Source organism: Achromobacter sp. DMS1, from assembly GCF_001270295.1.
This window is the reverse complement of record NZ_LHSJ01000030.1, coordinates 1-48,607: the sequence shown is the minus strand read 5'-3', so window position 1 is coordinate 48,607 and position 48,607 is coordinate 1. Positions and strand designations below refer to the sequence as shown.

Below are 48,607 nucleotides of genomic sequence, written 5' to 3'. Positions count from 1 at the left end.
CGTGCCGGCAGCGCCGACTGGCAGCACCGGCCATGCGCCCGCGCCGAGTTGCGGCGCACCGGAGACGAGGCCCGTGGCGATGCCGGGGCCGAAGATCCCGAGCGCCAGCAAGGTGAGCGAGGCCAGCATGATGACCAGTGCGTGGTCGATGGACGGCTCGGCGGGATGGACTTGGAACTGAGCGAACAAGCCCGAGCCGATACCGACGATCACGGCCAGCACCAGCACCTTGACGCCAGAGGCCACCACGTTGCCCAAGACCTTTTCGGCCAGGAACGAGGTCTTGTTCCAAAGCGCGAACGGCACCAGCACGAAGCCCGCGAGCGTGGTCAGCTTGAACTCGATGAGCGTGATGAAAAGCTGGATCGCCAGCACGAAGAAGCACAGCACCACGACCAGCCAGGCGAGGAACAACACCAAGATGGCATCGAGGTTCAAGAACACCTCGGGAAATCCCATCATTTCGTCGAGCTGGAGGAAGATCGGCCCGCCCGCGTCAAGGCCGGTTTTCGCCAACCGGCCAGGCTGCAAGAAGTTCTCCATCGTGATAGCCGAGCCGGTTGCGGTGATGCCCAATCCCGCAAACGAGCGGAACACGATGCTGGCCAGCCAGTTGAAGTTATTGATGATGTAGGCGAAGGCACCGACGTACAGCACCTTGCGCAGCAACTTGGCGATCACGTCCTCGCCCTGGCCGGTGGCATGGCTCATGGCCCAATACAGGCCGGCGATCGTCATGTCGATGACGATCAGCGTGGCCGTGAGGAACGCCACTTCGCCCCGCAGCAGCCCGAAGCCCGAGTCGATGTAGGCGGCGAAGGTGTTGAGGAACTGGTCGATGATGGTCACGTCATTCATGGCGTGTCCTCCGGTTCGGCGGGAACGGCCGGCGCCATGCCATCGGCCGGTTCCTCGAAGCTCGGCGGGATCGGCGGCAGGTCGGCCAGCGTCTGGTATTCATCCGGCCCGGCCTGGCCGGAGAAGAAGCGCCGCCGGAAGGCTTCGGCGGCGGCACGGCAAGCGTCCTCGCCCGTGGCCTGCATGACCTGTCGTGGATGGGCCTTGCATTGCTCGCGCAACGCCTTGAGCCGCACTGGATCGGCGGCCAAGGCATCGGCAAGGTGGTCGGCCGGCTGCTCGCCGCAAGCGGCCAGCAGCACGACACCAAGGGCGAGGACGCATCGCATGGCGGCCTCCCGTCAGTTGCCGTAGAAGTTCACGGACTGCGGCGTGTACGGCGTGCCGCTCGCCCAGGAAGCGCCGCCGCACCTCGCGGGCGCGCTCCGTGGCTGCCGCCTGCCGCGCCAGTTCCAGCGACGCCGCCCGGTCTTGCGTGATCTGGAGCCGCTGCGACTGGATCGACTGCTTGGCCTGCAAGGCCAGCAACTGATTCATGGCCTGCATCGCCTGCAACGCACCTTCGGCCGACTGGCTCTTGCCCACGAGGTCGGCCAGCACGCCTTCGTCGTCGCTCAGGTTCTGCGACGCCTGGGCCTGCATCTGCATGGTGGTCTGCAAGCCGTTGAGCGTGTTCTTCCAGCGCTCCTGCGCGTCGCGGTACATCTGGTTGCCGCTGACGGTGGCGGCATATTGCTCGGGATACAGGCGCTGGAACTCCCGATCCAGATTCGTCACGTCGTAGGCCAGTCCTCTGGCCTGGGCGATCAGCCGCTGTGTGGTCGCCAGATTGGCGCGCAACTGGCCGACCACGCTGGACGGCAGGCTGGCGAGGTTGCGCGCCTGGTTCATCAGCATCTGCGCTTCGTTCTGGAGCTGCTGGATCTGGTTGTTGATCTGCTCCAGCGTGCGGATCGCGGTCAGCGTGTTCTGCACGAGGTTCGTGGGGTCGATCACGACCCATTGCGCATGGGCGGTGGCGGTGCAAAGCATGGCCGCGATGGCGGCGGCGATGAGACGTTTCTTCATGGCTGGTTCTCCAGGGGTTGGTCAGCGAGGGAACCCGGCGCGAGGCCGGGGAACGAGGGCAGCAGGTCGGCCGCCCAATCGAGGCCGCGAGGCGCAGCCAGGCGCCCGCGAAGCCGGGCACGCCGGCGTCGGCCAGCACCGCGTCCATGTCGCGCTGGTCTTGCGGCGTGGACGCGCCCGCGAAGGCCAGCGCCGCCGGCCCCAGGTCGAGGTCGAACAGGCGATTGCCGAGGCGCGATTGGTAGTAGTAGTCGCGCTTGGGCTGCGCGGTGGCGACGATTTCGATCTGCCGCCTGTTGAGGCCGAAGCCCTCGTAGATCGTGCGAATCTGCGGCTCGGTCGCCTGCGGGTTGGGCAAGAAAATCCGACTCGCGCAGCTCTCGATGATCGCGGGCGCGATGCTCGAATCCTTGATGTCGGCAAGGCTCTGCGTGGCGAAGATGACGCTGACGTTCTTCTTGCGCAGCGTCTTGAGCCATTGCCGGATGCGCGCGGCAAACACCGGGTCATCGAGGAACAGCCACGCTTCATCGAGGATCAGCAGCGTGGGCGCCCCGTCAAAGCGTTCATCGAAACGCGCAAAGAGGTAGTGCAGCACGGCCATGACGGCGGCCTTGCTGTGCATCAGTTCCTCCATCTCGAAGCACTGCACGTCGGCCATGCCTAGCCGGTCGTGGTCGGCGTCCAGCAGCTTGCCGTGCGCGCCGCCGAGCACATACGGCGCGAGCGCTTGGCGTAGTGCGTTGGACTGCAAGAGCACCGACATGCCGGTCATGGTGCGCTGCTCCACCGGCGCACCGGCGAGGCTCCCCAGCGCCGACCAGATGGCGGCCTTCTCGTCCGGGCCGACCGCCACGCCTTCATGCAGCAAGCGGCCTTCGATCCATTCGGCAGCCCAGGTGCGGTAGCCCTCGCGGTCGATGCGCGCGAGCGGCTGGAAGGCGATTTCGCCATCCGTGCCGAGGTCGTAGTGTTCGCCGCCCAGGCCGAGGATGGTGGCACGCATGGAGCGGCCCATGTCGAAGGCGAAGATGCGCGAGCCGCGATAGCGGCGGAACTGCATCGCCAGCGTGGCGAGCAAGACCGACTTGCCCATGCCGGTCGGGCCTGCTACCAGCGTGTGGCCAACGTCGCCGATGTGCGTCACCAGCCGGAACGGCGTGGCGCCATCGGTGCGCGTGACGATCAGCGGCGGGCCGCCGAGATGGTCGTTCTTCTCCGGGCCGGCCCATACCGCCGACACCGGCATCATGTGCGCCAGGTTCAGCGTCGAGACGATGGGCTGGCGCACGTTGGCGTAGGCGTTGCCCGGAATGGACGACAGCCATGCATCCACGGCGTTGAGCGTTTCGGGAATGGTGACGAAGCCCCGGCCCTGGATGGCACGCTCCACCATGCGCAGCTTCTCGTCGGCTGCGCCGGCGTCCTCGTCCATGACGGTGACGGTCGCCGTCAGGTAGCCGAAGGCGACTTGATCGCTGCCCAGCTCCTGCAAGGCAGCATCCGCGTCCGCCGCCTTGTTGTTCGCGTCGGTATCGACCAGCGGGCTTTCCTGCTGAAAGATCGTTTCGCGCAGCAGCGCGATGACGTTCTTGCGCTTGGCGAACCACTGGCGGCGCAGGCGGGCGAGTTCTCTTTCCGCCTCGGCTTTGTCGAGGCAGAGAAAGCGCGTGCTCCAGCGGTACGCAAAGCCAAGGCGGTTGAGGTCGTCCAGAATCCCCGGCCAGGTCGAGGGCGGAAATCCCCGCACCGACACCACGCGCAGGTGCCGGTCGCCCAGCATGGGCGCCAAGCCACCGACAAGTGCGGAGTCGGTCAGCAGCGCGTCGATGTGGAACGGCACTTCGGGCACGCCGACGCGATAGCGCCGCGTCGAGATGGTCGCGTGCAGGTAGGTCAGCGTCTGCGCGTCATCGAGCCAGTCAATCTCCGGCATCACGCCGTCGAGCAGGTCAAAGATGCGATCCGTTTCTGCGGCGAAAGCTTGCAGCCGCTCGCGCCAGTCCACGCCGTCGGTAGGCCGGTTCTCGTACAGCATCCCCGCCGCGCGGGCGTGCGATTCCTCGGGCGGCAGGTACACCAGCGTCAGGTGATAGCCGCTCTCGAAGTGATTGCCCGAGTCCTCGAATGTGGCCCGGCGTTCCTCGTCCACCAGCCACGACAGCGGCTCGGGGAACGCCGAGTGCGGATAGTCGGCGGCGGCGCGGCGCTCGGCCTCGATGAATAGCGCCCAGCCCGACCCCAGCCGGCGCAGCGCGTTGTTCAAGCGCGCCGACGTGGCGATCAGCTCGCCTTGCGTGGCACTGTCGAGGTCAGGCCCGCGAAACCGGGCCGTGCGCTGGAAACTGCCGTCCTTGTTCAAGACGACACCCCGCGCGACGAGTCCGGCCCAGGGCAGCCAGTCGGCGAGCAGTGCGGGCCGCTGGCGGTATTCAGCGAGGTTCAGCATGGCATCACCTCACACGTCCAGCAGCGGGCGGTGTTTGATGTGCCGGGCGAACACGGCCATGAACTGTGGATCGACGCGCGCACCCCATACCGCCAGCGAATGGCCGACGATCCAGAGCACGACGCCAGGAATCCACAGTTGCAGGCCCAGCCCGACGGCGGCGGCCAGCGTGCCGTTGGCAATCGCCACCGTACGCGGTGCGCCGCCTAACAAGATCGGCTCGGTGAGCGAGCGGTGCAAAGGCACCTCGAACCCTGCCGCGAAGCTGTCCGGGCCGCTCATACGACAGCCCCGCCAGAGAACGAAAAGAACGACAGGAAGAACGAGGACGCGGCGAACGCGATGGACAGACCGAACACGATCTGGATCAGCTTGCGGAATCCGCCGGACGTGTCGCCGAATGCGAGCGCGAGGCCCGTGGCGATGATGATGATGACGGCGACGATGCGCGCCACCGGCCCCTGGATGGATTCAAGGATGGATTGCAGCGGACCTTCCCACGGCATCGAGGAGCCGGCGGCCTGTGCGGTTCCAGCCAGGAACAGCAGCAGCGCGGCCAGCAGCAGCCCTTGCCCCGCAGGGCGGGCCAAGCAGCGCAGCCGCGCGAGACGCAAAGCCGGATTTGCAGAAAAACGGAAAGCAGGAATGGTCATCTGCGTCATGGCAGTTCTCCAGTTGAGTCAGGGGATGGGGAGGTCGCCGCAGCGGGTGCGGCATCGGGAGGTGGCGGCAGCTCGGGAAACGGCGTTTCCAGCGCGTCCGCCAGTTGGTAGCCCACGCCGTCGAAGCCGACGACGCGGGCGATGCTCTCGATGCGGCGCTTGCGCCCGCGACCGGCGATGTGGATCACCACGTTGACCGCCTCGGCGATCAGCGCACGCGGCGGGTTCACCGCCACTTCGAGAATCAGTTGCTGGCGCAGCAGCGCGCCGAGCGCGGAGCCGGCATGGATCGTGGCGATGCCGCCGGGGTGGCCCGTGCCCCACACCTTGATGAGATCCAGCGCCTCGGCGCCGCGCACCTCGCCGACGACGACGCGATCAGGGCGCAGGCGCATGGACGAGCGCACCAGTTCGGTCATCGACACCACGCCTGCGCGGGTGCGCAGCGGAACGTGGTCGCGGGCCGCGCATTGAAGTTCCACCGTGTCTTCGAGCACCAGTACGCGGTCGCCGGTGGCGGCGATTTCGGCGAGCAAAGCATTGGCGAGCGTGGTCTTGCCGCTGCTGGTGGCGCCGGCGATCAGGACGTTCTGGCGCTCGCGCACGGCGCGAACGAGAAAGCCCGCCTGGGCGCTGGTCATCATCCCGTCGATGACGTACCGCTCCAGCGGGATCACGCCGATGGCCCGCTTGCGCAGCGCGAAGGCCGGCCCCGGTGCAGCCGGCGGCAAGATGCCCTCGAAGCGTTCTCCCGTCTCGGGCAACTCTGCCGACAGCAGCGGTTGGCCGCGGTGTACCTCCGCGCCGACGTGGGCGGCCACGAGGCGGATGATTCGCTCGCCGTCCGCTTCGGACAGCTCCACGCCCATCGGTGCGCGCCCGCTGGAAAGCCGATCCACCCAAAGGGTGCGATCGGGATTCAGCATTACTTCCACCACGTCCGGGTCTTCGAGCGCGGCGGCGATCAGCGGCCCCATCGCCGTGCGCAGCATCTGGATGCGGCGGTCGAACGACGTGGTGCTCATGGACTGCGGAACGGCGCTCATGACGCACGCTCCTGCGCTTTGGCGACTACCGCCGCGTCCTCCATCCGCATCGGGTCGGGGTGCAGTTCTTCCACCACGTCACGCACCAGGCTTCGCCCACGTAGCAGGTGGCGGCCCAACTGTTCAACGAACTGCTCGAACCGCGCCTTGCCCTGGGCGCGGGCGGCGTCTTGGTGCGCCTCGGGAACAGGCGTGCTCACGGTCAGGTAGTAGCGGATGAACAGCGCCAGCGTTTCGATCTGGATGTTCTGGTCGCGCTCCATGCGCTCGGCCTGGCGAGACAGGCGATCCAGCCTCTTGGCGATAGCCGCCTCGCGCTGGTCGGCGGCATCGGGCGACAGCCACGATGCGAGCGCCGCCGCGACGATGGACGACTTGGACACGCCCTTCTTGGCGGCCAGCTCATCGAGCCGCTTGGCGTGCTCCGGCTGGATAAAGAGGTTCAGGCGGTAGTGGCTCATAGCTCGATTCCGTCGTTGGGGTCGAGGGAAGCCAGCCGGGCCGTGCGCTGCATGGCTGGATCGAGCTGGCGCGGAAGGGGAAGCGGCAAGTCGTCGTCATCGAGCAGCCCAAGGTCGGCCGTGGGCGCGGCCAATTCGGGGTCGTAGGCGACGGCCTCAGTTAGTTCGGGCTGGCGGCGCGGGCCACCGTCGTCGGCCGAACCCAAGTTCTCCAGGCCATCGGCGGATGCCGTGGCCGGCGCAGGGGGTGCAGCAGGAATCACCAGCCCGCTCCAGTCGTCGGCGCGGGCCGGCGGCGCGTCGGCGTACTGCCCATCCGCCGGCGTGGGCGGTGGCAGCACGCGGCGCTTGAAATTGGCGTCCGCGTAGTAGCGCAGCTTCTTCGCCTTGATCGGCGCGACGCTGGACACCATCACCACCGCCTCGTCAGGCGGAAGCTGCATCACCTCACCCGGCGTCAGCAGCGGGCGCGCTGTTTCCTGCCGCGACACCATCAAGTGGCCGAGCCACGGGGCCAATCTGTGGCCGGCGTAGTTGCGTTGCGCGCGCAGCTCGGTGGCGGTGCCCAGCGTTTCGGAGATGCGTTTGGCGGTGCGCTCGTCGTTGGTGGCGAACGTCACGCGCACATGGCAGTTGTCGAGGATGGAGTGGTTTTGCCCATACGCCTTGTCGATCTGGTTGAGCGACTGCGCGATCAGGAAGCTGCGGATGCCGTAGCCCGCCATGAAGGCCAGCGCCGTCTCGAAGAAGTCCAGGCGCCCCAGCGCCGGGAACTCGTCGAGCATCAGCAGCAGCTTGTGGCGGCGCGCGATGCCATCGGAACCATCGAGCGATTCGGTGAGCCGCCGCCCGATCTGGTTGAGGATCAGGCGAATAAGCGGCTTCGTCCGCGAAATGTCCGAAGGCGGCACCACGAGATACAGCGACACCGGATACTCGGCCGCGATCAGGTCGGCGATGCGCCAATCGCAGCGCGAGGTGACTTCGGCCACCGTCGGGTCGCGGTACAGGCCGAGGAACGACATGGCGGTGCTCAACACGCCGGAACGCTCGTTGTCCGATTTGTTGAGCACTTCGCGCGCCGCCGATGCGACGACCGGATGCGGCCCATCGCCGAGGTGCGGCGTGGTCATCATCCGGTGCAAGGTCAGCTCGAACGGGCTGGCCGGGTCGGACAGAAAGTTGGCGACACCGCGCAGCGTCTTGTCTTCGCTCGCGTAGAGGACATGCAGAATGGCCCCGACCAGCAGCGCGTGTGAACCGCCCCGTCTTCCCTAGACACTCGTGAGCCGTTGGGAATGGCGTTGCTCGAACTCTATCGGAGATAGGCCGCCAGCAGTGCCGTGGCGACGTCTGGGGTTGTAGAACATCTCGATGTAGTTGAAGACGTCGGACCTGGCTTGCTCGCGCGTGGGGTAGATCTGGCGACGAATGCGCTCACGTTTGAGCAACTGGAAGAAGCTCTCGGCGACTGCGTTGTCATGGCAATTTCCGCGACGGCTCATGCTGCAACTCAGGTTGTGATCTCGCAAGAAGGCTTGCCATTCGTGGCCAGTGAACTGGCTGCCCTGATCCGAATGGATCAAGACCTGTTGCTTGGGTTGACGCCTCCACAGCGCCATCATCAGTGCATCGAGCACCAGTGCGGTGTCGATGCGATGCCCCATTGACCAGCCAACGACCTGGCGCGAGAACAGGTCAAGGACGACGGCCAAGTACAACCATCCCTCATGGGTGCGGATGTAGGTGATGTCAGTGACCCAGGACTGATTGGGCGCATCGACCGTGAATTGCCGCTGGAGATGGTTGGGGGCCACGACAGCGGGCTTGCCCCCACGGCTGCCAGGCCGGCGGCGATAACCTGTCTGTGAGCGCAACCCTTCGCTTTTGAGCAGTCGCGCCACGCGATGTTTACCGCAGCTCTCTCCCAGTTCACGCATGTCCAGCGTGAGCTTGCGATAGCCGTACACGCCACCACTTTCCAGCCAGGCTTGCTTGAGCAAGCCCAGCAGGCGTTGATCATCCATTGCGCGTGGACTGTGCGGTTGGACTTGCCAAGCATAGAAACCGCTGGGGTGCACACCCATCATCTGGCATAGCCGGCGCACGCTGTGCTCGTGGGCGTGGCGTTTGATGAATGCGTACTTCACCCGGACTGCTTGGCAAAGTACGCTGCGGCCTTTTTTAGGATGTCGCGCTCCTCGGTCACACGCTTGAGTTCGGCCTTGAGCCGACGCAGCTCCTCCGACTGCGAGGCCTGCGCTTGACGCTGCTCAACAGGTTGCTGACGCGCCTTGATCCACTGGTACAGGCTGTGTTGGCTCACGCCCAATCGCTGGGCCACCTCGGCGACCCGGTGACCGCGCTCGGAGATCTGCTTGACCGCCTCGCTCTTGAATTCTTCTGTATATCGTTGATTGCTCATGGCACCTCCTATTGGGCCTCAGGTTTGAGGCTCCGAGGTGTCTAGGAAATCAGGGGCGATTCATTACATTCAATTCATGTGCTGTCATTTAGAGCCAGTCAAAGATTAGGTGCCGTTGGGAGAAAGGATGCCAAGCCACGCAACGCTCGCCAGAACCAGAACGGCTAACGTCGCCTCCGTGAACAGACTCTGCCGTAGCTTGACGACCGCTTGTGCGTGGTTGCCTGTTCTCAGTGCCGCCTCCAGACTTGGGCTCAGTCGAAACCGATTGGCTGCCGCCAGCGCGAGCATTCCTCCGAACAACAGGAGTTTTCCTACAAGCAGGCGGCCATAGAGCGTTGAGAAGAGCGGATCAAGTGATGGCCCAGCGATCAACAGGTAGTTCAGGGCTCCAGTCACCACGAGTGCCGCCACGATCACCGTACCTATCCGGGCGAAACCATTGGATGTTCGGCTCAGGATCTCTACTGAGCCTTGCCCGGTATTTGGTTTGTTGGCCGCAAGCACCAAGAACGCGATCAATGCGCCTACCCAGGCACCGGCCGCCCAGAGGTGCGTGATGTCCGAAGCGAGATGAATGTATCCGCGCACGCCGTCATCCATGGCGCCATGTCCCGCCCATGCAAGGGTCGCCAACGCCACACCGCTGGAAGCGGCCATCGCTGCAAAACGCAGTGTTGACTTCATGCGCAACACGGCGACGAGCACGCACACCAACAGAGCCAGGATGCGAATGCACCAGGCGATGCCCATGTGCGTGCCCGTAATGAGCATGTCGAAAACGTGCGTTGACAGTTCCGCGTAGCTTTGGGCGCCGGACATGGCCTTGGCCATGACCGTCATGCCCCACATCGACAGGGCAATGCCGATGGCAGCGGATGCGCCAATGAGTACGCGATAGCGGCGCGAGATCGTCGAGGATCGCTCGTCGTTGCCCAAAGCATAGAGACCGAACATGGCGACGCCAAACGCCGCCGCCAGGTCCAGATAAAGCGCCAGGCGCAGGACGATGGTCAACCAATCCCCGGCCATGGGCTTACTTCACCTTGAAGGTGAAGTTACCCGTGATCGGATGCGTGTCCGAGGAGACGGCACGCCATTCGACGCGATAGTCGCCCGGCTGGAGCGCTTGTGCCGGCGTGATGACCATGGTCTTGCCGTCGCCGGCACCCGCGACGCTGGCGTTGATCTTCATCGGGCCATGGCTCGCCATTCCCGGCATGCCCGTCATGACAAGGCTCGCGGCGGAGAACTGCGGCACCAGCGTTTCGGAGAACTTCAGCTCAATGGTGGCTGGCGCGGAAACCTGCGACTTGTCGGCCGGCGTCGAAGATACCAGCGAAGGATGCGCGAATGCGGCGGTGGCGAACAGGCCAGCAGCGATCGGCGCGACGAGCTTGGCGATGAAATGTGAACGGGTCATAGAGGTTCCTACCTTGATGTGTGAGGGTGGTTTAAGAACGAAATGCCGAGATAAGGCTTGCGCCTTCGCAACGGCGTGGAACGAAAGAAACGGCTCGCTGGTCGATAGCAGGCTCCTGTTGGCTCTGAAAGATGTCTTGGTCACAGTCGGGTCGCTCTCAGCCGCAAGGCGTTGCCTACGACCGATGCCGAACTCAGGCTCATCGCCAATGCTGCGATCAGGGGCGACAGCAACCAGCCCGTGAGGGGATAGAGAACCCCAGCGGCGACGGGGATGCCCAGCGCGTTGTAGAAGAAGGCGAACATGAGGTTCTCCTTCATGTTGCGCACGGTACTCACCGAGAGCGAGCGAGCGACAGCGATGCCACGCAGATCGCCTTTGACCAGCGTGACCTGCGCGCTGTTCATCGCCACGTCGGTTCCGGTTCCCATGGCGATGCCCACGTCTGCCTTCGCCAAGGCCGGCGCATCGTTGATGCCGTCTCCGGCCATGGCGACGATGCGGCCCTCTCTCTGCAAACGCTCTATCAACATGAGCTTGTCCGCCGGCTTGACTTCACCATGCACCTCGTCGATGCCCAGGCGTGCACCGACGGCTTTGGCGGTGGTCTGCCCGTCCCCGGTGGCCATGATGACCCGCAGGCCCGCAGCCTTCAACGCGGCCAGGGCCTCGGGGGTGCTGCCCTTGACCGGATCGGATACGGCGAGCAAGCCCGCGAGCTGCCCGTCCACAGCCAGATACATGACACTGGCCCCTTCGCCGCGCAGAGCTTCTGCCTGGGGTATGAGCTGCTCAACCGACACGCCAGACTGCTCCATCAGCACCGTATTGCCCAACGCCAGTTGCCGGTGCTCAACTTTCCCGCGCACGCCGATGCCCGTTCCCGATTCAAAGGTCTGAGGCTTCACGAGTTGGAGGCCCTGGGCACGCGCGGCCTGCACGATGGCGTCGGCCAGGGGGTGTTCACTGCCCTGGTCCAGGCTGGCCGCAAGACGCAGCACCTCATCGTTCGTAAAGCCGGGCGCTGCGACGACCTGATCGAAAGCAGGTCGGCCTTCGGTCAGGGTTCCTGTCTTGTCGATGACGAGGGTATCGACCTTGCGAAGATTCTCGATCGCCGCGGCATCGCGGAACAGCACCCCCTGCGTGGCGCCACGGCCCGTTGCGACCATGATCGACATCGGCGTGGCCAGACCCAGCGCGCACGGGCAGGCGATGATCAGGACGGCCACCGCATTGATGAGTCCATAGACCCAGGTGGGCTGCGGCCCGAAGAATCCCCAGACAAAGAGCGTCGTGACCGCAATGGCGACGACGGCCATCACGAAGTAGCCGGCAACGACATCGGCCATGCGTTGCATCGGCGCCTTGGAACGCTGCGCCTGGGCGACCATCTGCACGATCTGCGACAGAACGGTGTCCGAGCCGATCCGCTCCGAACGCATGACCAGCGCGCCACTGGTGTTGAGTGTGGCCCCGATGACCTTGTCGCCCACGCGCTTGCTGACGGGCAGCGGTTCGCCAGTCAGCATGGACTCGTCAATCGAGCTGCTGCCCTCGTGCACGATGCCATCCACCGGCACCTTCTCGCCGGGTCGGATGCGCAGCAGGTCGCCGACGTGCACATGGCTGAGCGGCACGTCTTCCTCGCTGCCGTCCGCATTGATGCGCCGTGCGGTCTTGGGCGCCAGCCCCAGCAGCGACTTGATGGCCGCCGAAGTCTGGGAGCGGGCTTTGAGTTCCAGCACCTGGCCGAGCAGGGTCAGCGAGATGATGACGGCGGCGGCCTCGAAATACACGCCGACCCGTCCCATGGACATGAAGGATGCCGGAAACACTTCTGGCGCAACGGTTGCCACGACGCTGTAGATGAATGCCGCACCTGTTCCCAGGCCGATCAGCGTCCACATGTTCGGGCTGCGGTTGACCACGGACAGCCAGCCGCGGGAGAAGAAGGGCCAGCCGGCCCACAGCACGATCGGCAACGACAGCACCAACTCGACCCAGCTCTGCGTGGCCATGTCCATCAGGTGCAGCCGCTCACCCAGCATCGCCAGCGCCAGAACCACGAGCGTCAACGGCAAGGTCCACCAGAAGCGATGCGAGAAGTCACGCAGCTCCGGGTTGTCGTCATCGAGGTCGGGCAGCAGAGGCTCCAGCGTCATCCCGCACTTGGGGCAGGTTCCCGGATGATCTTGGCGGATCTCCGGGTGCATCGGGCAGGTGTAGATCGTTCCGGGTGCGGCTGGCGTTGGCGCCTGGGCCGGTGGCACCACCGTGCTGGCGTGGTGATGCGGGGCATGGCCGCTGCCGGTGCTTGTGCCCGCGCCTCCGCCCACGAATCGCGCCGGATCGGCGTCGAATTTGCCCTTGCATCCGGTGCTGCAAAACAAGTACGTGTTCCCCAAGTGCGTGGAGCGGTGCTCCGACGCTGCCGTGACTGTCATGCCACACACCGGATCGCGCGTCGCGGCATCGGGCTGCGAGTGGCTTGAGGACCCGCCCGCGTCGTCACTGCCAGCATGGCTGGCGTGATGGTGGTGCGTGTGCGGGTCGGACGTTGTGGCACCCGCCGCCATGCCCGCGTGCTCATGTCCTGAAGACTTGCTGGATGAATTCATAGTGACAAGTGCCCTTCGCCGTTAACCGTTGGTGTCTGGTGATCGCAGCAGGCCGCAGGCGCGCAAGGAGACAAGCGCGGCGTCGCGTTCTCGCCCTGTGCGAGTGCCTCGACTCATTGCTTCTGCTCCTTGGAGGCTGCGGCACCTTCCTCCCTCTGACGCGCGGCATGATCGTGTCCGCCGTGGCCGTGACCACGGTGCATGAACAGGTGCATCAGCGGACAAGCCGCCAGCAGCAGGAAGGGGAGATAGCCGGCAACATGTGCCGTGTGCTCCTTGAGCAGGAAATACGCGGCGACAGCGGCGATGATGAGGAACGCCACGCCGTAGCGCGATCGCCAGAACCGGGGCCGATCGCTGGGGGTCTGTGTGTGCTGATGCTGCATGGCATATCTCCACGGAGAAGGGTTGATGGATGGTCAGCGATGCGACTGATAGACCGTGCTACTACCGTTTTTCCCGATCAGCAGCACGTCGTAGGCGTCCTTGCGTCCACCATAGGCCGGACCATCCATGCCGGGCGAACCGACCGGCATGCCCGGCGCCGCGAGGCCGATGGCCTGTGGGGCTTCACGCAGCAAGCGTTGAATGTCCGAGGCAGGCACATGACCCTCGATGGCATAGCCGCCGATCTGCGCCGTGTGGCACGAACCGTACTTTTGCGGGATGCCCAGCCGTGTGCGCGCTGCCGTGTTCCCGGTGTCAAGAACCTGCACATCGAAGCCTGCGCCTTGCAGATGTGAGACCCAGTCCTTGCAGCATCCGCAACTCGGGTCCTTCCACACCTTGGCGATCGGTCGGCTCTGCGCCAGGCTTGGCCCTGCGAGTGCCATCACCAACAAGCCAGCGATCAATGCTTGCCGTCTCGGCACCTTGCCCTGGTTTCTGTCGATGTGCATGTTCGTGGATTGCCTCTCATCAGTTGCTCAAACCCGGAAAGTCCTAGAACCAGAATCGCACGCCAGCGACCCAGCGCGTCTGCTGCGTGCGGCCGCCTTCGGCGCGCACATAGTCCGCTGTGCGTCCGAAGCTGCCCGCCCGTTCCACGCCGATGTAAGGGGCGAACTGGCGACTGAATTCATAGCGCAGGCGCAAGCCAGCAGACGCTTCGGCCAGGCCCTTGCCGATACCGCGTTCCGGGTCGTCCTTGCCATAGAACTGCAATTCGGCACGAGGCTCCAGAATCAGTCGCTGGGTCAGCAGCAGCTCGTAGCTTCCTTCGACACGCAGCGCAGTACGTCCGCCACTTCCCACGTAGCCTGTCGCCTCCAGCTCGAACCAGTAGGGGGCGAGGCCCTGGATGCCGAAAGCCAACCATTGACGGCTGGGGCCTTCTCCGTTATCCACCCGAACGCCGAGTTGGGTGTCCCAGTACGGTGCGACGGCGTGCCCCCAGAGAAGCTCGGTACGCGATTCTTCGAGCTTTCCTTTGGCGATATCGCCTTCGGCCTTCACGACGGCCTTGTTGTAGGTCGTCCCATACCACGCCTGGAGGTCGTAGGCCGTGGAATCGTCCCCTTTGCGCGTGAAGCGGCGCTCCAGGGTTTCGCCGCGCAGCGAGAAGAACTTGTGTTCGTCGGCCAGCATCAGCCGCGGCACACCGGGTACGGCGTAGTCGCCCGAGCCCAATGTCAGGCCGTTGGAGTAGCCATGCGGATCGCGGGCGTCAGGAGGCGCCGACCCGCCCTGCATCTGCATGTTGCCGTGATCCATGGCCGGGGCTGCGGTGGAGCCGCTCGCCGGCGCCGCGTGACCCGCGTGCGGATCGGCGGCAGGAGGCACGGTCTGAGTGGATGGCGCGGCCGTTTGAGCGTCGGTCTGGCCGTGCGCTGCATGGTCGTTCTGTGCTTGTGCCTGGGCGGCGACGCTTACCAGGGCCAGGAGCGTCGTGGCCAGTGCGCGAGTGGGGAGTGCTTTGGACATTCTTGGTCTTCCTTGTGCGCTGGGTTCAAGACACCACGACTTCGCGGAACATGCCGGCATCCATGTGGAACATCAGGTGGCAGTGCCAAGCCCAGCGGCCGAGCGCGTCGGCTGTCACCAGGAAACTGATGCGTTGTGCCGGTTGCACCGGCAGGGTGTGGCGGCGCGCCAGGAAGCGACCGTCGGGGCTTTCCAGCTCGCTCCACATGCCGTGCAAGTGCATGGGATGGGTCATCATGGTGTCGTTGTGCAGAATGACCCGCAGCCGCTCACCGTGTTTGAAGTGCACCGGCGTGGACTTTCCGAACTCCAGTCCGTCCAGGGACCATGCGTAGCGTTCCATGTTGCCCGTGAGGTGCAGTTCGACCTCCCGACCAGGGCCTCTCTTGTCCAACGGCCCCGACGGGGTATGCAGATCCGCGAGGGTCAACACGCGCCGACCGTTGTTGCGCAGTCCGATGCCGGGGTCATCGAGATTGGTGCGCGCCATGTCAACGCGCATGTCCGTGCTGGCACCGTACTCGGTGCGAGCGTGGCGAGCAGTGGTGCTGGGCACGGCCAGTCCCCCCGCAGCCGCGGCGTGCTGGCTGTGATCCATCGCCATGCCACCGTGGTTCATGGCGCCGTGGTTCATGCCAGCCATCGCCCCATGATCCATCCCGGACATCGAACCCGAGCCCATGCCGGTCATCCCCGTCATGCCCGTCATGCCCGTCATCCCGGTCATCTCCATGGCCTGGCCGGACCCGCCGTGGTCCATGCCCCCCATCATGCCGCCCATCATGTCGTTCATGGTCAGCCATTCGACCGGATCGAGGGCAGGCACGGGCGCTTGAAGACCTTCGCGCACGGCCAGCGTGGCACGCGCGTAGCCTGTCCGGTCCATCGCCTGGGCGAAGATCGTGTAAGCGTCATCCCGTGGCTGGACGATCACATCGACGGTTTCGCCAGGACCGAATCGGAACTCATCGACCGTCACCGGCTCCACGTCAACACCATCGACGTGCACCACCGTGAGTTTCAGTCCGGGAATGCGTACGTCGTAGAAGGTGTTGCCCGCACCGTTGACCATGCGCAGCCGCACGCGCTCACCCGGTCGGAACAGCGCCGTCCAATTGCCGGCGGGGGTGACGCCGTTGGCCAGATAGGTCAGCGTGGCGGCAGACAGATCGGCGAGATCCGTCGGATTCATCCGCATCTCGTTCCACATCTTGCGCTTGTCGATCGCAGCGGCCATGCCGTCGCGCGAGGCGTCCCGGAAGAAGTCGAAGACGGTAGGTTGGTTGTAGTTGTAGTAGTCGCTTTGGGACTTGAGCTTGGTGAACACCCGCATCGGGTCTTCGTCGGTCCAATCCGAGAACAGCAGCACGTGGTCACGGTCGGCGCGGATGGTCTCGGTGCCAGCGGGGTCGATGATGATCGCCCCGTACATGCCCGTGAGTTCCTGGAAGCCGGAGTGCGAGTGGTACCAGTAGGAGCCGCTCTGCTGAACCTTGAAGCGGTACGTGAAGGTCTCGCCGGGAGCGATGCCATTGAAGCTGATGCCCGGTACGCCATCCATCTGATACGGCAGGATGATCCCGTGCCAGTGGATGGATGTGGCTTCACGCAGCTTGTTGGTCACACGGATTGTGACGGTGTCGCCCTCGCGCCAACGCAAGGTCGGCGCCGGCAGCGAGCCGTTGATGGTCGTGGCTACGCCCGGCTTGCCAGTGAAGTTCACGGGCGATTCGGCGATCACCAGGTCGAACTCGGTGCCCTTCAGAACAGGAGCGGCACCGCGCGTCGCGGAGCCTTGCTGGGCAAATGCCCTGAGCGCCGGGGTGGACAGCCCGGCCAGGACGCCGCCAGCGGCCAGCCCCTGAACAAAACGCCGACGAGACAGGCCCAGTGGGGGCACGATTACAAAGGGCGAACGAGGCGGCATGGCCTGAAATCCTCCATAGATAACTTGAAAGTCGTCTTTAGAGCCGCCTTTGGTCTTGGGCGGCACGGTTCGACGCATGGAGGTCATGCTATGGAGTGACCACTTTCGGATGAATGACCCTTGGATTACATTCATGTAATGGTCGCGTCATCTTCGTGGCAGGAAGCGACTATTACATTGCCCCTAAGAAGCAAATGAATGGGGCATCGTGGGCGGCAAAATTCCTTACGTCGCAGCGATTTCATGGGGCATGCGATGAAGCTGTTGGTCGTTGAAGACGAGAACAAGACGGCGGATTACGTCCGCCAAGGTCTCATGGAGGCGGGGTTCGTCGTGGATCTGGCGCGCAACGGATTGGACGGACACCACTTGGCCATGAGCGAGACCTACGATTTGGTGGTCTTGGATGTCATGCTGCCGGATGTCGATGGCTGGCGCATCGTGCGTTCGCTGCGAGATGCTGGCAAACAGGTCCCTGTGCTATTTCTGACCGCACGTGGCAGCGTGGATGACCGCGTCAAGGGGTTGGAACTGGGGGCAGACGACTATCTCGTCAAGCCGTTCGCGTTCTCGGAATTGTTGGCGCGGGTGCGGACGCTGCTGCGACGCGGAAGCGCTCCGAGCCAGCCTGATCGCATCCAAGTTGCCGATTTGGTGCTGGACTTGCCGCGCCGACGTGCAACGCGCGCTGGTCAGCGCATCAATCTCACCAGCAAGGAGTTCGCGTTGCTCGAACTGCTGGCACGCCGAAAGGGTGAAGTTCTGCCGCGTTCGTTGATTGCGTCTCAGGTATGGGACATGAATTTCGACAGCGACAGCAACGTTATTGATGTGGCCATCCGTCGTCTGCGCGCAAAGATCGACGATGCGTTCAATCCAAAGCTCATCCACACTGTCCGCGGCATGGGATACACGCTCGATGCGCCTGATGATGACCTCGCGCCATAAGCCACGGCGAAGCCGTCCCGCGTCGCTTGCATTGAGGGTCACGGCCCTGGTTGGCATTGCCACGACCTTGGTATTTCTTGCGTTCAACTGGGTTGTCGTTAGATCCTTGGAGCACCACTTTGCCCAACAGGACGCCCATGAACTTGACGCAGTGGTCACGGCCTTGGCAGAGCCGTTGCGACAGATCGCTAATGACATGGACAAAGATGAGTTGCGGCAGCATTTAGCCAATGCAGTGGCAGGACATCATGGGATGACCTATGGCGTCTATGATCGGTCGGGCAATACCATCTATGCCACGCCGGGTCCTGACCTGTCGAAACTTGCCAGCGGCAAAAAATTGGTCAACCGCATCACCGCCGACGATTTGACGGTGTGGCAAGAGAATCAGAGGTCTTATCGAGGTGTGGCGCTACAACTGCCTGCCGACAATTCGGCGGCACCTGGCTACCGCATCGTTGCCGCCATGGACATCGGCTTTCATCTCGATTTCTTGGCAGAGTTCAAGCGCATGCTCTGGTGGGCGACCTGCCTTGTTCTCTGCATTGCGCTCGGGGTGGCTTGGCTGGCCGTGCAATGGGGCCACCTTCCAATCCGCAAGGTCAACGAGGAGATTCGCACGATCCGATCTTCAAAGCTGGATGTGAGACTTGATCCTCTTGACGTACCTATAGAACTGGCTGAACTTGTGGTCGCCTTCAACGACATGTTGGCCAGAATCGAGGAAGGGTTTGTCCGCCTGTCGCACTTTTCCGCCGACATTGCGCATGAGTTGCGTACACCCGTTACCAACCTGATTACGCAGTCCCATGTGGCGCTCGGGCAACCCCGCAGTGCAGAGGAATATCGGGAGATCCTCTACTCCAACTTGGAGGAGTTTGATCGCATGAGTCGCATGATCGGCGACATGTTGTTTCTAGCTCAAACGGAAAATGACCCTCGAAATCTCCGTCTCGGCGAAATCGACCTGGCTGAGTTGATCCGAGGTTTGTTTGACTACTTCGAGGCATTAGCTGAAGACCGCAACATCACACTTTACGCAAAGGGTGCTGCCGAACCAATACGGGCGGATCGTGAGATGTTGCTGCGGGCGCTCAACAATCTTCTTTCCAACGCAATCCGTCATACTCCCTATGGGTCGCGTATTACAGTCGCTTTGGCGCAAGATGAGCGATGGACAACGATAAGTGTCGAAAATCCGGGCGAGCGAATTTCGGAGGCTGATCTGCCGAAGTTATTCGATCGCTTTTTCCGAGTAGATCCTGCCCGCCAACGAAAGAACGCAGGTGCAGGGCTAGGGCTGGCCATCGTCAAATCAATTGCCGAAGCTCATGGTGGACATGTGCAGGCAACGTCCAGCGATACAGCGACTAAATTTGATCTAACGCTGCCTCGCATCGCTTAGTTGGCCTCTCGCCATTGCGGGAGAATGCAGATCGTGGATGGGCGCAGTTTCGACTCGTCGGAAGCAGGTTGCTCGTCAGATGATGGACATGCCTTTCTGCCGTCCAATCTCCCATGACACGCCACCGCCGCGTACAGTGGCAGCAAGTTGCTGACCTAGCCGTTGCTCGATCACTGGTTTCCACGGCACTAGGCTGAATCCCATGCCGTCATCGAGCATCGCGTAGCGCCCGCTGGCGAGCATGACGCTGCGCCGGTAGATGCCGGCCACGCGCTGCCCATCGGCCACCGGGCGATGCTCCAGGCCGGTTTCGCCGGCAATGTCCTTCGCGGCCTGTGCCAGTTCCCGGTTGCGCAGCGTGCCCAGCAGGTTTCGGGCGAGGATCACGCGCTGCCCGCGCCGCTCGGCCAGCCCCTGTTCGGCAAGGAAGTCGGCGCGTTTCTGCAATGCCTCCTTGACCTCGCCGCCAAAGCCCAGGTCCCCCAGGCCCGAGCCGCCGCCGATCAACTGCTGGTCGAGCCAGGTGGCCCCGATCACGCGCGCCTGCCGCTCGATGGGCAGGTGCGATTTCAGCTCTACAGCCACGCCGCCCAGGCGCTGCGCGTCGTACTGATGGCCACGCTCGGGCAGATCGTCCGGCACCTTCCATAGCCCTTCGGCCACGCGCTCCACGATGCCGGCGCGGCGCAGGGCTTCGAGTCGGCGGATGTGGGCCGCGACGACTTCCTGCGGATCACGGCCCGGCACGGCCTGACCCTGCGCGACGGCCAGGTGATGGTCGGTGCGGTATAGACCGCCGCTCGCCAGTGCGGTGATGTTCCTGTCGGCCGCGCGCACGTCGGCCGATCCCTTCACCTCCACTACGGCGCCGGCCGGATAGTTCGCCAGTTCATCGTGTGCGTTGAGCGCGACGTAGTGGGCCTTGCCGTCCACGCCGTCGATGACCAGATAGCCCCGGTCGCGCAGCTCGTCGGCCAGCCCCTTCGCTGCCACGCGGCCGAGAATGGTTCGGCCACCTCCATCAGCATCTTGGCCCGGCTCGAACACCGCCAGCTCGCGCGGCTCGCCGCGCATGGCCCGCTGCATGGTGCGGATGATGTCGCCACGCTCGCCCAGGGCGCGCAGGGTCTTTTCGGCATCGGCATGGACAGCCCAGGTGCCCGGCTGCATCTCGTCAGCCAGGCCCAGGCGCTGCAAGCGTTGCAGGCGGCCGATCAGCAGCAGGCGCTGGCGTTGCAGCCGCGGTTCGTTGAACCGTTCGACATGCACCAGGCCATCGTCGCCCAGTTCGCGTTTGAGCGTGCGATCCAGGCTCGTCCATCGCTCCTGATCCACTTCACGCTGCAAGGTCTGCTGGATCTCCCGCTCGGTGCGTGGCCCCAGCCATTCGGTCGCCAGCTCGGACGCGCGATGCCGGAAGCCATCGGCGATGTAGTCGCCCGCGATGATGAGGTCTTTGCCCGTGTCGTCGCGTCCGCGCACGATCAAGTGGGTGTGCGGGTTGTCGGTGTTCCAGTGATCGACCGCCACCCATTCCAGCCGTGTGCCCAGGTCGGCTTCCATGCGGCCCATGAGATGCCGCGTGTAGGTGCGCAGGTCGTCCAGTTCCGCGCCATCCTCCGGCGAGAGGATGAAGCGGAAATGGTGCCGGTCGTCGGCGCAGCGTTCCTTGAAGGCGTCGAGGTCGGCAGCATCGGTCTGCGGCCCATAGGCTTGGCCTGGCTCGCCATCGCGGCCGGCGCCGTCGCGCTCGATGTAGCGCAGGTGCTTGGCGAGCGACTGCGGACTGGCCCGCTGCTGATTGACCAGCAGCGTCTTGATGGTCACGCGCCGCGACATGGGCGTGAGCTTCGCGCCCGCGAAGCGCGCCGCCGTGTGGCCGCGTCCCAGCCGCGAGCCGGGCCGCTGGCCGATGCCGGCGCCCTTGCCACTGCCGCCAGGACGGCGCACCGCCGACTTGCCGCTGCTGGCCTTTCCTGCCTGCTTGAGCACCTTGGAAACGAAGCCCTGGCCCCGGTTCTTCGGGGCGCTGGGGCGGATGCGGAAATCGTCATCGCGGCGGTTGGTCATGGCTGGGCTCCCTGCAAGCTCTGGCGTGTCCGGGCGTGCGAAGCACGCGGATATGCCTGCATTGGCGCGGGCCTCGCGCCCCACACGGCACGGTGGCGAAGCCGCTCCGTGCCGCGCCACCCCCATGTGCAGACAGGCTTTCGACGCGGCCCGGTGCCGCGTCCTTTTGTCTTGCCTTCCGCTTTTGCCCTTCGCTGGCGCTCCGGGCAGCGGCGGCCCGGCGGCGCTGCGCGAGCAGCCAGCGCGCCGGCGAACGCGCGAACAAGCGCGATGAGGGCCGCAGGCCGGGCGCGTTCGAGGCAAGACGCCTGCACGTTGGACGGCTGCGCCGAAGGCAGCGCGAAGTGCGGTGCCCAATGCGCAGGATTGGCGCCCGCACTGCACGCCCGACGACACAGCGACGGCCAGCAGCACGACACGTCCGATGGCACGATGAGATGCACGGCAACGTGCAGCGAGTCGACGGCCATCATGGGCGGGACTCCAGCCACACCGGATGCGCGATGCCGATCACGGTGGATGCGCTGATCGGGCCGAAGTAGCGGCTGTCGAACGATGTCGGATTGGTCACGCTCAACAGGAACAGTTCGCCAGGCCGAAGGCGGCGGCACAGCTGCAAGGATGGCAGCGGCCGGCCCAGCCGGTCGGCAGGCAGCACGGCGGCCGAAGGTACGCCGTCAATGCGTACCTGACCGGAGACGATGCAGACGTGTTGCGGCGCGACCGCACCCACACGTTTGAGCAGCGGAACGCGGGTCGGCAGGTAGCCGCGCTGCGCAGCCAGCATTGCGGCGTCTGGCGGCAGCGGCACCAGCACGATGCTGTCCACGGACAAAGAACGTGGCAGCGAGCCGGTTCCGTGGCGCTGCGGATCGACGCGATACCAGCCGACCGCAACGCTGTCGGACGGGTTGTAGGTCAGACGCGGCAGCGGATGCACGAAGGATGCCCAGGCCAGCGCAGCGAGGCCGCAGGCGGCGAGGCCCGCGAGCACGAGGCGAGCGCGCAAGCGTGAGCGGGGCGAGCGAGGACGCGGTGCGGTGCCAGCAGTCGAAACGGCGGTCATGGCAGCGCCCTCCCGGTCAGCCAGGCTGCGTGCCGCTCGGCGGTGTATTCGGGCAGTGGCAGGCGCGCAGCGAGCCGGTTGGCGAGCGTGCGCCAGTAGGCGGGCGAAGCGGCGACAGGCGCGATGCCCAGCGCCTCGATGGCGTCGATGCGCTCCAACACCGCACGCACTTGGTTCTCCCCTTCGGCGTGGAGTAGCAGGCGCGCACCCGGCTGCACGCCGGGGATGCGCTGCGCCGCGTCGAGCGGCGTGCAAGCTTGCATGACCATGAGCTGCCAGCGAACGGTGCCGTAGTCGTTGGCCTGCCAGCGGATGCGGCAGAACATGGTGCCCGGCAGGAACACCGCGCAGCGCCGCCAGCGGTCGAGCTGGTGCGTGCGCGCCGGTTCGCCGAAGCGCAGGTAGAGTTTGAAGCGCAGTTCGATGTAAGCCAGCGCCACGCGCGTCAGCGGCGCACTGACAGGCCGACCGGCGAGTGCGGCCGGTGATGGTTGTGGCGCATCCGTAGCCGCGCCAGCGGCAGGCGAAGCGGATGCGGTCATGGGGTGTTCTCCCTGCGGTGTTCTGGAAACTCCCGCTCCAGCAGGCCGCGCAGCAGGTCGGCCACGGTCACGCCTTGCGTGAAGGCCGACACCTTGATGCGCGCCCGCATCGCGGGCGTGATGTCGAGGGTCAAGCGAGCCGTGTAGAGGTCGCCCTTGCCCAGCGCATCGGCGTCGCCCTGGCGAATCCACGCCTCGGCGTGCGGATTCGCGGGCGGACGCGCGCCGATGCCGACGCGCTTTGCCGCACGTTTGCTGTTCGGTGGCGGCTTCGCAGTCATGTCGTCCACCGCAGCAGTTCATCCAAAAGGGCGGTGATTTCCCGTGCGGCGGCGCTGTACGGCGCCGTCTCGCGTGCAAGCCGGCCAGCGGCCACGCTGTCGGCGAACACGATGCGCTGATGCACTTCCGCGCGCAGCGCAGGAAGCGGTTGGTCAGCCAGCGCCTGGCGCGCTTCGCGCCCGATCACGGTGGTACTGACGCGCCGGTTGATGACGAAGGCCGCGCGCAGCGCAGGCCGAAACACCTGCGCCTCGCGGATCAGCGCCACCATCTCGGCGCTGGCCCACAAATCGTAGGGGCTGGGCTGCACCGGGATCAGCACGCGCTCGACCGCCAGCAGCGCGGAGCGCGCCAAGGCGGCGATGCGCGGTGGGCCGTCGATGACAACGTGATCGGCCCGCCTGGCGAGTTCTGGCGCCTCTTGGTGCAGCGTTTCGCGTGCGAGGCCCACGGCGCTGAACAGCCTAGGCAAACCTTGCTGGCTTCGGCGTTGTGTCCAGTCCAGCGCGGAGCCCTGCGGGTCAGCATCCAGCAGGACGACATGCTGGCCGCGCATCGCCAGCTCGCCGGCGATGTGGGTGGCGAGCGTGGTCTTGCCCACGCCGCCTTTCTGGTTGAGCAGCGCGACGATCATGGCCTGGCCCTCCGTGTTGGAAAGCCGGACTTTTGCTGCTGCGCTTGGAGCCGAGTGATGGTTGTCCACCGCAGCGGCGTTTCTCTACTAAAAGTTAGAGAAATTAAGTTAGGGAAGTTAGAGCGCGCGCAAACCCAATGCTGGCGCGGATTTGCGGCCGATCGGCACGCCTGATAGCACGATAGGCCCACGCCTGATAGCACGATACCCCGCACGCCTGATAGCACGACNGTCGCTGTGTCGTCGGGGCGTGCAGTGCGGGCGCCAATCCTGCGCATTGGGCACCGCACTTCGCGCTGCCTTCGGCGCAGCCGTCCAACGTGCAGGCGTCTTGCCTCGAACGCGCCCGGCCTGCGGCCCTCATCGCGCTTGTTCGCGCGTTCGCCGGCGCGCTGGCTGCTCGCGCAGCGCCGCCGGGCCGCCGCTGCCCGGAGCGCCAGCGAAGGGCAAAAGCGGAAGGCAAGACAAAAGGACGCGGCACCGGGCCGCGTCGAAAGCCTGTCTGCACATGGGGGTGGCGCGGCACGGAGCGGCTTCGCCACCGTGCCGTGTGGGGCGCGAGGCCCGCGCCAATGCAGGCATATCCGCGTGCTTCGCACGCCCGGACACGCCAGAGCTTGCAGGGAGCCCAGCCATGACCAACCGCCGCGATGACGATTTCCGCATCCGCCCCAGCGCCCCGAAGAACCGGGGCCAGGGCTTCGTTTCCAAGGTGCTCAAGCAGGCAGGAAAGGCCAGCAGCGGCAAGTCGGCGGTGCGCCGTCCTGGCGGCAGTGGCAAGGGCGCCGGCATCGGCCAGCGGCCCGGCTCGCGGCTGGGACGCGGCCACACGGCGGCGCGCTTCGCGGGCGCGAAGCTCACGCCCATGTCGCGGCGCGTGACCATCAAGACGCTGCTGGTCAATCAGCAGCGGGCCAGTCCGCAGTCGCTCGCCAAGCACCTGCGCTACATCGAGCGCGACGGCGCCGGCCGCGATGGCGAGCCAGGCCAAGCCTATGGGCCGCAGACCGATGCTGCCGACCTCGACGCCTTCAAGGAACGCTGCGCCGACGACCGGCACCATTTCCGCTTCATCCTCTCGCCGGAGGATGGCGCGGAACTGGACGACCTGCGCACCTACACGCGGCATCTCATGGGCCGCATGGAAGCCGACCTGGGCACACGGCTGGAATGGGTGGCGGTCGATCACTGGAACACCGACAACCCGCACACCCACTTGATCGTGCGCGGACGCGACGACACGGGCAAAGACCTCATCATCGCGGGCGACTACATCGCCGATGGCTTCCGGCATCGCGCGTCCGAGCTGGCGACCGAATGGCTGGGGCCACGCACCGAGCGGGAGATCCAGCAGACCTTGCAGCGTGAAGTGGATCAGGAGCGATGGACGAGCCTGGATCGCACGCTCAAACGCGAACTGGGCGACGATGGCCTGGTGCATGTCGAACGGTTCAACGAACCGCGGCTGCAACGCCAGCGCCTGCTGCTGATCGGCCGCCTGCAACGCTTGCAGCGCCTGGGCCTGGCTGACGAGATGCAGCCGGGCACCTGGGCTGTCCATGCCGATGCCGAAAAGACCCTGCGCGCCCTGGGCGAGCGTGGCGACATCATCCGCACCATGCAGCGGGCCATGCGCGGCGAGCCGCGCGAGCTGGCGGTGTTCGAGCCGGGCCAAGATGCTGATGGAGGTGGCCGAACCATTCTCGGCCGCGTGGCAGCGAAGGGGCTGGCCGACGAGCTGCGCGACCGGGGCTATCTGGTCATCGACGGCGTGGACGGCAAGGCCCACTACGTCGCGCTCAACGCACACGATGAACTGGCGAACTATCCGGCCGGCGCCGTAGTGGAGGTGAAGGGATCGGCCGACGTGCGCGCGGCCGACAGGAACATCACCGCACTGGCGAGCGGCGGTCTATACCGCACCGACCATCACCTGGCCGTCGCGCAGGGTCAGGCCGTGCCGGGCCGTGATCCGCAGGAAGTCGTCGCGGCCCACATCCGCCGACTCGAAGCCCTGCGCCGCGCCGGCATCGTGGAGCGCGTGGCCGAAGGGCTATGGAAGGTGCCGGACGATCTGCCCGAGCGTGGCCATCAGTACGACGCGCAGCGCCTGGGCGGCGTGGCTGTAGAGCTGAAATCGCACCTGCCCATCGAGCGGCAGGCGCGCGTGATCGGGGCCACCTGGCTCGACCAGCAGTTGATCGGCGGCGGCTCGGGCCTGGGGGACCTGGGCTTTGGCGGCGAGGTCAAGGAGGCATTGCAGAAACGCGCCGACTTCCTTGCCGAACAGGGGCTGGCCGAGCGGCGCGGGCAGCGCGTGATCCTCGCCCGAAACCTGCTGGGCACGCTGCGCAACCGGGAACTGGCACAGGCCGCGAAGGACATTGCCGGCGAAACCGGCCTGGAGCATCGCCCGGTGGCCGATGGGCAGCGCGTGGCCGGCATCTACCGGCGCAGCGTCATGCTCGCCAGCGGGCGCTACGCGATGCTCGATGACGGCATGGGATTCAGCCTAGTGCCGTGGAAACCAGTGATCGAGCAACGGCTAGGTCAGCAACTTGCTGCCACTGTACGCGGCGGTGGCGTGTCATGGGAGATTGGACGGCAGAAAGGCATGTCCATCATCTGACGAGCAACCTGCTTCCGACGAGTCGAAACTGCGCCCATCCACGATCTGCATTCTCCCGCAATGGCGAGAGGCCAACTAAGCGATGCGAGGCAGCGTTAGATCAAATTTAGTCGCTGTATCGCTGGACGTTGCCTGCACATGTCCACCATGAGCTTCGGCAATTGATTTGACGATGGCCAGCCCTAGCCCTGCACCTGCGTTCTTTCGTTGGCGGGCAGGATCTACTCGGAAAAAGCGATCGAATAACTTCGGCAGATCAGCCTCCGAAATTCGCTCGCCCGGATTTTCGACACTTATCGTTGTCCATCGCTCATCTTGCGCCAAAGCGACTGTAATACGCGACCCATAGGGAGTATGACGGATTGCGTTGGAAAGAAGATTGTTGAGCGCCCGCAGCAACATCTCACGATCCGCCCGTATTGGTTCGGCAGCACCCTTTGCGTAAAGTGTGATGTTGCGGTCTTCAGCTAATGCCTCGAAGTAGTCAAACAAACCTCGGATCAACTCAGCCAGGTCGATTTCGCCGAGACGGAGATTTCGAGGGTCATTTTCCGTTTGAGCTAGAAACAACATGTCGCCGATCATGCGACTCATGCGATCAAACTCCTCCAAGTTGGAGTAGAGGATCTCCCGATATTCCTCTGCACTGCGGGGTTGCCCGAGCGCCACATGGGACTGCGTAATCAGGTTGGTAACGGGTGTACGCAACTCATGCGCAATGTCGGCGGAAAAGTGCGACAGGCGGACAAACCCTTCCTCGATTCTGGCCAACATGTCGTTGAAGGCGACCACAAGTTCAGCCAGTTCTATAGGTACGTCAAGAGGATCAAGTCTCACATCCAGCTTTGAAGATCGGATCGTGCGAATCTCCTCGTTGACCTTGCGGATTGGAAGGTGGCCCCATTGCACGGCCAGCCAAGCCACCCCGAGCGCAATGCAGAGAACAAGGCAGGTCGCCCACCAGAGCATGCGCTTGAACTCTGCCAAGAAATCGAGATGAAAGCCGATGTCCATGGCGGCAACGATGCGGTAGCCAGGTGCCGCCGAATTGTCGGCAGGCAGTTGTAGCGCCACACCTCGATAAGACCTCTGATTCTCTTGCCACACCGTCAAATCGTCGGCGGTGATGCGGTTGACCAATTTTTTGCCGCTGGCAAGTTTCGACAGGTCAGGACCCGGCGTGGCATAGATGGTATTGCCCGACCGATCATAGACGCCATAGGTCATCCCATGATGTCCTGCCACTGCATTGGCTAAATGCTGCCGCAACTCATCTTTGTCCATGTCATTAGCGATCTGTCGCAACGGCTCTGCCAAGGCCGTGACCACTGCGTCAAGTTCATGGGCGTCCTGTTGGGCAAAGTGGTGCTCCAAGGATCTAACGACAACCCAGTTGAACGCAAGAAATACCAAGGTCGTGGCAATGCCAACCAGGGCCGTGACCCTCAATGCAAGCGACGCGGGACGGCTTCGCCGTGGCTTATGGCGCGAGGTCATCATCAGGCGCATCGAGCGTGTATCCCATGCCGCGGACAGTGTGGATGAGCTTTGGATTGAACGCATCGTCGATCTTTGCGCGCAGACGACGGATGGCCACATCAATAACGTTGCTGTCGCTGTCGAAATTCATGTCCCATACCTGAGACGCAATCAACGAACGCGGCAGAACTTCACCCTTTCGGCGTGCCAGCAGTTCGAGCAACGCGAACTCCTTGCTGGTGAGATTGATGCGCTGACCAGCGCGCGTTGCACGTCGGCGCGGCAAGTCCAGCACCAAATCGGCAACTTGGATGCGATCAGGCTGGCTCGGAGCGCTTCCGCGTCGCAGCAGCGTCCGCACCCGCGCCAACAATTCCGAGAACGCGAACGGCTTGACGAGATAGTCGTCTGCCCCCAGTTCCAACCCCTTGACGCGGTCATCCACGCTGCCACGTGCGGTCAGAAATAGCACAGGGACCTGTTTGCCAGCATCTCGCAGCGAACGCACGATGCGCCAGCCATCGACATCCGGCAGCATGACATCCAAGACCACCAAATCGTAGGTCTCGCTCATGGCCAAGTGGTGTCCGTCCAATCCGTTGCGCGCCAGATCCACGACGAACCCCGCCTCCATGAGACCTTGGCGGACGTAATCCGCCGTCTTGTTCTCGTCTTCAACGACCAACAGCTTCATCGCATGCCCCATGAAATCGCTGCGACGTAAGGAATTTTGCCGCCCACGATGCCCCATTCATTTGCTTCTTAGGGGCAATGTAATAGTCGCTTCCTGCCACGAAGATGACGCGACCATTACATGAATGTAATCCAAGGGTCATTCATCCGAAAGTGGTCACTCCATAGCATGACCTCCATGCGTCGAACCGTGCCGCCCAAGACCAAAGGCGGCTCTAAAGACGACTTTCAAGTTATCTATGGAGGATTTCAGGCCATGCCGCCTCGTTCGCCCTTTGTAATCGTGCCCCCACTGGGCCTGTCTCGTCGGCGTTTTGTTCAGGGGCTGGCCGCTGGCGGCGTCCTGGCCGGGCTGTCCACCCCGGCGCTCAGGGCATTTGCCCAGCAAGGCTCCGCGACGCGCGGTGCCGCTCCTGTTCTGAAGGGCACCGAGTTCGACCTGGTGATCGCCGAATCGCCCGTGAACTTCACTGGCAAGCCGGGCGTAGCCACGACCATCAACGGCTCGCTGCCGGCGCCGACCTTGCGTTGGCGCGAGGGCGACACCGTCACAATCCGTGTGACCAACAAGCTGCGTGAAGCCACATCCATCCACTGGCACGGGATCATCCTGCCGTATCAGATGGATGGCGTACCGGGCATCAGCTTCAATGGCATCGCTCCCGGCGAGACCTTCACGTACCGCTTCAAGGTTCAGCAGAGCGGCTCCTACTGGTACCACTCGCACTCCGGCTTCCAGGAACTCACGGGCATGTACGGGGCGATCATCATCGACCCCGCTGGCACCGAGACCATCCGCGCCGACCGTGACCACGTGCTGCTGTTCTCGGATTGGACCGACGAAGACCCGATGCGGGTGTTCACCAAGCTCAAGTCCCAAAGCGACTACTACAACTACAACCAACCTACCGTCTTCGACTTCTTCCGGGACGCCTCGCGCGACGGCATGGCCGCTGCGATCGACAAGCGCAAGATGTGGAACGAGATGCGGATGAATCCGACGGATCTCGCCGATCTGTCTGCCGCCACGCTGACCTATCTGGCCAACGGCGTCACCCCCGCCGGCAATTGGACGGCGCTGTTCCGACCGGGTGAGCGCGTGCGGCTGCGCATGGTCAACGGTGCGGGCAACACCTTCTACGACGTACGCATTCCCGGACTGAAACTCACGGTGGTGCACGTCGATGGTGTTGACGTGGAGCCGGTGACGGTCGATGAGTTCCGATTCGGTCCTGGCGAAACCGTCGATGTGATCGTCCAGCCACGGGATGACGCTTACACGATCTTCGCCCAGGCGATGGACCGGACAGGCTACGCGCGTGCCACGCTGGCCGTGCGCGAAGGTCTTCAAGCGCCCGTGCCTGCCCTCGATCCGGTCGAATGGCTGACCATGAACGACATGATGGGCGGCATGATGGGGGGCATGGACCACGGCGGGTCCGGCCAGGCCATGGAGATGACCGGGATGACGGGCATGACGGGCATGACGGGCATGACGGGCATGACGGGCATGACGGGCATGACGGGCATGACTGGGATGACCGGCATGGGCTCGGGTTCGATGTCCGGGATGGATCATGGGGCGATGGCTGGCATGAACCACGGCGCCATGAACCACGGTGGCATGGCGATGGATCACAGCCAGCACGCCGCGGCTGCGGGGGGACTGGCCGTGCCCAGCACCACTGCTCGCCACGCTCGCACCGAGTACGGTGCCAGCACGGACATGCGCGTTGACATGGCGCGCACCAATCTCGATGACCCCGGCATCGGACTGCGCAACAACGGTCGGCGCGTGTTGACCCTCGCGGATCTGCATACCCCGTCGGGGCCGTTGGACAAGAGAGGCCCTGGTCGGGAGGTCGAACTGCACCTCACGGGCAACATGGAACGCTACGCATGGTCCCTGGACGGACTGGAGTTCGGAAAGTCCACGCCGGTGCACTTCAAACACGGTGAGCGGCTGCGGGTCATTCTGCACAACGACACCATGATGACCCATCCCATGCACTTGCACGGCATGTGGAGCGAGCTGGAAAGCCCCGACGGTCGCTTCCTGGCGCGCCGCCACACCCTGCCGGTGCAACCGGCACAACGCATCAGTTTCCTGGTGACAGCCGACGCGCTCGGCCGCTGGGCTTGGCACTGCCACCTGATGTTCCACATGGATGCCGGCATGTTCCGCGAAGTCGTGGTGTCTTGAACCCAGCGCACAAGGAAGACCAAGAATGTCCAAAGCACTCCCCACTCGCGCACTGGCCACGACGCTCCTGGCCCTGGTAAGCGTCGCCGCCCAGGCACAAGCACAGAACGACCATGCAGCGCACGGCCAGACCGACGCTCAAACGGCCGCGCCATCCACTCAGACCGTGCCTCCTGCCGCCGATCCGCACGCGGGTCACGCGGCGCCGGCGAGCGGCTCCACCGCAGCCCCGGCCATGGATCACGGCAACATGCAGATGCAGGGCGGGTCGGCGCCTCCTGACGCCCGCGATCCGCATGGCTACTCCAACGGCCTGACATTGGGCTCGGGCGACTACGCCGTACCCGGTGTGCCGCGGCTGATGCTGGCCGACGAACACAAGTTCTTCTCGCTGCGCGGCGAAACCCTGGAGCGCCGCTTCACGCGCAAAGGGGACGATTCCACGGCCTACGACCTCCAGGCGTGGTATGGGACGACCTACAACAAGGCCGTCGTGAAGGCCGAAGGCGATATCGCCAAAGGAAAGCTCGAAGAATCGCGTACCGAGCTTCTCTGGGGGCACGCCGTCGCACCGTACTGGGACACCCAACTCGGCGTTCGGGTGGATAACGGAGAAGGCCCCAGCCGTCAATGGTTGGCTTTCGGCATCCAGGGCCTCGCCCCCTACTGGTTCGAGCTGGAGGCGACAGGCTACGTGGGAAGTGGCGGACGTACTGCGCTGCGTGTCGAAGGAAGCTACGAGCTGCTGCTGACCCAGCGACTGATTCTGGAGCCTCGTGCCGAATTGCAGTTCTATGGCAAGGACGACCCGGAACGCGGTATCGGCAAGGGCCTGGCCGAAGCGTCTGCTGGCTTGCGCCTGCGCTATGAATTCAGTCGCCAGTTCGCCCCTTACATCGGCGTGGAACGGGCGGGCAGCTTCGGACGCACAGCGGACTATGTGCGCGCCGAAGGCGGCCGCACGCAGCAGACGCGCTGGGTCGCTGGCGTGCGATTCTGGTTCTAGGACTTTCCGGGTTTGAGCAACTGATGAGAGGCAATCCACGAACATGCACATCGACAGAAACCAGGGCAAGGTGCCGAGACGGCAAGCATTGATCGCTGGCTTGTTGGTGATGGCACTCGCAGGGCCAAGCCTGGCGCAGAGCCGACCGATCGCCAAGGTGTGGAAGGACCCGAGTTGCGGATGCTGCAAGGACTGGGTCTCACATCTGCAAGGCGCAGGCTTCGATGTGCAGGTTCTTGACACCGGGAACACGGCAGCGCGCACACGGCTGGGCATCCCGCAAAAGTACGGTTCGTGCCACACGGCGCAGATCGGCGGCTATGCCATCGAGGGTCATGTGCCTGCCTCGGACATTCAACGCTTGCTGCGTGAAGCCCCACAGGCCATCGGCCTCGCGGCGCCGGGCATGCCGGTCGGTTCGCCCGGCATGGATGGTCCGGCCTATGGTGGACGCAAGGACGCCTACGACGTGCTGCTGATCGGGAAAAACGGTAGTAGCACGGTCTATCAGTCGCATCGCTGACCATCCATCAACCCTTCTCCGTGGAGATATGCCATGCAGCATCAGCACACACAGACCCCCAGCGATCGGCCCCGGTTCTGGCGATCGCGCTACGGCGTGGCGTTCCTCATCATCGCCGCTGTCGCCGCGTATTTCCTGCTCAAGGAGCACACGGCACATGTTGCCGGCTATCTCCCCTTCCTGCTGCTGGCGGCTTGTCCGCTGATGCACCTGTTCATGCACCGTGGTCACGGCCACGGCGGACACGATCATGCCGCGCGTCAGAGGGAGGAAGGTGCCGCAGCCTCCAAGGAGCAGAAGCAATGAGTCGAGGCACTCGCACAGGGCGAGAACGCGACGCCGCGCTTGTCTCCTTGCGCGCCTGCGGCCTGCTGCGATCACCAGACACCAACGGTTAACGGCGAAGGGCACTTGTCACTATGAATTCATCCAGCAAGTCTTCAGGACATGAGCACGCGGGCATGGCGGCGGGTGCCACAACGTCCGACCCGCACACGCACCACCATCACGCCAGCCATGCTGGCAGTGACGACGCGGGCGGGTCCTCAAGCCACTCGCAGCCCGATGCCGCGACGCGCGATCCGGTGTGTGGCATGACAGTCACGGCAGCGTCGGAGCACCGCTCCACGCACTTGGGGAACACGTACTTGTTTTGCAGCACCGGATGCAAGGGCAAATTCGACGCCGATCCGGCGCGATTCGTGGGCGGAGGCGCGGGCACAAGCACCGGCAGCGGCCATGCCCCGCATCACCACGCCAGCACGGTGGTGCCACCGGCCCAGGCGCCAACGCCAGCCGCACCCGGAACGATCTACACCTGCCCGATGCACCCGGAGATCCGCCAAGATCATCCGGGAACCTGCCCCAAGTGCGGGATGACGCTGGAGCCTCTGCTGCCCGACCTCGATGACGACAACCCGGAGCTGCGTGACTTCTCGCATCGCTTCTGGTGGACCTTGCCGTTGACGCTCGTGGTTCTGGCGCTGGCGATGCTGGGTGAGCGGCTGCACCTGATGGACATGGCCACGCAGAGCTGGGTCGAGTTGGTGCTGTCGTTGCCGATCGTGCTGTGGGCCGGCTGGCCCTTCTTCTCCCGCGGCTGGCTGTCCGTGGTCAACCGCAGCCCGAACATGTGGACGCTGATCGGCCTGGGAACAGGTGCGGCATTCATCTACAGCGTCGTGGCAACCGTTGCGCCAGAAGTGTTTCCGGCATCCTTCATGTCCATGGGACGGGTCGGCGTGTATTTCGAGGCCGCCGCCGTCATCATCTCGCTGACCCTGCTCGGCCAGGTGCTGGAACTCAAAGCCCGCTCCCAGACTTCGGCGGCCATCAAGTCGCTGCTGGGGCTGGCGCCCAAGACCGCACGGCGCATCAATGCGGACGGCAGCGAGGAAGACGTGCCGCTCAGCCATGTGCACGTCGGCGACCTGCTGCGCATCCGACCCGGCGAGAAGGTGCCGGTGGATGGCATCGTGCACGAGGGCAGCAGCTCGATTGACGAGTCCATGCTGACTGGCGAACCGCTGCCCGTCAGCAAGCGCGTGGGCGACAAGGTCATCGGGGCCACACTCAACACCAGTGGCGCGCTGGTCATGCGTTCGGAGCGGATCGGCTCGGACACCGTTCTGTCGCAGATCGTGCAGATGGTCGCCCAGGCGCAGCGTTCCAAGGCGCCGATGCAACGCATGGCCGATGTCGTTGCCGGCTACTTCGTGATGGCCGTCGTCGCCATTGCGGTCACGACGCTCTTTGTCTGGGGATTCTTCGGGCCGCAGCCCACCTGGGTCTATGGACTCATCAATGCGGTGGCCGTCCTGATCATCGCCTGCCCGTGCGCGCTGGGTCTGGCCACGCCGATGTCGATCATGGTCGCAACGGGCCGTGGCGCCACGCAGGGGGTGCTGTTCCGCGATGCCGCGGCGATCGAGAATCTTCGCAAGGTCGATACCCTCGTCATCGACAAGACAGGAACCCTGACCGAAGGCCGACCTGCTTTCGATCAGGTCGTCGCAGCGCCCGGCTTTACGAACGATGAGGTGCTGCGTCTTGCGGCCAGCCTGGACCAGGGCAGTGAACACCCCCTGGCCGACGCCATCGTGCAGGCCGCGCGTGCCCAGGGCCTCCAACTCGTGAAGCCTCAGACCTTTGAATCGGGAACGGGCATCGGCGTGCGCGGGAAAGTTGAGCACCGGCAACTGGCGTTGGGCAATACGGTGCTGATGGAGCAGTCTGGCGTGTCGGTTGAGCAGCTCATACCCCAGGCAGAAGCTCTGCGCGGCGAAGGGGCCAGTGTCATGTATCTGGCTGTGGACGGGCAGCTCGCGGGCTTGCTCGCCGTATCCGATCCGGTCAAGGGCAGCACCCCCGAGGCCCTGGCCGCGTTGAAGGCTGCGGGCCTGCGGGTCATCATGGCCACCGGGGACGGGCAGACCACCGCCAAAGCCGTCGGTGCACGCCTGGGCATCGACGAGGTGCATGGTGAAGTCAAGCCGGCGGACAAGCTCATGTTGATAGAGCGTTTGCAGAGAGAGGGCCGCATCGTCGCCATGGCCGGAGACGGCATCAACGATGCGCCGGCCTTGGCGAAGGCAGACGTGGGCATCGCCATGGGAACCGGAACCGACGTGGCGATGAACAGCGCGCAGGTCACGCTGGTCAAAGGCGATCTGCGTGGCATCGCTGTCGCTCGCTCGCTCTCGGTGAGTACCGTGCGCAACATGAAGGAGAACCTCATGTTCGCCTTCTTCTACAACGCGCTGGGCATCCCCGTCGCCGCTGGGGTTCTCTATCCCCTCACGGGCTGGTTGCTGTCGCCCCTGATCGCAGCATTGGCGATGAGCCTGAGTTCGGCATCGGTCGTAGGCAACGCCTTGCGGCTGAGAGCGACCCGACTGTGACCAAGACATCTTTCAGAGCCAACAGGAGCCTGCTATCGACCAGCGAGCCGTTTCTTTCGTTCCACGCCGTTGCGAAGGCGCAAGCCTTATCTCGGCATTTCGTTCTTAAACCACCCTCACACATCAAGGTAGGAACCTCTATGACCCGTTCACATTTCATCGCCAAGCTCGTCGCGCCGATCGCTGCTGGCCTGTTCGCCACCGCCGCATTCGCGCATCCTTCGCTGGTATCTTCGACGCCGGCCGACAAGTCGCAGGTTTCCGCGCCAGCCACCATTGAGCTGAAGTTCTCCGAAACGCTGGTGCCGCAGTTCTCCGCCGCGAGCCTTGTCATGACGGGCATGCCGGGAATGGCGAGCCATGGCCCGATGAAGATCAACGCCAGCGTCGCGGGTGCCGGCGACGGCAAGACCATGGTCATCACGCCGGCACAAGCGCTCCAGCCGGGCGACTATCGCGTCGAATGGCGTGCCGTCTCCTCGGACACGCATCCGATCACGGGTAACTTCACCTTCAAGGTGAAGTAAGCCCATGGCCGGGGATTGGTTGACCATCGTCCTGCGCCTGGCGCTTTATCTGGACCTGGCGGCGGCGTTTGGCGTCGCCATGTTCGGTCTCTATGCTTTGGGCAACGACGAGCGATCCTCGACGATCTCGCGCCGCTATCGCGTACTCATTGGCGCATCCGCTGCCATCGGCATTGCCCTGTCGATGTGGGGCATGACGGTCATGGCCAAGGCCATGTCCGGCGCCCAAAGCTACGCGGAACTGTCAACGCACGTTTTCGACATGCTCATTACGGGCACGCACATGGGCATCGCCTGGTGCATTCGCATCCTGGCTCTGTTGGTGTGCGTGCTCGTCGCCGTGTTGCGCATGAAGTCAACACTGCGTTTTGCAGCGATGGCCGCTTCCAGCGGTGTGGCGTTGGCGACCCTTGCATGGGCGGGACATGGCGCCATGGATGACGGCGTGCGCGGATACATTCATCTCGCTTCGGACATCACGCACCTCTGGGCGGCCGGTGCCTGGGTAGGCGCATTGATCGCGTTCTTGGTGCTTGCGGCCAACAAACCAAATACCGGGCAAGGCTCAGTAGAGATCCTGAGCCGAACATCCAATGGTTTCGCCCGGATAGGTACGGTGATCGTGGCGGCACTCGTGGTGACTGGAGCCCTGAACTACCTGTTGATCGCTGGGCCATCACTTGATCCGCTCTTCTCAACGCTCTATGGCCGCCTGCTTGTAGGAAAACTCCTGTTGTTCGGAGGAATGCTCGCGCTGGCGGCAGCCAATCGGTTTCGACTGAGCCCAAGTCTGGAGGCGGCACTGAGAACAGGCAACCACGCACAAGCGGTCGTCAAGCTACGGCAGAGTCTGTTCACGGAGGCGACGTTAGCCGTTCTGGTTCTGGCGAGCGTTGCGTGGCTTGGCATCCTTTCTCCCAACGGCACCTAATCTTTGACTGGCTCTAAATGACAGCACATGAATTGAATGTAATGAATCGCCCCTGATTTCCTAGACACCTCGGAGCCTCAAACCTGAGGCCCAATAGGAGGTGCCATGAGCAATCAACGATATACAGAAGAATTCAAGAGCGAGGCGGTCAAGCAGATCTCCGAGCGCGGTCACCGGGTCGCCGAGGTGGCCCAGCGATTGGGCGTGAGCCAACACAGCCTGTACCAGTGGATCAAGGCGCGTCAGCAACCTGTTGAGCAGCGTCAAGCGCAGGCCTCGCAGTCGGAGGAGCTGCGTCGGCTCAAGGCCGAACTCAAGCGTGTGACCGAGGAGCGCGACATCCTAAAAAAGGCCGCAGCGTACTTTGCCAAGCAGTCCGGGTGAAGTACGCATTCATCAAACGCCACGCCCACGAGCACAGCGTGCGCCGGCTATGCCAGATGATGGGTGTGCACCCCAGCGGTTTCTATGCTTGGCAAGTCCAACCGCACAGTCCACGCGCAATGGATGATCAACGCCTGCTGGGCTTGCTCAAGCAAGCCTGGCTGGAAAGTGGTGGCGTGTACGGCTATCGCAAGCTCACGCTGGACATGCGTGAACTGGGAGAGAGCTGCGGTAAACATCGCGTGGCGCGACTGCTCAAAAGCGAAGGGTTGCGCTCACAGACAGGTTATCGCCGCCGGCCTGGCAGCCGTGGGGGCAAGCCCGCTGTCGTGGCCCCCAACCATCTCCAGCGGCAATTCACGGTCGATGCGCCCAATCAGTCCTGGGTCACTGACATCACCTACATCCGCACCCATGAGGGATGGTTGTACTTGGCCGTCGTCCTTGACCTGTTCTCGCGCCAGGTCGTTGGCTGGTCAATGGGGCATCGCATCGACACCGCACTGGTGCTCGATGCACTGATGATGGCGCTGTGGAGGCGTCAACCCAAGCAACAGGTCTTGATCCATTCGGATCAGGGCAGCCAGTTCACTGGCCACGAATGGCAAGCCTTCTTGCGAGATCACAACCTGAGTTGCAGCATGAGCCGTCGCGGAAATTGCCATGACAACGCAGTCGCCGAGAGCTTCTTCCAGTTGCTCAAACGTGAGCGCATTCGTCGCCAGATCTACCCCACGCGCGAGCAAGCCAGGTCCGACGTCTTCAACTACATCGAGATGTTCTACAACCCCAGACGTCGCCACGGCACTGCTGGCGGCCTATCTCCGATAGAGTTCGAGCAACGCCATTCCCAACGGCTCACGAGTGTCTAGGGAAGACGGGGCGGTTCACACGCGCTGCTGGTCGGGGCCATTCTGCATGTCCTCTACGCGAGCGAAGACAAGACGCTGCGCGGTGTCGCCAACTTTCTGTCCGACCCGGCCAGCCCGTTCGAGCTGACCTTGCACCGGATGATGACCACGCCGCACCTCGGCGATGGGCCGCATCCGGTCGTCGCATCGGCGGCGCGCGAAGTGCTCAACAAATCGGACAACGAGCGTTCCGGCGTGTTGAGCACCGCCATGTCGTTCCTCGGCCTGTACCGCGACCCGACGGTGGCCGAAGTCACCTCGCGCTGCGATTGGCGCATCGCCGACCTGATCGCGGCCGAGTATCCGGTGTCGCTGTATCTCGTGGTGCCGCCTTCGGACATTTCGCGGACGAAGCCGCTTATTCGCCTGATCCTCAACCAGATCGGGCGGCGGCTCACCGAATCGCTCGATGGTTCCGATGGCATCGCGCGCCGCCACAAGCTGCTGCTGATGCTCGACGAGTTCCCGGCGCTGGGGCGCCTGGACTTCTTCGAGACGGCGCTGGCCTTCATGGCGGGCTACGGCATCCGCAGCTTCCTGATCGCGCAGTCGCTCAACCAGATCGACAAGGCGTATGGGCAAAACCACTCCATCCTCGACAACTGCCATGTGCGCGTGACGTTCGCCACCAACGACGAGCGCACCGCCAAACGCATCTCCGAAACGCTGGGCACCGCCACCGAGCTGCGCGCGCAACGCAACTACGCCGGCCACAGATTGGCCCCGTGGCTCGGCCACTTGATGGTGTCGCGGCAGGAAACAGCGCGCCCGCTGCTGACGCCGGGTGAGGTGATGCAGCTTCCGCCTGACGAGGCGGTGGTGATGGTGTCCAGCGTCGCGCCGATCAAGGCGAAGAAGCTGCGCTACTACGCGGACGCCAATTTCAAGCGCCGCGTGCTGCCACCGCCCACGCCGGCGGATGGGCAGTACGCCGACGCGCCGCCGGCCCGCGCCGACGACTGGAGCGGGCTGGTGATTCCTGCTGCACCCCCTGCGCCGGCCACGGCATCCGCCGATGGCCTGGAGAACTTGGGTTCGGCCGACGACGGTGGCCCGCGCCGCCAGCCCGAACTAACTGAGGCCGTCGCCTACGACCCCGAATTGGCCGCGCCCACGGCCGACCTTGGGCTGCTCGATGACGACGACTTGCCGCTTCCCCTTCCGCGCCAGCTCGATCCAGCCATGCAGCGCACGGCCCGGCTGGCTTCCCTCGACCCCAACGACGGAATCGAGCTATGAGCCACTACCGCCTGAACCTCTTTATCCAGCCGGAGCACGCCAAGCGGCTCGATGAGCTGGCCGCCAAGAAGGGCGTGTCCAAGTCGTCCATCGTCGCGGCGGCGCTCGCATCGTGGCTGTCGCCCGATGCCGCCGACCAGCGCGAGGCGGCTATCGCCAAGAGGCTGGATCGCCTGTCTCGCCAGGCCGAGCGCATGGAGCGCGACCAGAACATCCAGATCGAAACGCTGGCGCTGTTCATCCGCTACTACCTGACCGTGAGCACGCCTGTTCCCGAGGCGCACCAAGACGCCGCCCGCGCCCAGGGCAAGGCGCGGTTCGAGCAGTTCGTTGAACAGTTGGGCCGCCACCTGCTACGTGGGCGAAGCCTGGTGCGTGACGTGGTGGAAGAACTGCACCCCGACCCGATGCGGATGGAGGACGCGGCGGTAGTCGCCAAAGCGCAGGAGCGTGCGTCATGAGCGCCGTTCCGCAGTCCATGAGCACCACGTCGTTCGACCGCCGCATCCAGATGCTGCGCACGGCGATGGGGCCGCTGATCGCCGCCGCGCTCGAAGACCCGGACGTGGTGGAAGTAATGCTGAATCCCGATCGCACCCTTTGGGTGGATCGGCTTTCCAGCGGGCGCGCACCGATGGGCGTGGAGCTGTCCGAAGCGGACGGCGAGCGAATCATCCGCCTCGTGGCCGCCCACGTCGGCGCGGAGGTACACCGCGGCCAACCGCTGCTGTCGGCAGAGTTGCCCGAGACGGGAGAACGCTTCGAGGGCATCTTGCCGCCGGCTGCACCGGGGCCGGCCTTCGCGCTGCGCAAGCGGGCCATCGGCGTGATCCCGCTGGAGCGGTACGTCATCGACGGGATGATGACCAGCGCCCAGGCGGGCTTTCTCGTTCGCGCCGTGCGCGAGCGCCAGAACGTCCTGATCGCCGGCGCCACCAGCAGCGGCAAGACCACGCTCGCCAATGCTTTGCTCGCCGAAATCGCCGCCACCGGCGACCGCGTACTGGTGCTCGAAGACACGGTGGAACTTCAATGCGCGGCCCGCGACCACGTTCCGCTGCGCACCCGCGCAGGCGTGGTGTCGATGACCGAACTGGTGCGCTCGTCCATGCGCCTGCGCCCTGATCGCGTCGTCGTCGGCGAGGTGCGCGGCGCCGAGGCGCTGGATCTCATCAAGGTGTGGGGCACGGGCCACCCCGGCGGCATCGCCACGATCCATGCCGGCTCCGCGCTCGGCGCGCTGCTGCGCCTGGAGCAACTGATTCTCGAAGTGGCGGTGAACCCGCCGCGTGCGCTGATCGCCGAGGCGGTCAACGTGGTGATCCACATCGCCGGTCGCGGGCGCAAGCGCCGCATCGAGAGCATCGCCCGCGTCGTCGGCTTCGACGGCGTGGGCTACCAACTGGCGGACGCGCTGGAAACGCCGTTTCCCGAGCTGCCGCCACCTCCCGATGCCGCACCCGCTGCGGCGACCTCCCCATCCCCTGACTCAACTGGAGAACTGCCATGACGCAGATGACCATTCCTGCTTTCCGTTTTTCTGCAAATCCGGCTTTGCGTCTCGCGCGGCTGCGCTGCTTGGCCCGCCCTGCGGGGCAAGGGCTGCTGCTGGCCGCGCTGCTGCTGTTCCTGGCTGGAACCGCACAGGCCGCCGGCTCCTCGATGCCGTGGGAAGGTCCGCTGCAATCCATCCTTGAATCCATCCAGGGGCCGGTGGCGCGCATCGTCGCCGTCATCATCATCATCGCCACGGGCCTCGCGCTCGCATTCGGCGACACGTCCGGCGGATTCCGCAAGCTGATCCAGATCGTGTTCGGTCTGTCCATCGCGTTCGCCGCGTCCTCGTTCTTCCTGTCGTTCTTTTCGTTCTCTGGCGGGGCTGTCGTATGAGCGGCCCGGACAGCTTCGCGGCAGGGTTCGAGGTGCCTTTGCACCGCTCGCTCACCGAGCCGATCTTGTTAGGCGGCGCACCGCGTACGGTGGCGATTGCCAACGGCACGCTGGCCGCCGCCGTCGGGCTGGGCCTGCAACTGTGGATTCCTGGCGTCGTGCTCTGGATCGTCGGCCATTCGCTGGCGGTATGGGGTGCGCGCGTCGATCCACAGTTCATGGCCGTGTTCGCCCGGCACATCAAACACCGCCCGCTGCTGGACGTGTGAGGTGATGCCATGCTGAACCTCGCTGAATACCGCCAGCGGCCCGCACTGCTCGCCGACTGGCTGCCCTGGGCCGGACTCGTCGCGCGGGGTGTCGTCTTGAACAAGGACGGCAGTTTCCAGCGCACGGCCCGGTTTCGCGGGCCTGACCTCGACAGTGCCACGCAAGGCGAGCTGATCGCCACGTCGGCGCGCTTGAACAACGCGCTGCGCCGGCTGGGGTCGGGCTGGGCGCTATTCATCGAGGCCGAGCGCCGCGCCGCCGCCGACTATCCGCACTCGGCGTTCCCCGAGCCGCTGTCGTGGCTGGTGGACGAGGAACGCCGGGCCACATTCGAGGACTCGGGCAATCACTTCGAGAGCGGCTATCACCTGACGCTGGTGTACCTGCCGCCCGAGGAATCGCACGCCCGCGCGGCGGGGATGCTGTACGAGAACCGGCCTACCGACGGCGTGGACTGGCGCGAGCGGCTGCAAGCTTTCGCCGCAGAAACGGATCGCATCTTTGACCTGCTCGACGGCGTGATGCCGGAGATTGACTGGCTCGATGACGCGCAGACGCTGACCTACCTGCACGCGACCATCTCGACGCGGCGCTATCGCGTCGGCGTGCCCGAAGTGCCGTTCCACATCGACGCGCTGCTGACCGACTCCGCACTTGTCGGTGGCTTGGCGCCCATGCTGGGCGACCGGCACCTGCGCGTGGTGTCGGTGCGGGGATTTCCGCCCTCGACCTGGCCGGGGATTCTGGACGACCTCAACCGCCTTGGCTTTGCGTACCGCTGGAGCACGCGCTTTCTCTGCCTCGACAAAGCCGAGGCGGAAAGAGAACTCGCCCGCCTGCGCCGCCAGTGGTTCGCCAAGCGCAAGAACGTCATCGCGCTGCTGCGCGAAACGATCTTTCAGCAGGAAAGCCCGCTGGTCGATACCGACGCGAACAACAAGGCGGCGGACGCGGATGCTGCCTTGCAGGAGCTGGGCAGCGATCAAGTCGCCTTCGGCTACCTGACGGCGACCGTCACCGTCATGGACGAGGACGCCGGCGCAGCCGACGAGAAGCTGCGCATGGTGGAGCGTGCCATCCAGGGCCGGGGCTTCGTCACCATTCCCGAAACGCTCAACGCCGTGGATGCATGGCTGTCGTCCATTCCGGGCAACGCCTACGCCAACGTGCGCCAGCCCATCGTCTCGACGCTGAACCTGGCGCACATGATGCCGGTGTCGGCGGTATGGGCCGGCCCGGAGAAGAACGACCATCTCGGCGGCCCGCCGCTGATCGTCACGCGCACCGATGGCGCCACGCCGTTCCGGCTGGTGACGCACATCGGCGACGTTGGCCACACGCTGGTAGCAGGCCCGACCGGCATGGGCAAGTCGGTCTTGCTCGCCACGCTGGCGATGCAGTTCCGCCGCTATCGCGGCTCGCGCATCTTCGCCTTCGACATGGGCCGCTCCATGCGTGCCACCATCCTCGGCCTGGGCGGCGAACACTACGACCTCGGCACGGATGGCGAAATCGCCTTCCAGCCGCTCGCGCGCATCGACCGCGAGGGCTACCGCACCTGGGCTGCCGAATGGATCGAAGGCCGCTTGCTGCATGAAGGCGTGGCGGTCGGCCCGGACGAGAAGGCCGCCATCTGGTCGGCGCTGGGGAGCCTCGCCGGTGCGCCGGTGGAGCAGCGCACCATGACCGGCATGTCGGTGCTCTTGCAGTCCAACGCACTACGCCAAGCGCTCGCGCCGTATGTGCTCGGCGGCGCGCACGGCAAGCTGCTGGACGCCGACCACGACCGGCTAGGCATGGCCGACGTGCAGTGCTTCGAGATGGAGGAACTGATGCACAGCAAGGCCGCCGTCATGGCCGTGCTGCACTACCTCTTTGCGCGTTTCGATGAACGCTTTGACGGGGCGCCCACGCTGCTGATCCTCGATGAAGCGTGGCTGTTCCTCGATGACCCGGTGTTTGCCGCGCGCATCCGGCAATGGCTCAAGACGCTGCGCAAGAAGAACGTCAGCGTCATCTTCGCCACGCAGAGCCTTGCCGACATCAAGGATTCGAGCATCGCGCCCGCGATCATCGAGAGCTGCGCGAGTCGGATTTTCTTGCCCAACCCGCAGGCGACCGAGCCGCAGATTCGCACGATCTACGAGGGCTTCGGCCTCAACAGGCGGCAGATCGAAATCGTCGCCACCGCGCAGCCCAAGCGCGACTACTACTACCAATCGCGCCTCGGCAATCGCCTGTTCGACCTCGACCTGGGGCCGGCGGCGCTGGCCTTCGCGGGCGCGTCCACGCCGCAAGACCTGAGCGGACGCTCGTAGCGCTGCTGCACCAGCCGCACCCAGTATTCCTCGTTCTGCAGGTCGAGCACGTGCAGCTTGAGCCGGTGGTCTTCGGTGAGATCCACCCACACCGTGCCCGGCGTGTAGGTGACGATGCAGGCCAGCATGGCCAGCCCGTGCGGGTCGCGCAGCGTGAGCGGAATCATGATGAACCCGGGCGAGAAGTCGTTGGGCCGGGGGTTCAGGATGAGCCGCGCCACGGCCAGGTTCGACTTGATGATGTCCAGGGTGACATGCAGGAACAGCGGCACCGCCTTCCAGAGACGGTGCGGGCGCGCCTTGAGCGGCCGCAGCCGCGACGCGGCCCAGGTGAACCAGAGCGCCAGCGCGATGCCCAGCGCGATCTGCCCGGCCGACAGGCTTTGGTTGAGCACCAGCCACAGGACGAACAGGAAAACGGGCAGGAACAGGAAATAGAGTCGGCGCATCAGCTTCCTCCCTGCATGCCGCGCACGGTCTGCGCCGCCATGACGGCGTCGATATAGGTGCGGGGCTGGTCCAGCGAGCGGGCGGCGTCGTCGAGGTAGGCCGACACCGGGCCGGCCCCCGCGGCCAGGGCCACGCACAGGAGGATGAGGACCGCCACCGGCCCGGATCCTCGATCACYAAAAGCCTTGGCATTGGCGTTCGTCGGTTTGAGCGTGTCGGCGGCGCAAGCGGCCGAATACCCTATCGGCAAGCCCGTGGAAAAGGGCGGCATGGAAATCGGCGCGGTGTATCTGCAGCCCATTGAAATGGACCCCCCGGCATGATGCGCGACGCCAAGGATTCCGACGTACACCTGGAAGCCGACATCCACGCTACCGCCGGCAACAAGACGGGCTTTCCCGAAGGCGAATGGGTGCCGTACCTTGTGGTCGACTACGAAATCCAGAAGGTGGGCAGCCAGAACGTGCAGAAGGGCACCTTCATGCCCATGGTCGCCAACGACGGGCCGCACTACGGCGACAACGTCAAGCTCGAAGGCCCGGGCAAGTACAAGCTGAAGTATTCCATCAAGCCGCCCACCGCGGCCAAGATGAATCACTTCGGGCGCCACATCGNCCAGCCCCATGGACCATACTTTGGCGACCATGATCTCCGAGGGCGTCACCGGCATGACCAGCAGGTGCTCGATGGTGCCGTGCTCGCGTTCGCGTATCAGCGCCGCCCGGTGAGAATGATGGAGAGGATGGTGACGTTGTTGATGATCTCCATCAGCGCCCGAACCACGACTGCGTCAGGTTGGGGTTGAAGCGCATGCGCACCGTCWGSTACCACCCGCGCGTTTCCGTCAAGCGGGCCGGGCGCGCCGGGCAAGCCCCGGCGCGCCGCCGCTGCCTCAGTTGGTGAGCTTGATGTTGCGTTCCTTGGCGATGCGCTGGCGCAGTTCCAGCTCGCGCTTGATCTGCGCGGCGTACTCGGCCGGCGTGTTGCCGTCGACCAGCGCGCCGCCGTCGGCCAGGCGCTGCGCGATCTTGGGATCCTTCAGGGCCTTGACGGCGGCGTCGTGCACGCGGTCAACCACGGCCTTGGGCGTGCCGGCCGGGGCGACCAGGCCGTACCAGGCCATGTTGTCCATCTGCGGCAGGCCGGCCTCGGCGAAGTTGGGCACGTCGGGCAGCGAAGGCAGGCGCTTGGGCGCGGCCACGGCCAGGGCGCGCAGCTTGCCGGCCTGGATGTGGGGCAGCGAGGAGGGCAGATTGTCGAACTGGGCATTCACCTGGCCGGCGATCGTGTCGTTGAGCGCCGGGCCCGAGCCGCGGTAGGGCACGTGCACCATGTCGGTGTTGGTCAGCGACTTGAAGAGCTCGCCGTCCAGGTGGCTGATGCCGCCGGTGCCCGAGGAGGCGTAGCTGTACTTGCCGGGGTTGCTCTTGAGCAGGGTGATGAATTCGGCCAGCGTCTTGGCCGGCACCTTCGGGTTCACGGTCAGCACGTTGGGCACGTTGACCAGGTTGGTGATGGGCGTGAAATCCTTGATGGGGTCGTAGGGGTTGTTGGGGTTGGTGGCCGGGTTCGTCGCCATGGTGCTGACGGTGGCCACGCCCAGGGTGTAGCCGTCGGGCGCCGAACGCACCAGCGCGTCCGCGCCGATCGAGCCGCCGCCGCCGCCCCGGTTCTCCACCACGACCGGCTGGCCCAGCTCGCGGGTCAGGCCCTCGGCCACGATGCGGGCCACGATATCGGTGGTGCCGCCCGCCGCGAAGGGCACGATGAGCCGGATGGGTTTGTTCGGGTAGGCGTCCGCGGCCTGGGCGGGAGCCGCCAGGCAGAGCCCGGCAATGGCGGCGGCCAGGGCGGCCTTGGCATGGGTCAGCAGGTTCAAGTGTCTTCTCCGGAATCGTCGGTTCTTTATCGGGAGGCGCCTGTGTCCAAAATCGGGACACATTGCGCCCCGAAGCGCGGAACAGGGCCGCATCCGGCTTCTGCGCGCTTCGTGGGCGCAATTGCACACAAAAATGTCACAGTCCGATATGCGGAGGAACCCGCAGCGCGGGCCGGCGGCTGCGCAACGATTGCGCAGCGATCATGCTGCGATCGGCCCGGTACGCGCACAAATTCCTGCATAACTTACAAGAATCTGATATTTTTCCGGGTGAGATTCCCGGCCGGGTCTTGCAAGAAAACTGTTGCGCATGTTTCCGTCCACGCCTTCAATGACGTAGGTGAGGCCCCGAGCGGGCCGCGTGCCGTGCAGCGACGCTCCGGTTGAGGGTTCCGTCCGTTTTCACCTCCCCGGCTGTTTCGTCTTCCGCTGTCCCGGGCCGCGGAAGGGGGGCCCGGACACACTCGGAACGCCATGTCGCTGATCCTGATACTCGCTCTGCCTTTCGCCGGCAGCCTGTGCGCCGCGTTGCTGCCGTCCAATGCTCGCAACGCCGAAGCATGGCTGGCCGGCATCATCGCCCTGGCCTGTGCGCTGCTGGTCATCAGCCTGTATCCCGACATCTCCCACGGAAAGGTCATCCGGGCCGACATGCCCTGGGCGCCCGCCCTCGGCCTGCAGTTCACCCTGCGCATGGACGGTTTCGCCTGGCTGTTCGCCCTCATCGTGTCGGGAATGGGCGCGCTCATCGTGCTGTACGCGCGCTACTACATGTCGCCGGAAGACCCGGTGCCGCGCTTCTTCTCTTTTTTCCAGGCGTTCATGGCCGCCATGCTGGGCGTGGTGCTTTCGGGCAACCTCATCCAGCTCGTCATGTTCTGGGAAATGACCAGCCTGGCCTCCTTCATGCTGATCGCGTACTGGCACCACCGCCTGGACGCGCGGCGCGGCGCCCGCATGGCGCTGACGGTCACGGGCGCGGGCGGGCTGTGCCTGCTGGCCGGCGTGCTCATCCTGGGCCACATCGTGGGCAGCTACGACCTGGACCGCGTCCTGGCCGCCGGCGACCTGGTGCGCGCCGACCCCTGGTATCCGGCCGTGCTGGTCCTGCTGGGGCTGGGCGCGCTCACCAAGAGCGCGCAGTTTCCCTTCCATTTCTGGCTGCCCAACGCCATGGCCGCGCCCACGCCCGTGTCGGCCTACCTGCACTCGGCCACCATGGTGAAGGCGGGCGTGTTCCTGCTGGCGCGGTTCTGGCCGGTGCTGTCCGGCACCGACGAGTGGTTCTGGATCATCGGCGGGGCAGGGCTGGTCACGCTGGTGCTGGGCGCCTACGCCGCCATCTTCCAGCAGGACATGAAAGGGGTGCTGGCCTATTCCACCATCAGCCACCTGGGGCTGATTACGCTGCTGCTCGGGCTGAACAGCTCCCTGGCCCTGGTGGCGGCCATTTTCCACATGGTGAACCACGCCACGTTCAAGGCCTCGCTCTTCATGGCCGCGGGCATCGTGGACCACGAAACGGGCACGCGCGACCTCACGCGGCTTTCCGGCCTGCACAAGGCCATGCCCATCACGGCGGCGCTCGCCATGGTGGCGGCCGCGTCCATGGCGGGCGTGCCGCTGCTCAACGGCTTCATTTCCAAGGAAATGTTCTTCGCCGAAACCACCTTCGTGAGCGGCGACTGGCTCACCCGCACCGGCCTGCCGCTGGCGGCCACGGTGGCGGGGGCCTTCAGCGTGGCGTATTCGCTGCGCTTCATCCTGCAGGTCTTCTTCGGGCCGCCGGCCACCGACCTGCCGCGCGCGCCGCACGAGCCGCCGCGCTGGATGCTGTTTCCCAGCGCGCTGCTGGTGTTCATGTGCCTGGTCGTGGGCATTTTGCCGGGCCTGACGGTGGGCCCGTTCCTGGCCACGGCGGCCCGCAGCATCCTGGGCGCTGACATGCCCGAATACAGCCTGGCGGTCTGGCACGGCATCAACCTGCCGCTCATCATGAGCGTGGTCGCCATGACCGCCGGCGTCGTCATCTATCTCGCCCTGCGCGCCCACCAGCAGGCCAACCCCGGGCGCGTGCCCTTCATCTACCGGCTGGACGGCCGCCGCAGCTTCGAGGCCCTGCTCGACGGCTCCAGCGTGGCGGCGTCCTGGCTGCTGCGCCGGCTGGCCACCTCGCGCCTGCAGGTGCAGATGCTGCTCATCGTGCTGGGCACGCTGTTCGTGGCCTGGCTGCCGTTGCGCGCGGGCGGCTGGTTCGAGGGAGGAGGGCTGCCGCAGACGGTAGACCCCGTGTTCCTGCTGCTCTGGGTGGTGGGCGGCACGAGCGCCGTAGCCGCGGCGTACCAGGCGAAATACCACCGGCTGGCGTCGCTGGCGCTGGCCGGCGCCGCGGGCCTGGTCACCTGCCTGACCTTCGTCTGGTTCTCGGCGCCCGACCTGGCGCTCACGCAGCTCTCGGTGGAAGTCGTGACGCTGGTGCTGTTGCTGCTGGGACTGCGCTGGCTGCCGCGCCGCATCGAAGACGACGAGCCGGGCAAGGCCACGCTGCGCGCGCGCAGCCGGCGC

At 64.9% G+C, this 48,607-nt stretch carries 38 protein-coding genes and 9 pseudogenes; 19 read left to right on the top strand and 28 right to left on the bottom strand.

The window, feature by feature from the left end; genetic code table 11:
- The 17 genes and pseudogenes from trbL to AD428_RS05850 form a co-directional block, all read right to left on the bottom strand.
- The coding region (trbL, locus tag AD428_RS05935) for a P-type conjugative transfer protein TrbL (protein ID WP_082308288.1) at positions 1 to 858 on the bottom strand (858 nt) is incomplete at its 3' end.
- Entirely contained in the window at positions 855 to 1,187 is a 333-nt protein-coding gene (locus tag AD428_RS05930; protein ID WP_053244514.1) for a hypothetical protein, read from the bottom strand. The genes AD428_RS05930 and trbL, both read right to left, overlap by 4 nt.
- 12 nt (positions 1,188 to 1,199) lie before the next feature.
- Positions 1,200 to 1,926: pseudogene (gene trbJ, locus AD428_RS24465) on the bottom strand (P-type conjugative transfer protein TrbJ).
- Positions 1,923 to 4,375 (bottom strand): annotated as a pseudogene (gene trbE / locus AD428_RS05920) (conjugal transfer protein TrbE). The pseudogenes trbJ and trbE (AD428_RS05920) overlap by 4 nt, the downstream one beginning before the upstream one ends.
- A 9-nt stretch (positions 4,376 to 4,384) precedes the next feature.
- A complete protein-coding gene (locus AD428_RS05915) occupies positions 4,385 to 4,657 on the bottom strand; it encodes a VirB3 family type IV secretion system protein (protein WP_008786754.1) in 273 nt (90 codons plus the stop codon).
- Positions 4,654 to 5,037, bottom strand: a complete 384-nt coding sequence (locus tag AD428_RS05910; protein WP_003103996.1) for a TrbC/VirB2 family protein — start codon at positions 5,035 to 5,037, stop codon at positions 4,654 to 4,656. The genes AD428_RS05915 and AD428_RS05910 overlap by 4 nt, the downstream gene beginning before the upstream one ends.
- Positions 5,034 to 6,083, bottom strand: coding sequence for a P-type conjugative transfer ATPase TrbB (gene trbB, locus AD428_RS05905; protein ID WP_053244512.1), 1,050 nt, complete (start codon positions 6,081 to 6,083; stop codon positions 5,034 to 5,036). Before trbB (AD428_RS05905) ends, AD428_RS05910 begins: the two co-directional genes overlap by 4 nt.
- Positions 6,080 to 6,544, bottom strand: a complete 465-nt coding sequence (locus tag AD428_RS05900; RefSeq protein WP_053244501.1) for a ribbon-helix-helix protein, CopG family — start codon at positions 6,542 to 6,544, stop codon at positions 6,080 to 6,082. Before AD428_RS05900 ends, trbB (AD428_RS05905) begins: the two co-directional genes overlap by 4 nt.
- A pseudogene (traG, locus tag AD428_RS05895) lies at positions 6,541 to 7,803 on the bottom strand (IncP-type conjugal transfer protein TraG); the annotation flags it as partial. The gene AD428_RS05900 and the pseudogene traG (AD428_RS05895), both read right to left, overlap by 4 nt.
- A gap of 15 nt (positions 7,804 to 7,818) precedes the next feature.
- Positions 7,819 to 8,969 (bottom strand): IS3 family transposase gene (locus AD428_RS05890; RefSeq protein WP_152967996.1). Its coding sequence is split into 2 segments (ribosomal slippage): positions 7,819 to 8,723 and positions 8,723 to 8,969, totalling 1,152 coding nucleotides; the frame shifts between segments, so codons are not numbered across the junction.
- 105 nt (positions 8,970 to 9,074) lie between these two features.
- The gene (copD, locus tag AD428_RS05880) at positions 9,075 to 10,001 is read right to left on the bottom strand and encodes a copper homeostasis membrane protein CopD (protein ID WP_053244503.1); all 927 of its coding nucleotides are present in this window, start codon (positions 9,999 to 10,001) and stop codon (positions 9,075 to 9,077) included.
- Positions 10,002 to 10,005: 4 nt separating this feature from the next.
- Positions 10,006 to 10,392 carry a copper homeostasis periplasmic binding protein CopC gene (gene copC, locus AD428_RS05875; RefSeq protein WP_018716234.1) on the bottom strand — a complete coding sequence of 129 codons (387 nt, stop codon included), beginning with the start codon at positions 10,390 to 10,392 and terminating at the stop codon, positions 10,006 to 10,008.
- A 140-nt stretch (positions 10,393 to 10,532) separates the two neighbouring features.
- Positions 10,533 to 13,013, bottom strand: a complete 2,481-nt coding sequence (locus AD428_RS05870) for a heavy metal translocating P-type ATPase (RefSeq protein ID WP_076342751.1) — start codon at positions 13,011 to 13,013, stop codon at positions 10,533 to 10,535.
- Positions 13,014 to 13,126: 113 nt separating this feature from the next.
- Entirely contained in the window at positions 13,127 to 13,399 is a 273-nt protein-coding gene (locus tag AD428_RS05865) for a DUF2933 domain-containing protein (protein WP_018716232.1), read from the bottom strand.
- 33 nt (positions 13,400 to 13,432) lie between these two features.
- Complete coding sequence (locus AD428_RS05860) at positions 13,433 to 13,912, bottom strand: DUF411 domain-containing protein (RefSeq protein WP_053244504.1); 480 nt, start codon at positions 13,910 to 13,912, stop codon at positions 13,433 to 13,435.
- Between the two features lie 43 nt (positions 13,913 to 13,955).
- A complete protein-coding gene (locus AD428_RS05855) occupies positions 13,956 to 14,936 on the bottom strand; it encodes a copper resistance protein B (protein WP_200908003.1) in 981 nt (326 codons plus the stop codon).
- Between the two features lie 25 nt (positions 14,937 to 14,961).
- On the bottom strand, positions 14,962 to 16,863 hold the full coding sequence (locus AD428_RS05850) for a copper resistance system multicopper oxidase (protein WP_082308287.1): 1,902 nt from the start codon (positions 16,861 to 16,863) through the stop codon (positions 14,962 to 14,964).
- Between the two features lie 255 nt (positions 16,864 to 17,118).
- On the opposite strand from AD428_RS05850, the gene AD428_RS05845 reads away from it, so the two are divergent.
- Both AD428_RS05845 and AD428_RS05840 read left to right on the top strand, forming a co-directional pair.
- Positions 17,119 to 17,811, top strand: coding sequence for a heavy metal response regulator transcription factor (locus AD428_RS05845; RefSeq protein ID WP_152967997.1), 693 nt, complete (start codon positions 17,119 to 17,121; stop codon positions 17,809 to 17,811).
- On the top strand, positions 17,795 to 19,216 hold the full coding sequence (locus AD428_RS05840) for a heavy metal sensor histidine kinase (RefSeq protein WP_432205838.1): 1,422 nt from the start codon (positions 17,795 to 17,797) through the stop codon (positions 19,214 to 19,216). The genes AD428_RS05845 and AD428_RS05840 overlap by 17 nt, the downstream gene beginning before the upstream one ends.
- A gap of 75 nt (positions 19,217 to 19,291) precedes the next feature.
- On the opposite strand, the gene AD428_RS05835 is transcribed toward AD428_RS05840, so the two are convergent.
- From AD428_RS05835 to parA, 5 genes are all read right to left on the bottom strand, one after another.
- On the bottom strand, positions 19,292 to 21,286 hold the full coding sequence (locus tag AD428_RS05835) for a relaxase/mobilization nuclease domain-containing protein (RefSeq protein ID WP_053244508.1): 1,995 nt from the start codon (positions 21,284 to 21,286) through the stop codon (positions 19,292 to 19,294).
- 469 nt (positions 21,287 to 21,755) lie between these two features.
- On the bottom strand, positions 21,756 to 22,352 hold the full coding sequence (locus AD428_RS05830) for a S26 family signal peptidase (RefSeq protein ID WP_053244511.1): 597 nt from the start codon (positions 22,350 to 22,352) through the stop codon (positions 21,756 to 21,758).
- Positions 22,349 to 22,894, bottom strand: coding sequence for a DUF2840 domain-containing protein (locus tag AD428_RS05825; protein WP_053244510.1), 546 nt, complete (start codon positions 22,892 to 22,894; stop codon positions 22,349 to 22,351). The genes AD428_RS05830 and AD428_RS05825 overlap by 4 nt, the downstream gene beginning before the upstream one ends.
- A complete protein-coding gene (locus tag AD428_RS05820) occupies positions 22,891 to 23,175 on the bottom strand; it encodes a hypothetical protein (RefSeq protein WP_053244521.1) in 285 nt (94 codons plus the stop codon). The genes AD428_RS05825 and AD428_RS05820 overlap by 4 nt, the downstream gene beginning before the upstream one ends.
- Complete coding sequence (gene parA / locus AD428_RS05815; RefSeq protein ID WP_053244509.1) at positions 23,172 to 23,810, bottom strand: ParA family partition ATPase; 639 nt, start codon at positions 23,808 to 23,810, stop codon at positions 23,172 to 23,174. The genes AD428_RS05820 and parA overlap by 4 nt, the downstream gene beginning before the upstream one ends.
- Positions 23,811 to 24,444: 634 nt before the next feature.
- Here parA and AD428_RS05810 point away from each other — a divergent pair.
- Complete coding sequence (locus AD428_RS05810) at positions 24,445 to 26,439, top strand: relaxase/mobilization nuclease domain-containing protein (RefSeq protein ID WP_053244508.1); 1,995 nt, start codon at positions 24,445 to 24,447, stop codon at positions 26,437 to 26,439.
- A 75-nt stretch (positions 26,440 to 26,514) separates the two neighbouring features.
- Here the strand turns inward: AD428_RS05810 and AD428_RS05805 are convergent, their stop codons facing one another.
- Complete coding sequence (locus AD428_RS05805) at positions 26,515 to 27,936, bottom strand: heavy metal sensor histidine kinase (RefSeq protein ID WP_432205838.1); 1,422 nt, start codon at positions 27,934 to 27,936, stop codon at positions 26,515 to 26,517.
- The gene (locus AD428_RS05800; protein WP_152967997.1) at positions 27,920 to 28,612 is read right to left on the bottom strand and encodes a heavy metal response regulator transcription factor; all 693 of its coding nucleotides are present in this window, start codon (positions 28,610 to 28,612) and stop codon (positions 27,920 to 27,922) included. Before AD428_RS05800 ends, AD428_RS05805 begins: the two co-directional genes overlap by 17 nt.
- Before the next feature lie 255 nt (positions 28,613 to 28,867).
- On the opposite strand from AD428_RS05800, the gene AD428_RS05795 reads away from it, so the two are divergent.
- From AD428_RS05795 to trbE (AD428_RS05725), 14 genes and pseudogenes are all read left to right on the top strand, one after another.
- Positions 28,868 to 30,814: a copper resistance system multicopper oxidase gene (locus AD428_RS05795; protein WP_053244505.1), complete on the top strand. Its 1,947-nt coding sequence runs from the start codon at positions 28,868 to 28,870 to the stop codon at positions 30,812 to 30,814.
- Between the two features lie 25 nt (positions 30,815 to 30,839).
- Entirely contained in the window at positions 30,840 to 31,820 is a 981-nt protein-coding gene (locus tag AD428_RS05790; protein ID WP_200908003.1) for a copper resistance protein B, read from the top strand.
- Positions 31,821 to 31,863: 43 nt separating this feature from the next.
- Entirely contained in the window at positions 31,864 to 32,343 is a 480-nt protein-coding gene (locus tag AD428_RS05785; RefSeq protein ID WP_053244504.1) for a DUF411 domain-containing protein, read from the top strand.
- Positions 32,344 to 32,376: 33 nt separating this feature from the next.
- Entirely contained in the window at positions 32,377 to 32,649 is a 273-nt protein-coding gene (locus AD428_RS05780; RefSeq protein ID WP_018716232.1) for a DUF2933 domain-containing protein, read from the top strand.
- A gap of 113 nt (positions 32,650 to 32,762) precedes the next feature.
- Entirely contained in the window at positions 32,763 to 35,243 is a 2,481-nt protein-coding gene (locus AD428_RS05775) for a heavy metal translocating P-type ATPase (RefSeq protein ID WP_076342751.1), read from the top strand.
- Positions 35,244 to 35,383: 140 nt separating this feature from the next.
- Positions 35,384 to 35,770, top strand: coding sequence for a copper homeostasis periplasmic binding protein CopC (copC, locus tag AD428_RS05770; protein ID WP_018716234.1), 387 nt, complete (start codon positions 35,384 to 35,386; stop codon positions 35,768 to 35,770).
- A gap of 4 nt (positions 35,771 to 35,774) precedes the next feature.
- The gene (gene copD / locus AD428_RS05765) at positions 35,775 to 36,701 is read left to right on the top strand and encodes a copper homeostasis membrane protein CopD (RefSeq protein WP_053244503.1); all 927 of its coding nucleotides are present in this window, start codon (positions 35,775 to 35,777) and stop codon (positions 36,699 to 36,701) included.
- Positions 36,702 to 36,806: 105 nt separating this feature from the next.
- Positions 36,807 to 37,957, top strand: a protein-coding gene (locus AD428_RS05755) for an IS3 family transposase (RefSeq protein ID WP_152967996.1) whose coding sequence is annotated in 2 segments (ribosomal slippage) — positions 36,807 to 37,053 and positions 37,053 to 37,957 — 1,152 coding nt in all. Because the reading frame shifts where the segments join, the coding sequence is not laid out codon by codon here.
- Positions 37,958 to 37,972: 15 nt separating this feature from the next.
- Positions 37,973 to 39,235, top strand: a pseudogene (gene traG, locus AD428_RS05750) (IncP-type conjugal transfer protein TraG); the annotation flags it as partial.
- Complete coding sequence (locus AD428_RS05745) at positions 39,232 to 39,696, top strand: ribbon-helix-helix protein, CopG family (RefSeq protein ID WP_053244501.1); 465 nt, start codon at positions 39,232 to 39,234, stop codon at positions 39,694 to 39,696. The pseudogene traG (AD428_RS05750) and the gene AD428_RS05745, both read left to right, overlap by 4 nt.
- The gene (gene trbB / locus AD428_RS05740) at positions 39,693 to 40,745 is read left to right on the top strand and encodes a P-type conjugative transfer ATPase TrbB (protein WP_053244500.1); all 1,053 of its coding nucleotides are present in this window, start codon (positions 39,693 to 39,695) and stop codon (positions 40,743 to 40,745) included. The genes AD428_RS05745 and trbB (AD428_RS05740) overlap by 4 nt, the downstream gene beginning before the upstream one ends.
- A complete protein-coding gene (locus AD428_RS05735; RefSeq protein ID WP_003103996.1) occupies positions 40,742 to 41,125 on the top strand; it encodes a TrbC/VirB2 family protein in 384 nt (127 codons plus the stop codon). Before trbB (AD428_RS05740) ends, AD428_RS05735 begins: the two co-directional genes overlap by 4 nt.
- Entirely contained in the window at positions 41,122 to 41,394 is a 273-nt protein-coding gene (locus tag AD428_RS05730) for a VirB3 family type IV secretion system protein (protein ID WP_008786754.1), read from the top strand. The genes AD428_RS05735 and AD428_RS05730 overlap by 4 nt, the downstream gene beginning before the upstream one ends.
- 9 nt (positions 41,395 to 41,403) lie before the next feature.
- Positions 41,404 to 43,695 (top strand): annotated as a pseudogene (gene trbE / locus AD428_RS05725) (conjugal transfer protein TrbE); the annotation flags it as partial.
- 2 nt (positions 43,696 to 43,697) lie between these two features.
- On the opposite strand, the pseudogene AD428_RS05720 reads toward trbE (AD428_RS05725), so the two are convergent.
- A pseudogene (locus AD428_RS05720) lies at positions 43,698 to 44,162 on the bottom strand (Na+/H+ antiporter subunit E); the annotation flags it as partial.
- A pseudogene (locus tag AD428_RS27020) lies at positions 44,162 to 44,329 on the bottom strand (monovalent cation/H+ antiporter subunit D); the annotation flags it as partial. The pseudogenes AD428_RS27020 and AD428_RS05720, both read right to left, overlap by 1 nt.
- Between AD428_RS27020 and AD428_RS25975 the strand changes: the two are divergent.
- Positions 44,307 to 44,777 (top strand): annotated as a pseudogene (locus AD428_RS25975) (iron transporter); the annotation flags it as partial. The pseudogenes AD428_RS27020 and AD428_RS25975 overlap by 23 nt on opposite strands.
- Before the next feature lies 1 nt (position 44,778).
- Here AD428_RS25975 and AD428_RS25970 read toward each other — a convergent pair.
- Positions 44,779 to 44,981: pseudogene (locus tag AD428_RS25970) on the bottom strand (hypothetical protein); the annotation flags it as partial.
- Between the two features lie 74 nt (positions 44,982 to 45,055).
- Positions 45,056 to 46,042 (bottom strand): Bug family tripartite tricarboxylate transporter substrate binding protein, encoded by a 987-nt coding sequence (locus AD428_RS05710; RefSeq protein WP_053244499.1) that lies wholly within the window; start codon positions 46,040 to 46,042, stop codon positions 45,056 to 45,058.
- 474 nt (positions 46,043 to 46,516) lie between these two features.
- On the opposite strand from AD428_RS05710, the gene AD428_RS05705 reads away from it, so the two are divergent.
- Positions 46,517 to 48,607 (top strand): monovalent cation/H+ antiporter subunit A (locus AD428_RS05705; protein WP_053244498.1); only part of this gene is annotated, 2,091 nt, incomplete at its 3' end.

Bases quoted from the DNA above. Each gene is read 5' to 3' on its own strand.
- AD428_RS05930 (WP_053244514.1), bottom strand. From the start codon at position 1,187: ATGCGATGCGTCCTCGCCCTTGGTGTCGTGCTGCTGGCCGCTTGCGGC.
- AD428_RS05915 (WP_008786754.1), bottom strand. From the start codon at position 4,657: ATGAGCGGCCCGGACAGCTTCGCGGCAGGGTTCGAGGTGCCTTTGCAC.
- AD428_RS05910 (WP_003103996.1), bottom strand. From the start codon at position 5,037: ATGACGCAGATGACCATTCCTGCTTTCCGTTTTTCTGCAAATCCGGCT.
- trbB (WP_053244512.1), bottom strand. From the start codon at position 6,083: ATGAGCGCCGTTCCGCAGTCCATGAGCACCACGTCGTTCGACCGCCGC.
- AD428_RS05900 (WP_053244501.1), bottom strand. From the start codon at position 6,544: ATGAGCCACTACCGCCTGAACCTCTTTATCCAGCCGGAGCACGCCAAG.
- copD (WP_053244503.1), bottom strand. From the start codon at position 10,001: ATGGCCGGGGATTGGTTGACCATCGTCCTGCGCCTGGCGCTTTATCTG.
- copC (WP_018716234.1), bottom strand. From the start codon at position 10,392: ATGACCCGTTCACATTTCATCGCCAAGCTCGTCGCGCCGATCGCTGCT.
- AD428_RS05870 (WP_076342751.1), bottom strand. From the start codon at position 13,013: ATGAATTCATCCAGCAAGTCTTCAGGACATGAGCACGCGGGCATGGCG.
- AD428_RS05865 (WP_018716232.1), bottom strand. From the start codon at position 13,399: ATGCAGCATCAGCACACACAGACCCCCAGCGATCGGCCCCGGTTCTGG.
- AD428_RS05860 (WP_053244504.1), bottom strand. From the start codon at position 13,912: ATGCACATCGACAGAAACCAGGGCAAGGTGCCGAGACGGCAAGCATTG.
- AD428_RS05855 (WP_200908003.1), bottom strand. From the start codon at position 14,936: ATGTCCAAAGCACTCCCCACTCGCGCACTGGCCACGACGCTCCTGGCC.
- AD428_RS05850 (WP_082308287.1), bottom strand. From the start codon at position 16,863: ATGCCGCCTCGTTCGCCCTTTGTAATCGTGCCCCCACTGGGCCTGTCT.
- AD428_RS05845 (WP_152967997.1), top strand. From the start codon at position 17,119: ATGAAGCTGTTGGTCGTTGAAGACGAGAACAAGACGGCGGATTACGTC.
- AD428_RS05840 (WP_432205838.1), top strand. From the start codon at position 17,795: ATGACCTCGCGCCATAAGCCACGGCGAAGCCGTCCCGCGTCGCTTGCA.
- AD428_RS05835 (WP_053244508.1), bottom strand. From the start codon at position 21,286: ATGACCAACCGCCGCGATGACGATTTCCGCATCCGCCCCAGCGCCCCG.
- AD428_RS05830 (WP_053244511.1), bottom strand. From the start codon at position 22,352: ATGACCGCCGTTTCGACTGCTGGCACCGCACCGCGTCCTCGCTCGCCC.
- AD428_RS05825 (WP_053244510.1), bottom strand. From the start codon at position 22,894: ATGACCGCATCCGCTTCGCCTGCCGCTGGCGCGGCTACGGATGCGCCA.
- AD428_RS05820 (WP_053244521.1), bottom strand. From the start codon at position 23,175: ATGACTGCGAAGCCGCCACCGAACAGCAAACGTGCGGCAAAGCGCGTC.
- parA (WP_053244509.1), bottom strand. From the start codon at position 23,810: ATGATCGTCGCGCTGCTCAACCAGAAAGGCGGCGTGGGCAAGACCACG.
- AD428_RS05810 (WP_053244508.1), top strand. From the start codon at position 24,445: ATGACCAACCGCCGCGATGACGATTTCCGCATCCGCCCCAGCGCCCCG.
- AD428_RS05805 (WP_432205838.1), bottom strand. From the start codon at position 27,936: ATGACCTCGCGCCATAAGCCACGGCGAAGCCGTCCCGCGTCGCTTGCA.
- AD428_RS05800 (WP_152967997.1), bottom strand. From the start codon at position 28,612: ATGAAGCTGTTGGTCGTTGAAGACGAGAACAAGACGGCGGATTACGTC.
- AD428_RS05795 (WP_053244505.1), top strand. From the start codon at position 28,868: ATGCCGCCTCGTTCGCCCTTTGTAATCGTGCCCCCACTGGGCCTGTCT.
- AD428_RS05790 (WP_200908003.1), top strand. From the start codon at position 30,840: ATGTCCAAAGCACTCCCCACTCGCGCACTGGCCACGACGCTCCTGGCC.
- AD428_RS05785 (WP_053244504.1), top strand. From the start codon at position 31,864: ATGCACATCGACAGAAACCAGGGCAAGGTGCCGAGACGGCAAGCATTG.
- AD428_RS05780 (WP_018716232.1), top strand. From the start codon at position 32,377: ATGCAGCATCAGCACACACAGACCCCCAGCGATCGGCCCCGGTTCTGG.
- AD428_RS05775 (WP_076342751.1), top strand. From the start codon at position 32,763: ATGAATTCATCCAGCAAGTCTTCAGGACATGAGCACGCGGGCATGGCG.
- copC (WP_018716234.1), top strand. From the start codon at position 35,384: ATGACCCGTTCACATTTCATCGCCAAGCTCGTCGCGCCGATCGCTGCT.
- copD (WP_053244503.1), top strand. From the start codon at position 35,775: ATGGCCGGGGATTGGTTGACCATCGTCCTGCGCCTGGCGCTTTATCTG.
- AD428_RS05745 (WP_053244501.1), top strand. From the start codon at position 39,232: ATGAGCCACTACCGCCTGAACCTCTTTATCCAGCCGGAGCACGCCAAG.
- trbB (WP_053244500.1), top strand. From the start codon at position 39,693: ATGAGCGCCGTTCCGCAGTCCATGAGCACCACGTCGTTCGACCGCCGC.
- AD428_RS05735 (WP_003103996.1), top strand. From the start codon at position 40,742: ATGACGCAGATGACCATTCCTGCTTTCCGTTTTTCTGCAAATCCGGCT.
- AD428_RS05730 (WP_008786754.1), top strand. From the start codon at position 41,122: ATGAGCGGCCCGGACAGCTTCGCGGCAGGGTTCGAGGTGCCTTTGCAC.